Below are 57,671 nucleotides of genomic sequence, written 5' to 3' on the forward strand. Positions count from 1 at the left end.
GCTTCAGCCGATCCGCCGCTTTGGCCTCGATGCTGCAATCCTCTTTTCCGATATTCTGGTCGTCCCGGATGCTTTGAAGCGGAACGTCAGTTTCTCCGAAGGCAAGGGACCGCAGATGGATCCCATCAGCGCATCTGAAATCGATGCCCTGGATGCCTCAGCTGTTATCGGTTATCTCGATCCGGTCTTCAGAGCTGTCGGCAAACTGCGCGCTGAATTGCCTCAGCAGACCACGCTGCTTGGCTTCTGCGGTGCGCCGTGGACCGTTGCGACCTACATGATTGCAGGTCATGGCACGCCCGATCAGGCACCTGCCCGGCTTTTCGGCTATCAGCATCCACATGCTATGGAAAAGCTTCTGGCGTTTCTGGCGGAGGTTTCGGCGGACTACCTGGTGGCGCAACTCGATGCCGGTGCTGACGCCGTGCAGATCTTCGATTCCTGGGCAGGGGTGTTGGGAGAGAAGGAGTTTGAGGCTTATGCGGTCAAACCGGTGGCGAGGATCATCCAGTCCGTCCGCGCGCGCAGGCCAGATGCCAGGATCATTGCCTTTGCCAAGGGCGCCGGCATTTTGTTGAAAGACTACCGACGCAAGACCGGAGCTGATGCGATCGGTCTCGACTGGAGCGTGCCACTGTCCTTTGCGCGCGAGTTGCAACAAGACGGCCCTGTTCAGGGTAATCTCGATCCCATGTTGATGATTGCCGGTGGCAAGCCGTTAGAGGACGGGATTGATTCGATCCTGCAATCTCTCGGCCATGGACCGTTAATCTTCAATCTCGGCCACGGTATTACGCCGCAGGCCGATCCCGAAAACGTGGCCCGTCTGGTGGCGAGGGTGCGAGCTCATGGAGCCTCACTGTGAGCGAGGACAAGCAGATTTCGGCGACGGCGGGCCGTAAAACGCATCTTCGTGCTGCGGCCGCTCTCGCCGTCTTCATCGGCTTTATCGCGCTGATCCTGCATGTCGATCCGGCGGACGCCTATCTCTGGATCAAGGCTCTGCACATTGTGGCTGTCATCTCATGGATGGCGGGTCTTCTCTACCTGCCGCGGCTCTTCATCTACCATACGGATGCGCCTATCGGCTCAGCACAGTCTGAAACCTTCAAGGTGATGGAACAGCGGCTGGTAAGGCTGATCATGAACCCCGCCATGATGGTGACGTGGGTTCTTGGCCTCTATCTCGCATGGTCTGTCTATGGCTTCACCGGTGGCTGGCTTCACGCCAAAATTGCTCTGGTGATCGCTTTGACGGCGACCCATGTTTATTTCAGCCGTAGTGCAAAAGCCTTCGGCCGGGATGAAGACAGACGTTCTGCCCGTCACTGGCGGTTGATGAACGAGGTTCCTACGGTTCTCATGATCGTCATAGTCATACTTGTGGTTGTGAAACCGTTCGGATAACTGACGATCACGATAATTTTCCCGGAATTGTTGCTTTGCTCTTGCGGCGGCGGGCCCGAAACGCTATTTTCAGCCCACTCATCTCCTGGCATGTGAATTATTCAGACGGCTGCGGTTGCACCTCAGAAGCTGATTCGCGAACACGCCGCTCCCCCACATATTTTTAAAGACGGTCTTTCTCTTCATGGCTGAAATGAAGCTACAGGAACTCAAAAGCAAATCTCCGACCGATTTGCTGACGTTTGCCGAATCCCTGGAAGTTGAAAATGCGAGCACCATGCGCAAGCAGGAACTCATGTTCGCTATTCTCAAGATGCTGGCAAGCCAGGATGTCGAGATCATCGGGGAAGGCGTCGTAGAAGTTCTACAGGATGGCTTCGGCTTTCTCCGCTCTGCCAATGCCAACTATCTGCCCGGCCCCGATGATATCTATATCTCGCCCTCCCAGATCCGCCGCTTCTCGCTGAAGACCGGCGATACGGTCGAAGGCCCTATCCGTGGACCGAAGGAAGGGGAGCGCTATTTCGCGCTTCTCAAGGTCAACACGATCAATTTCGATGATCCCGAAAAGATCCGTCACAAGGTCCACTTCGACAACCTAACGCCGCTCTACCCGAATGAGCGTTTCAAGATGGAACTTGATGTTCCAACGTCCAAGGATCTGTCGTCTCGCGTCATCGATCTTGTTGCGCCCCTCGGCAAGGGCCAGCGCGGTCTGATCGTCGCGCCCCCAAGAACCGGTAAGACGGTTCTCCTTCAGAACATCGCTCACTCGATCACAGCGAACCATCCGGAATGCTACCTCATCGTTCTTCTGATCGATGAACGGCCCGAAGAAGTGACCGATATGCAGCGTTCGGTAAAGGGCGAAGTCGTATCCTCGACCTTCGACGAGCCTGCGGTGCGCCACGTCCAGGTCGCGGAAATGGTGATCGAAAAGGCCAAGCGTCTTGTCGAGCATGGTCGCGATGTGGTGATTCTGCTGGATTCGATTACCCGCCTTGGTCGCGCCTATAACACCGTCGTGCCTTCTTCCGGCAAGGTTCTGACAGGTGGTGTCGACGCCAATGCGCTTCAGCGTCCAAAGCGTTTCTTTGGTGCTGCACGTAACATTGAAGAAGGTGGCTCGCTCACCATCATTGCCACGGCCCTGATCGATACCGGTAGCCGTATGGACGAAGTGATCTTCGAAGAATTCAAGGGTACGGGTAACTCCGAAATCGTGCTTGATCGCAAGGTCGCCGACAAGCGTATCTTCCCTGCCATGGATATTCTTAAGTCCGGCACCCGTAAGGAAGACCTGTTGGTGCCGCGTCAGGATCTTCAGAAGATCTTCGTCCTTCGCCGTATTCTGGCTCCGATGGGCACAACCGATGCTATCGAATTCCTTATCGACAAGCTCAAGCAGACGAAGAACAATGGCGACTTCTTCGACTCGATGAACACATAATCTAATTAGCCGGATTCTCGCGGCGAATTACGGGCTGCGCTCCTGAACCGGGCGCGGCCATTTTATTTGGAGCGCGACGCGCCGTTTGCTGTGGACGCTCTATTCGTTTGACTCGTGGCATCATGCTCGTCAAAGGCCGCTTCGACCTTGGAGCCGATGCAAGAAGTGAGCGTTGGCATGTCCTACTCGACTGATACGATTTATGCTCTATCCAGCGGATCGCTCCCTGCAGGGGTCGCAATCATCAGGATAAGTGGGCGTAGCGCCCTCGACGCCTTACGAGGCTTGGCGGGTGATGAGCTGCCTCCTCCGCGCCAAGTTGGTCTGAAAACGATTCGTGGCCGTAACGGTGATGTTATAGACCAAGCGCTTGTTCTTCAGTTCCCCTCCCCTCACTCATTTACGGGAGAGGACTGTGTCGAACTCCATGTTCATGGGAGTCGGGCGGTGGTCGCGGCAATATTCGCGCTCTTGGAAACGATGCCTGGGTTACGTCCCGCAGACGCTGGAGAGTTCTCAAGACGCGCCTTCGATAATGGCAAGATGGACCTTGTCGAGGTAGAGGGTCTTGCCGATCTCCTCCAAGCCGAAACGGAAATGCAGCGCCGCCTCGCGGTGGAACAGAGCAGCGGCCATGCGTCTGCGCTCTATGACGGCTGGGCAAATCAGTTGACGCGCTGCAGAGCCTTGATCGAAGCAGAACTTGATTTTGCTGACGAGGATGATGTGCCGGATTCTGTGGCGGGTCAGGTCTGGGCTTCCGTTCGTAGTCTGGAAGGTGAGCTTGCGCGCCATTTGGCGGATGGGCAAGGGGCTGAGATTATCCGAGATGGTTTTAGGGTCGCTCTTTTGGGTGCTCCAAATGTCGGAAAATCGAGCTTGATGAATGCTCTAAGTGGTCGTGAGGTGGCGATCGTGACAGAGATAGCCGGCACCACTCGCGACGTACTCAGCGTCGATCTCGACATAGATGGCTACCTTGTAACACTGTTCGATACTGCGGGGCTGCGCGATGCGACCGATATCGTGGAGCAAGAGGGTATCAAGCGCGCAGAGCGCACGGCGAGCCAAGCCGATCTCGTTCTTTACCTTACGGATATCGATTCGGAGGCGGAACATTTTGTCGCAACGCCTCATGCTCACAGTCTACTCGTGCGGACGAAAGCTGATCTGGTATCCCATAATCCTGAACAAGCCGATCTCGTCATCTCCGCGAAAACGGGGTTGGGCCTAGATGCGTTAAAGTCGGCGGTCAAAACTGCGATCGATCAGAGGGTTGGAATTGCTGGGAGCCTGATGCCTGCACGATCAAGGCATAAAAAACGGCTTGAAGAGACGCTGGACTATGTTAGGGATGCGCTAAATTCTGAAGGTATGGAACTTGCGATCCGTTCGGAGTACCTTCGTCTGGCAGCGACGTCGCTAGGACGTATCACCGGCAGGGTCGACGTTGAAGACTTGCTAGGCGTCATATTTTCCGAGTTCTGCATCGGTAAATGATTCACGTGAAACACAAGGCGTCCCTTCGCCTCGTTCTTTGTTGGAAATTCGATGGTTTATGATGTCGTCGTCATTGGTGGTGGTCATGCTGGCAGTGAAGCTGCGGCTGCGTCAGCGCGTTACGGCGCTCTGACCGCCCTCTTAACCCACAAGCGAGACACTATTGGCGTCATGTCCTGTAATCCGGCGATCGGCGGATTAGGCAAGGGTCATCTTGTCCGGGAAATTGACGCTCTAGACGGTTTGATGGGCCGGATGGCGGACGCAGGTGGCATTCAGTTTAGGATGCTCAACCGCAAGAAGGGACCTGCTGTTCGCGGCCCTCGCACACAGGCGGACCGGCGTCTTTACCGCGAGGCCGTGCAAAAAGAAATCGCGAACACCGACAACCTGGGCGTTATCGAGGGTGACGCATACGATGTCGAAATTCAGGACGGACAGATAGAGGCGGTGATCCTCAGCGATGGCCGCAGGATTGCCTGTCGTGCAGTCGTATTGACAACCGGCACATTTCTCCGCGGCCTCATTCATATCGGATCCGAAAAGATTCCAGCAGGTCGTGCTGGCGAGAAACCCTCACTTGGATTGTCTGAAACTCTAACCCGCGCCGGGCTGGCGCTTGGGCGACTCAAGACTGGAACACCTGCGCGGCTCGACGGTCGTACGATTGATTGGGCTGGGTTGGATAAGCAGGGGCCGGATGAAGAGCCCGTTCCCTTCTCGTTCATGACGTCTCACATCACGAACCAGCAGATCGATTGCGGCGTAACGCGTACGACGCCCGAAAGCCACAAGATCATCCAGGATAATATTCACCTCTCCGCGATGTATTCCGGCCAGATCGAAGGGGTTGGTCCTCGCTATTGCCCATCGATTGAAGATAAAATTGTTCGTTTTGGGGAGCGCGACGGCCATCAGATCTTCCTCGAACCTGAAGGGCTCGATGATCACACCGTATATCCGAACGGTATTTCAACGTCGCTCCCTGCTCATGTGCAAGAAGCGTTCATTCACTCCATTCCGGGGCTTGAGCGCGTCTCTATTCTTCAACCAGGCTACGCGATCGAATACGATTATGTCGATCCGCGTGAGTTGAAGCCATCTTTGGAATGTAGAAAGGTTCCCGGTCTATTTCTCGCGGGGCAAATCAACGGGACCACCGGTTATGAAGAGGCTGGAGCGCAGGGCCTGGTCGCGGGGCTGAATGCTGCTCGTCTCGCGGGTGGAGCTGAAGCGCATATCTTCAGCCGAACTGACTCTTACATAGGCGTGATGATCGACGATCTTACAGCTAAAGGCGTCACGGAGCCTTACAGGATGTTTACCTCTCGAGCCGAATATAGACTTTCTCTCAGAGTGGATAATGCCGACCTCCGACTGACTCCGACAGCACTCGATCTCGGACTCGTTGGTCAGGAGCGTGCCACGAAGTTTAGAGCTTATACGGGAGCATTGGAGACTGGCCGACAGCTCTTGAAGCAATTGGCGATAACGCCTGCGCAAGCTGCGAAGCAAGGATTAAAGCTCAATCAGGACGGTCAACGTCGTAGCGCCTATGAACTATTGGCTTATCCAGAGATGACACTGGAGGCTTTAAAGCCGATATGGCCCGAGCTGAACGATCTGGCACCACGAGTTTCAGAGGTGCTTGAGATCGAAGCGAGCTACGCTGTATATATGCAGAGGCAAAGTGCTGATATCATTGACATCAAACGGGACGAAGATCGTCAGATACCTGAGGGTTTCGAGTTTGGTGCCATCTCCGGCCTCTCTAACGAATTGAAACAAAAACTTATTGCTGCCAAGCCGATCAATATTGCGCAGGCGGCACGTGTTGACGGAATGACGCCGGCTGCAATCTCTCTGATCCTTGCGCTGATTAAAAAAGGGACTTATACGCGAGCGGAGCAAATCCGCTTACAGCCCTAACGAGTCCCAATATGACGATAAACGGCCAAAGTGTTTCACGTGAAACACAGGACCGGCTCGAGCACTTCGTCGAGCTTTTCAAGAAATGGAACGCAACAACCAACTTGGTCGCGCCTTCGACTTTGAAGGACGTCTGGTCTCGGCACGTTGCCGATAGTGCCCAGATTTTCCAACTCGCTCCGAAGCCTCTGGTTTGGGCTGATCTCGGCAGTGGTGGAGGTTTTCCGGGTATCATCACGGCTATTTTTCTTGCTGAACTCAAGGATGGCTGGGTTCATCTTGTCGAAAGCAACCATAAGAAGGCTGCATTTCTCCGTATCGCATTGGCGGAGACTGGAGCTCGGGGTTCCGTTCATCCTATCCGGATTGAAGCGGCGTCCGATATTATCGGCCCATGCGATGTTGTATCTGCGAGAGCGCTGGCAGAATTGGATCTTTTGCTGTCTTATATCCATCCTTGGGCCGCGAAGAATGAAAATCTTAAGGCCTACCTCAATAAAGGCCGGGATTATGAAACTGAGGTTGCGAAAGCCCGTGGTCGTTGGTCGTTCGATCTGTTAAAACATCGAAGTGCGGTCGATGAAGACTCGGTTGTTCTCGAGATTCACAATCTGTCGACGAAGCGCTGATCCAGCAAGCCAGGTGCAGCATTATGTCTGATAAGAACCGGATTATTACGATAGCAAACCAGAAAGGCGGCGTTGGTAAAACCACGACGGCCATTAATCTTGCAACTGCGCTGGCCGCGATTGGCGAGCGGGTTCTGGTCGTTGATCTTGATCCGCAGGGCAACGCCAGCACGGGGCTTGGTATCGATCGTCGGGAAAGAAAATTATCGTCCTACGATTTGCTTGTGGGCGCCAACAGCGTGGCTGAAGTCGCCGTGCCGACAGCTGTTCCCAACCTCGATATCATTCCGTCGACGATGGATCTGCTTGGCTTAGAAATGGAAGTGGCAAATGCGCCGAACCGCGTTTTCCTGTTGCGCAATGCTTTGCGGAGCATGGAAGCGATGGCCTATTCCTATATTCTGCTTGACTGCCCCCCGTCCTTCAATCTTCTGACGATGAATGCGATGGCGACGGCTCATTCCGTGCTCGTGCCACTGCAATGCGAATTTTTTGCGCTGGAAGGTCTGAGTCAGTTGCTGGACACGGTCAATCAGATTCGCGGAACGGTAAATCCGGGTCTCGATATCCAGGGCATCGTTTTGACGATGTTCGATGCACGCAACAATCTGGCGCAGCAAGTCGTCAACGATGTGAGGACCCATCTGGGCGATAAGGTTTACCATACGCTCATTCCGCGAAATGTGCGTGTGTCCGAAGCGCCGTCCTATGGTAAGCCTGCCATTCTCTATGATCTGAAATGCGCTGGCAGCCAGGCTTATCTGCAGCTAGCCTCAGAGGTCATTCAGAGAGAGCGCCTGCGCAAGGCTGCCTGAAGATCGGTTGGTCTTCGAGATTTGGTACGGAGTAAAATATGAGTGACGATCTTTCCAAACGTCGTTTGGGTCGCGGTCTTGCTGCCCTCATAGGTGAGATGGATCAGCCCCTTCCTGTCGGCGAGCCGCAGCGGGCGATCAGCCCTGACCGCACGGTTCCTATCGAATTTATCGCGCGTAGCCCACGCAACCCGCGCCGTCATTTCGATGAGAACGAATTGCAGGACCTTGCCGCGTCGATCCGTCAGCATGGTATCGTCCAGCCGGTCGTCGTTCGGACTGTCGATCAGAACCGTTTTGAAATCATTGCCGGTGAACGTCGCTGGCGTGCAGCTCAACTTGCCGGTTTCACCGAAGTTCCCGTTATCGTTCGTGATGTCGATGATCGGACCGCGCTTGAGCTTGCAATCGTCGAAAACGTTCAGCGCTCCGACCTGAACCCGCTCGAAGAAGCGCTGGGTTACGAGCAATTGATCGCTGAACATGGCTACACTCAGAATGATCTGGGTGAGATTATCGGCAAGAGCCGTAGCCACGTGGCTAACAGCCTTCGTCTTCTTAAGCTTCCTGATCCTGTGCGCGACATGCTGTCGGAGGGGTCGCTTTCCGCTGGTCACGCCCGTGCGTTGGTATCCACATCAGACCCGACAACGCTCGCCAAGACCATCGTATCAAAAGGTCTATCCGTGCGCGACGCTGAGCGTATGGCGCAGAACGACATCCGATCGCAGCTTGATCCGATGCAACCGCGCAAACCGGAAAAGGATTCCGACACAGTCGCGCTGGAGCGGACGCTTTCCGATGCCCTCGGTCTCGACGTGTCGATCAGTCACAAGGGTAATGGTGGTCAGGTGCGTATCAATTACAAGACGCTGGAGCAGCTTGAAGCTGTATGCCGCCTGTTGGAGCAGCGCTGACAACGAGTGGTCGCAGATCACGCGATTTGTAAGAACTATGTCGGGGGCGGCTGGTGGCATAGCATCGGCCACTCCTCTTTGCCAGCCGAGGCGGAAGACCTGTTTTTCACATGACGCTGCAATGGGGTTAACGGTCTTGCGTGTTATCCTTGGCTCTGCAATGCAAGTCGATGCTGTAGTGCTATGTGTCTGCCAGAAAAATTCTGCCTATACGAAGCGCCGAGATCGCTTTTCCCTGTTTCATTACGCCGGGCTGCGCCACGATCATCGTGGTTCAGATTCTTTTGCATATTGAAATACAAACTAAGTAATTGTTATTAAAAAAGAAAATGCACTGGGACCATGGAAGGGATCAGAAATCGATCGCTCTGCCGTTTATCTCATAGTCTCCAAAACGCACAGGTTCCGCTCCGCCGCGTCCTCCGGTTTCTGGAGGGAGCTTTAATGCCTCGGCTTTTCGACGTCGTTCTTCAGCTTCCTGCAATGCGCGTTGCGCAGCAGGCGAAAGCACCTTCTTGTCTTCGTTCGCATTGTCGTTATCGGCGTTCTGCATGGGCTTCACCCTCGTGACGGCATATTGAAAAGCAGTTCTCTATAACCAGATTATAGAAAACTGGCCGGTTTGATAAGTCTCGGCCGCCAATTGATTGCTTCGACGGAGATGCTGGATGAATTTGATGCGTACGGCCATGCTTCTGGCCTTTATGACGGCGCTCTTCATGGGTGTCGGATTTCTCATTGGCGGCAAGGGCGGAATGATGATCGCGCTGGTGATTGCCGCGGGCATGAACCTCTTCTCGTACTGGAACTCCGACAAGATGGTGCTTGCAGCCTATCGAGCCCGGGAAGTGGATGAACGAAACGCGCCGGAATTCTTTCATATGATCCGCGACCTATCGCAGAATGCTGGTCTGCCAATGCCGAAGGTCTATGTCTACGACAATCCGCAGCCCAATGCTTTTGCTACCGGCCGTAACCCTGAGAATGCAGCAGTGGCCGCCTCCACCGGGCTTATGGAAATGTTGACACCTCAGGAAGTCGCAGGCGTCATGGCGCATGAACTGGCGCATATTCAGAACCGCGACACCTTGACGATGACGATAACCGCTACGCTTGCCGGGGCGATTTCCATGCTCGGCAACTTCGCCTTCTTCTTTGGCGGCAATCGTGAGAACAACAATCCGCTTGGATTCATCGGCGTTCTCGTTGCGATGATCGTCGCTCCGCTTGCAGCCATGCTGGTACAGATGGCGATTAGCCGCACACGCGAATATTCAGCGGATCGACGCGGTGCCGAAATCTGTGGCAATCCGCTTTGGCTTGCCTCTGCTTTGCAGAAGATTGCCGGGGCTGCCCAACACATTCATAACAACGACGCTGAGCGTAATCCTGCCACAGCGCACATGTTTATCATCAACCCGCTGTCAGGCGAACGAATGGACAACCTGTTTTCTACCCATCCGAATACGGATAACCGGATTGCAGCGCTTCACGCCCTGTCGCAAGAGTTCAGCCAGGCATCGACCTATCGCGCCACAAGTGGTAATGCCGTGCGCAAATCACGTTCCGTTCCGACAACCGGTCGTGGCACAAACAATCCGCAAAAAGGTCCCTGGTCTTGACATCATCCAACGCCCCTGCCCGGCCCAAGTTTAACAAGAGAAAGCCTGCGCCGTCCGACGTGGGTGGGTCAGATGGGGAATGGAAGCCGGGGCTGCCGGCCCGTATGGCGGCGGCAAAGATCATTTCTGCCGTCATCGACAAGAAGACGTCTCTTGACGGAATGATGGATGCGGAACACGGAAATCCAGCCTACCGCGCTCTTAACCTTGCGGATCGCGCATTGGTCCGCGCTATCGTCAACAGCGCGTTGCGTCACTTGCCGAGAATCGAAGCCGCGATCTCCATGATGCTGGACGGGCCTTTGCCCCAAGGCGCCCGCTCCTTGCATCATGTTCTAGTGGTTGCCGTCGCCCAGATGCTCTACCTCGATGTCCCCGATCACTCTGCAGTCGATCTGGCCGTGGAACAGGCGCACCGCGATCCGCGCAACAAGCGTTTTGTCAAACTTGTCAACGCCGTGTTACGCCGCCTTGGCCGCGAGAAAGACACGGTCATGGCGGCAATAGAGGCCATTGCGGTGCTTCCGGACTGGTTCTATGGCAGATTGGTAAAGGCCTATGGCGAAGAGACAGCGTCGCGTATCGCGGCCTCTCAGCTTTTGCCCTCCTCTATCGATATTACTGTCAAATCCGATCCCGCACATTGGGCGCAGGTGCTGGGCGGAACCGTTCTGCCGAATGGCAGTGTGCGGCTTGGAGCATTCGAAGGCCAGGTTTCTGCCCTGCCGGGTTTTGCTGAAGGCGAGTGGTGGGTGCAGGACTTTTCTGCCAGCATGCCAGTACGGCTGATGGGAGACCTGTATGGCAAGCGCGTTGCGGATCTTTGTGCGGCACCTGGCGGCAAGACCGCCCAGCTCATTCTTGCAGGGGCCAAGGTCACGGCGCTGGATCAATCGGGAAATCGTCTGAAACGACTTCGCGCCAATCTTGAGCGGCTTGGATTCGAAGCCGAAACGGTCGAAGCCAACATGCTGAAGTTTCAACCGGACGCGTTGTTCGACGCAGTCCTACTTGATGCTCCCTGCTCGTCCACCGGCACGATGCGTAAACACCCCGATGTCAGTTGGACCAAGGATGAGAAGGATATCGCCAAACTTGCTACGCTTCAGGAGCAGATGCTGCGCCACGCTGTGACGCTGGTCAACGACGGCGGCATGATTATCTTCTCCAACTGTTCCCTTGATCCCTCAGAGGGAGAGGAAATGGTGGGGCGCGTGCTTTCATCCGATCCACGTTTGGAACGAGTCCGGGTCGAAGCGAAAGATCTGCCAGGCATGGAAACTGCCATCAATGATGATGGTGATTTGCGCACGATCCCGGACATGTTTGGCGGTGTGGATGGATTTTACGCTACGGTGCTGCGTAAAAAAGCCGCCTCATAAACTCCTGCTAAATCGCACTCGGCCCGGTATTTGGTGCTGTCAGCCGTGAACCTTGATCGTGGCGCTTCCTGATATTCTCCACGGGTGTGCGAACGTGTCTCTCGTTCCCGCCCAATTTTTCAGCGAATGCTGTATAAGTGACTCGGTGTGGTGCGCTTGCCCCTTTATTCGTTTACAGAATATGAAGTTTTTCGTGAAACTTTATCCATCTTCTTTCATCGCGCTTCATATGCACCCTCTCTAAAAGCATGGTCCGCGCAAAAGCATGCAGCGGTTTTGTGATCAAAACATGCGAAAAAACGAGGACCTAAAGCGTAGGAAGTGCATCTGAAAGATCGCGACACGCTTTAAACTCTGCGAGGCAGGAAAAACACGTTTGGCGAGCTCTCTGAACAATCGCTTCAGCGTTGCGGTTTATGTCCTGCGCACGATCCGTAGCCGCATCATGGTGTCCGTCGCACCCGTGCGTCTGAAGCTGTGGAAGCTTTCCAGCCGAGTTCCAAGCGCGCTCTTGGCAGCGCCGACGGATTTACGTGCCGTCGATCCTTATGTTGCCCAGGAACTGGTGCATGGGCGGATCTTTCTGGCTGGACGCATTCTAGAAACCGGCGGTCTTTCTCCCTTTTTGCTCGAGGCTCCTTCAACCGCCTTTGAAGCGCGGCTGCACGCGTTCGGCTGGCTAAGGCATGTACGGGCCAGCAGATCGGAAGAAGCCGGTCACCGTGCCCGGATGCATGTGGCGGAATGGATGAGCCTACACGGCAAACGCATTCGCGGCGTGGCCTGGACGCCGGAATTGGCAGCCCAGAGATTGACGTCCTGGCTCTCTCATTCGCCAGTGATCCTTCAAAAGGCGGACACCAATTTCTACAGGCGCTTCCTTAAATGTATCGGGCTGCATGTCGCCTATCTCGGATTGATCGCCAAACATGTGCCGGATGGTGAAATCCGCCTTAAGATTCGGATTGCCCTTGCCATGGCCTCAATCTCCATGCCGAACAGTGCCACGAAGATCGCCCGGCAAGGACGAAAACTCGATCATGAAATGGAACGTCAAATCCTTCCGGACGGTGGACATGTATCGCGTAATCCGCGCGTCATGCTCGAACTGCTGCTGGATCTGCTTCCGCTTCGGCAAAGCTACATCAATCTCGGCCACGACGTGCCTGCAGGCCTGGTGCCCGCCATCGATCGCATGTTTCCAGCGATCCGCTTCTTTCGTCACCAGGATGGCGATCTGGCCCTGTTCAACGGAACGACCGCCACGCTTGCAAATGAACTGGCCTCGGTTCTGCGCTATGATGAAACGGCGGGAAAGCCATCGCGGTCCCTGCCCGATCTTAACTATCATCGACTGTCTGTCGGCGACACGGTCGTTATCGTCGATACGGGTAAGCCTGCGTCCATCGAGTTATCCCGCAGTGCGCATTGCGGCTGCCTATCTTTCGAGCTTTCTTCGGGTCGTTATCGCTTCATCGTCAATTCTGGCTTCCCGCAATATGCGTCCGCGGCCTTCAAGCGCGTCAGCCGTAGCACCGCCGCCCATACCACCCTCACGATTGCAGACCGTTCATCGGCCCGAATTTCCAATTCCAGCCTTCTCGGTCCGGTCGTCGTAGCGGGCATTGACGAGATCGATGTAGACCGGCGCATCGATGAGAAAAAGGCCGATATACTGAGCGCCTCTCACGATGGTTATATCAATCTCGGCTACATTCATCAGCGTGAGCTGGAACTGAACGCGGCCGGCAACAAGATCAGGGGGCGTGACTGGATCAGGCTTGTGGAAAAGCGGCAGCCCGAGCCGGCCGAGGCAGTCTGCCGTTTCCATGTTCATCCACTGATCGAGCTTACTCAGGAAGATGAGGAAACTGTGTTGATGCAGGCGCCGGATGGTACGGCCTGGACATTCACAGCGCCGGCGCGGCAGGTTACGATTGCTGAAGACGTCTTCATGGCGGATGCATCCGGCATAAGGCCTTCGCAGCAGATCGAGGTTGCTTTCCAGCTTCCGGAAACCACCGAGATCCGATGGCTTCTCGAGCAGAGAGGCTGATGCGTCTTTCAAGCTGGCTTTCCCGAAAAGCCCACCGCTCTGTTTATTAATCGATCAAGCTGTGCTAACGCGGCGGCAACCGCCGGGGCGCGCTTTCTCCGGCTCATCCTCCACCTTTCACGGAGTTGCCACGATGGCCGTCGTTTCCAAGAAGATCCCCGCTCCCGACAAAGTTCGCATCCGCACCGCGCTTCTGTCCGTCTCCGACAAGACCGACATTATCGAGCTCGCCGGCGCACTGGTGAAGCTGGGTGTGAAACTGCTTTCTACCGGTGGTACATCCAAGGCAATTGCCGAGGCAGGTCTCCCGGTCACGGACGTATCCGACATCACCAAGTTTCCGGAGATCATGGATGGCCGGGTGAAGACCTTGCACCCGAATGTGCATGGCGGGTTGCTCGCTATTCGCGACGATGCCGAGCACCAGGAGGCCATGCGCGCCCACGGTATCGAAGGCATCGACCTTTCCGTCATCAATCTCTATCCGTTCGAAGAGGTTCGCGCCAAGGGTGGCGACTATCCGACGACAGTCGAGAATATCGATATTGGTGGCCCGGCGATGATCCGCGCTTCCGCCAAGAACCATGCCTATGTGACCGTTGTCACCGATCCTTCCGATTACCCTGAACTTCTCGAGGCCTTGCAGGCCGATGACGGTCAGACGTCTTATGCGCTGCGCCAGCGATTTGCCGCCAAGGCCTATGCCCGTACCGCCGCTTACGATGCCGTCATTTCCAACTGGTTTGCAGAGGCTCTCTCCATCGAGACGCCGCATTACCGCGCCATTGGCGGTACGCTGAAGGAAAAGATGCGTTATGGCGAAAACCCGCATCAAAGTGCTGGTTTCTATCTGACGGGGGAAAAGCGCCCCGGCGTGGCAACCGCCACGCTGCTGCAGGGAAAACAGCTTTCCTATAACAACATCAACGACACGGACGCTGCTTATGAACTCGTTGCCGAGTTCCTGCCCGAGAATGCGCCTGCTGTTGCTATCATCAAGCATGCAAATCCGTGCGGTGTTGCAACAGGATCGACGCTTCTCGAAGCCTACAAGCGAGCCCTTGCGTGCGACCCGGTTTCTGCCTTTGGCGGCGTTATCGCCTTGAACCAGACGCTTGATGCAGAAACGGCAGAAGAAATCATCCAGCTCTTCACCGAAGTCATCATCGCACCGGACGTGACGGAAGAGGCAAAAGCGATTGTCGCACGCAAGCCGAACCTGCGACTGCTCTCCGCTGGCGGTCTTCCCGATCCACGCGCAGCCGGCATCACCGCCAAGACCGTGTCAGGTGGTCTCCTGGTGCAGAGCCGAGACAACGGCATGGTGGAAGACCTCGATCTGAAGGTCGTCACCAAGCGTGCGCCGACGGCGCAGGAGCTTGAGGACATGAAGTTCGCCTTCAAGATTGCAAAGCATGTGAAGTCGAATGCGGTGATCTACGCAAAGGATGGCCAGACCGCCGGTATCGGCGCCGGTCAGATGAGCCGTGTGGACTCTGCCCGCATTGCAGCTCAAAAGGCAGAAGACGCTGCCAAGGCCATGGGTCTCGCAGAGCCTTTGACAAAGGGATCGGCGGTTGCGTCGGAAGCCTTCTATCCCTTCGCGGATGGCCTTCTTGCTGCAATAGCTGCCGGTGCAACCGCTGTCATTCAGCCGGGCGGCTCCATGCGTGATCAGGACGTCATCGACGCGGCAGATGCCCATAACGTCGCGATGGTGTTTACCGGCATGCGCCATTTCAGACACTGAGACTGATGCTGTTCAAAAGAAAGGCCCGAAGATCATTCTCCGGGCCTTTTCTTTGTCTATCGATGTTTCATGTGAAACGTCAGGTGACAGCACCGACCTGCCACGGCACGAATTCGTTGTCGCCATAGTCATAGATCTCGCTGACAGTCTTCTCACCTGATGCGACCGCGATGATATGGTCGAAGATCCGCTGACCTGCTTCCTCAATCGTCTCCATACCGGTGACGATTTCACCGCAGTTGAGATCCATATCCTCCTTCATGTGTTCAAACATTTCGGAGTTGGTAGCAATCTTGATGCAGGGCGCGGGTTTGAAGCCGGACACCGAGCCACGGCCCGTGGTGAAACAGATGACATTGCATCCGCCCGCCACCTGACCTGTCACGGCGACCGGGTCATAGCCTGGCGTGTCCATGAAGACGAAGCCGGGTTCGGTCACGGTTTCGGCGAATTCATAGACCGCCTTCAGCGGCATGGAGCCGCCCTTGGCAACAGCGCCCAGCGACTTTTCCAGAATGGTGGTGAGGCCACCAAGCTTGTTGCCGTGGGACGGATTGTTGTTCAACTCGTCGCCGTTGCGCGCTGTATAATCGCGCCACCAGTCGATGCGCTGTAGCAGCTTTTCAGCAACCGCAGGCGTCACCGCACGGCGCGTCAAAAGATGTTCTGCGCCATAAATCTCAGGTGTTTCCGCCAGAACAGTGGTCCCGCCGTTGCGAACGATGAGATCCGATGCGTAGCCGAGCGCCGGGTTTGCCGAGATGCCGGAATAGCCGTCCGAACCGCCGCATTCGAGCGCCAGCTTCAATTTGGACAGAGGCTGCTCGGTACGCTCTGCAGCATTGACGATCGGCAGCATCTCTTTGATGTTGGAAATTGCCGCTTCGATGGTCTTGCGCGTGCCGCCATGCTGCTGGATCGTCATCGTCCGCAGGCGGTCGCCCTCTTCCATCTTGTAGTGTTCAAGGATCGGCGCGATCTGGTTTGTCTCGCAGCCAAGCCCGATCAGCAGGATACCGCCGAAATTCGGATGGCGGGCGTAGCCCTGGATGGTCCGGATCAGCAGGCGATAGCCTTCCGACTTGGTGTTGAGGGCGCAGCCCGTGCCGTGGGTCAGGGCCACGACGCCGTCGACATTGTCGAAACCGGCGAGCCCGCCCTCCTTGTTGAAATAGTCGGCAATGTAACGCGACACTGTCGCCGAACAGTTCACAGAAGCGATGACGCCGATGTAGTTGCGCGTGCCGGCACCGCCCGTTCCGCGATCATATCCCATAAAGGTCCGACGTTCGGCTTCCGGCAACATGCCTTTTTCTTCGATATCGACACTGAACTGATGCGCATGTTCGGATGGCACCATTGCGAGGTTGTGCAGGTGAACATGGCGACCAGGTTCGATATCCTGCGTCGCGACGCCAATCACCTGACCATATTTGATCACCTCTGCGCCGCTCTTGATCGGTTGCAGTGCGACCTTGTGGCCGCGCCCGATCAGATCAAGCGCCTTCAGATCACCGCGCCCTATTTCCGTATCCTTAGGGATGGGTCGGCGGGCGACCGCAACGTTGTCTTTGGTGTTCAGCAGAATGGTCGCTTCGGTATTCTCAGTCACTCTTTTCCTCCTCCCGACAGGATCGCTGCCGAGGCATGTTTAATTACGTCTCGATCCAGCGCCGTCTCGAGTTTTCCAAGTGGATACGCATCGCCGCCTGTGCCAGCAGCGGATCGTGGCTTTCCAACGCGGCCAGGATCGCCTCATGTTCTTCCAGTGCAAAGCCCCAGGTGCCGCGGTCTTCGAACTTCACGCGCAATTGCGTGGAGATGGGGCTATGCCTGTCATCGAAGAGGTCAGCCACCAGCCGCGCAAGAATGGTGTTGCCAGATTGCTCGGCAATCATGGTGTGAAACCTTCTATCCTGATCGAGCGGTTTACGACCGGCTTCGATCTCCCTCTTCATTTCATCGAGCGCTGCTCTCAGTGACAAGAGCCCCGCGTCATCAATCCGGCTTGCCGCCATAACAATGGTCGCTCCCTCAAGTGTTGAGCGCGCCTGCATCAGTTCGGAAGGACTGTCCCCCAAAGAACGGGTTCGCGCTTGCTGGGCTCCGTTCTCCAGCGAGACATAAACGCCAGAGCCCATGCGAATCTCAACGCTGCCGTCGATTTCAAGCGCGATCAGCGCTTCGCGTAGCGAAGGCCGCGATACTCCGAGCTTCTGAGCCAGATCTCTTTCCGATGGCAGCCGCGTGCCAGGCTGAAACTCTCCACCGTCGATCAGATCGCGGATCTGGTCTGCGACCTGCTGATAGAGGCGTCTCGGCTCCACGATTTTGGCCTGACCATTCATCTGAGGCTCACGATCATCCTGAGGGGGTTGAAGATTTGGCCTTACCGTAAACCTTACGGAAGGTATTGGCAAAGATATATTTCATCTACTTGATTTCATTTGATATTATCAGATTTATTACGTTCTGGCGTTTAGAGTTCAGTATGTTCAACGATAAAAAATCATAAATTGGCTTGACCACCCAAAAAATGCGGCCTAACCATTGCGACCATTGAAGCGCTCTGCGGGAGAACGGAGCGGCTATTGGGAGGTAGCGGATGTCGCAGGGCGCATCGTCCATTTCGAGCCATGATGACACACGGCATAACGCGCTTCAGGCGTCCGGTGCGCTTTTGCGTCTTGAGGACATCTGCAAGGAGTTCCCCGGAGTCAAGGCATTGAGCGATGTGCGTTTCGACCTGCGCTCCGGCGAAGTTCACGCCGTCTGCGGCGAGAACGGTGCTGGCAAGTCCACCTTGATGAAGATCATCAGCGGTGTCTATCAGCCCACCAGCGGTACCATCCTGCACAAGGGCCAGAAAGTCCAATATGCTTCGCCGCTCGAGTCTGAGGCGGCGGGCATCGCCATCATCCACCAGGAACTCAATCTCGTTCCGCATTTGAGCGTTGCCGAAAACATTTATCTCGCTCGTGAGCCGAAAAAAGGCTTTCTCGTAGACCGCAAGAAGTTACGCGCTGACGCCGGACGCTGTCTTGATCGGCTCGGCGTAGACATTAGTCCCGATATGCTCGTGCGCGGCCTTTCGGTGGCGCAATGCCAGATGGTCGAAATCGCCAAGGCGCTTTCGCTTGACGCCGAAGTGCTCATTATGGATGAGCCGACGTCATCGTTGACGGAGCAGGAAACACGCCTGCTGTTCAAGGTCATCCGCGACCTGAAGGCCTCTGGCGTCGGCATCGTTTACATTTCCCACCGCCTGGACGAGATGGCCGAGATCGTCGACCGCGTTACCGTGCTTCGCGATGGACGCTACATCTCGACGGATGATTTCAAATCGATCACGGTCGATGACATCGTTACCCGTATGGTGGGTCGCTCGCTGGAAGAGAAGTTCCCGGAGCGCACCTCAAGGCCAACGGACGAGGTCATCTTCTCCGTCAAGGGCTTGACGCGGACGGGCGTGTTCCACGATGTCAATTTCGAGCTGCGCCGAGGAGAAATCCTCGGATTTGCGGGGCTGATGGGTGCCGGTCGCACCGAAGTCGCACGGGCCATCTTCGGCGCGGATGCTTTCGACGCTGGCACTATCACCTTCGAAGGCCGCGAGCTTTCGATCAAGTCTCCGCAGGATGCCATCGAAGAGGGAATTGCCTATCTTTCAGAGGACCGGAAGAGCGACGGACTGGCGATCAAGATGTCGGTCGCAGCCAACACTTCGCTGGCGAACATGGAAGAGGTTTCAAACCGCTTCGGCCTGATCGACTTCAACAAGCACGATGAGGTCGCGAAGCGTTATGTCGATCTCCTGAATGTCCGCACCCCTTCGATCAAGCAAACAGTTCGCCTTCTGTCCGGCGGCAACCAGCAGAAGATCATCATCGGCAAATGGCTGTTTCGCCAGTCGCGCATCCTGTTCTTCGATGAGCCAACCCGCGGTATCGATGTCGGTGCGAAGTTCGCCATCTACAAGATCATGGATGAGCTCGCTGCCCGCGGAATCGGCGTCATCCTCATCAGTTCGGAATTGCCCGAAGTGTTGGGCCTGACGGATCGGATCGCTGTGTTCCACGAGGGAACGATTACCGGCGTGCTGGAAACGGCCAAGACCAATCAAGAAGAAATTATGCGCTATGCCTCCGGCTATAGCCGCAAGGGGCAATGAGGTAAGACATGTCGAAAGCACCTGAACCCGTTAAAACCTCCGCGCTTAGCGACAGGCAGAAAGACATCATCCAGAAGTTTGCCGCACTCGGCAGCCTCGTGGTGCTGGCAATCGTGTTTTCGGCCACCAGCAGCGCCTTCTTCAGCGTCAACAACGCCATGACGATCGCGCTGCAGGTCACGTCCATCGCTCTTTTGGGTATTGGTGCAACCTGCGTCATCATCACCGGTGGCATCGATTTGTCTGTCGGCTCGGTTCTGGCGCTGGCTGGCGTGGTCGCAGCACTTGCGGTGAAGGAACTCGGCATGCCGGTTCCGGTCGGCATGTTCCTCGGTATTCTGACCGGCTCGCTCTGCGGTCTGATCAACGGTTTCCTCGTCACCCGCTTCAAGCTGCCGCCCTTCATCGCAACGCTTGGCATGATGTTGATTGCGCGTGGTGTGGCGCTGCAGATCACTGGCGCCCGTGCCGTCTCCGGCCTCGGCGAATCCTTCGGTGAACTTGGCAACGGTGCCCTCTTCCGCATCGTCAATATCGGCGACGACGGGTTCCCGAATGTGGTGTTCCCGGGCATCCCTTACCCGGTCATCTTGATGGTCGTCATTGCGCTTGCCGTGGCCTTCATGCTGAACCGCTCGGTTCTCGGACGCCACATCTATGCGGTCGGCTCAAACGCCGAAGCAGCTCGGCTCTCGGGCGTCAATGTCGCTCGCGTCACCAACTTCACTTACGTTCTTTCCGGTACGCTTGCGGGTCTGACGGGCTGCGTTTTGATGTCGCGCCTCGTTACCGCACAGCCGAACGAAGGCGTGATGTACGAGCTTGACGCCATTGCCAGCGCCGTCATCGGCGGCACCTCGCTGATCGGTGGCGTCGGAACGATTTCAGGCACGGCAATCGGTGCATTCGTCATCGGTATATTGCGCAACGGTCTCAACATGAACGGTGTCTCTGCCTTCACGCAGCAGATCATCATCGGCCTCGTCATCTTGATGACCGTTTGGATCGACCAGCTGCGCAACCGCCGTTGATTGTAGTGCCAGCATTTTCAGCGAAAGGGTTTTCGGTTTTGCCTCCGAAAAGCACTCTAGCTTCTGAAAGGGGTGCGGACCCTATCCGCGGGACAGCCGGTGTCGAGAAGAGGAGCTCTCCCTTCGCCGGTATAAATGGAGGAAGACATGAAGAAACTGACGACTGTTCTTTTAACATCCGTGATCGCGCTTTGGAGCGTTTCCGCGGTGCAGGCTGGCGAAATCGCCGTCATCGTCAAGACCGTCAATTCGACATTCTGGCAGAACGTCCAGAAGGGCGCCGACGCTTCGATGAAGAACGCCAAGGGCGAAACGATGACCTTCCAGGGTCCTGCGTCCGAATCCGCCATTGCCGACCAGGTCAACATGGTCGAAAACGCGGTTAACCGTAAGGTTGACGGCATCGTGCTCGCGCCGTCCGATCCGGACGCTCTTCTGCCAGCCGTCAAGAAGGCATGGGAAGCCCGCATCCCGGTCGTGCTGATCGACTCGCAGCTGGCCAAGGGTGGCGAGCAATACTACCAGTCTTTCCTGGCGACCGACAACAAGAAGGCCGGTGAGCTTGCAGCCGAAGAAATGATCAAGAAGGTCGGCAAGGAAGGCAAGATCGCGGTCATGTCTTACGTTGCGGGTGCCGGTTCTGAAATCGGCCGCGTCGGTGGCTTCATCGACTACATCAAGGCAAATTCCAAGCTGGAGATCGTTGGCCCTTACTACTCTCAGTCCCAGATGGCGACCGCTCTGAACCAGACCACTGACGTTCTGGCCGCCAACCCCGACCTGAAGGGCATCTTCGGCGCCAACGAGCCGACCGCAATCGGCGTTGGCCGTGCGCTCGCTCAGTCCGGCAAGGCTGGCAAGGTCGTTGCCATCGGCTTTGACGGTAACGAAGATCTCCAGAACTTCGTCAAGGACGGCACACTGTCTGCGATCGTCGTTCAGGGCTCCTACCAGATGGGCGAAAAGGGCGTTGAAACCGTCGAAAAGCTGATCAAGAAGGAAAAGGTCGAGAAGTTCGTCGATACCGGTGTCGTTGTCGTCACCAAGGACAATATCGACAAGCCGGAAGCCAAGAACGTTCTGTACTGATATCCTTCCTTCGCCATGCCCGGGATCGTCTCGGGCATGGCGAGACCGGACTTCGCATACGCAATATCAATGATCGCACCGCAGGGCGCGATCACAATCACACGACACATTTGAAAGTGCGCCGCCATGAAGGTCTCCGATAAACGCAAACTGCCCCATAGAGACGTCGAAGTGACCATTATGGGTCTCGGCTGTGCCCAGATGGGCAATCTCTATCGCCTGACGCCTTACGAGGAGTCCAAGGGGGCTTTCGACACCGCTTGGAACAGTGGCATGCGTTACTTTGATACCGCGCCCTTTTATGGCTACACCCGCTCAGAGCGTCGTCTCGGCACGATGGTGACCGAGCACGACCGCAGCGAATATACGCTCAGCACCAAGGTCGGCCGTGTCATGGTGCCGGATGAAACGGTAGGACCGGAAGAAGATACCTATGTCGCACCGCTGCCGTTCCGTCCGGTCTACGACTATTCCTATGACGCCATCATGCGCTCTTTCGAGGCAAGCCAGCAGCGTCTCGGCGTGCTGAAGCCCGATATTCTTTATATTCACGATATCGGCCCTTACACGCATGGCGACAGGCATCAGCATTATTGGGACCAGCTGACCACAGGCGGCGGTTTCAAGGCGCTTGGCAAGCTGCGTGACGAAGGCTCGACGAAAGCTGTCGGTCTCGGCGTCAATGAATGGGAAGTCGTTCGCGACGCCATGGACGTGTTCGATATCGACGCCGCGATGCTTGCCGGCCGTTACACGCTTCTGGAACAGCAGAGCCTTGGCTTCATGAATTCTTGCGTCGAAAAGGGCGTGGGGATCGTCGTCGCCGGCGCTTTCAATTCCGGTATTTTGGCTGGCAATCGCAAGTTCAACTACAAGGACGCGCCGGCAGAGCTTCTGGCGCGTGTGGATGCGCTGCATGATGTCTGCGAGGAGATGGGCGTTTCGCTTCAGGCCGCAGCGCTACAGTTCCCGCTTGCTCACCCTGCATCCGTTACCGTCGTTTCCGGTGCGCGCAATTCAGCGCAACTCTCCTCCAATATCGGTTGGTTCGAGCAGGATATTCCAGATGCGTTCTGGTCTGAATTGCAGCGTCGCGGGCTGATTGCCGAAGGTGCTCCGGTGCCGGGCGCGAAGGGTTGAGCCATGCTCATCGACGCACACCAGCATTTCTGGCTGTTGAAGGAACGGCAGGGTCAGTGGCCGCCAGCTTCGCTTGAAGCCATTTACAGGGATTTCTTGCCTGCCGATCTTGAGCTGTTGCTGGAAGAGGCCGGTATTTCCGGCACTGTGCTGGTACAGACCATGGAGAGCGCTGGCGATACGGATTTCATGCTGGCCCTTGCCGATAAAAACGCGTTCATCAAAGGTGTTGTGGGCTGGGTTGACATGAAGGCAGCGGATGCGCCTGCCGAGATCGCGCGGCGCGCTTCGCATCCTGCCTTCAAGGGCCTGCGGCCGATGTTGCAGGATATTGCCGACGTGGAGTGGATCGAGGATCCGGCACTTGGTCCGGCGGTCGAAACCATGATCGAAAAGGGCCTCGTCTTCGATGCGTTGGTTCTACCGCAGCACCTGCCCTATCTGCTGCGTTTTGCGAGCCGCCATGCTGCTCTGCAAATCGTTATCGATCACGGTGCCAAGCCTAAGATCGCAACCGGACATTATGTCGCCTGGCGACGGGATATGGCGGCGCTTGCTGCACTTCCAAACGTTTTTTGCAAGGTGTCCGGTCTTCTTGTGGAGCGTGGCGAGCAGAAAGTGGAAGCAGTTCGGCCCTATGCGGAAACCATTTTCGAACTGTTTGGTCCAGACCGGGTGATTTTTGGAAGTGACTGGCCGGTGATCAGGCTTGCCGGTGACTATCAGGGTTGGCTGGATTTCTGCCGGGACGTCGTTCCCCAAGAGCACCACGCCAAGGTTTTCGGCGCAAACGCCGCACGTATTTATTCTCTTTCCGACAGGTGATCCATGCTGGCTATTTTCTGTGACAAACCCGGCGAACTCGTTTCCAAGGAAATGCCAAAGCCATCGAGAGCATCCAATGAGGTTTTGGTGCGTGTCCGTCGCATCGGCGTCTGCGGAACGGATCTGCATATCTTCACCGGCAATCAGCCCTATCTCTCCTATCCGCGCATCATGGGCCATGAATTGTCGGGTACGGTCGAGGAAGCACCGGAAGGTAGTGCGCTTGCAACAGGCGATATCGTCACCATCATTCCCTACATGTCCTGCGGGCATTGCAGCGCCTGCCTCAAGGGCAAGAGCAACTGCTGCCGCAACATCGGTGTGCTCGGCGTTCACCGCGATGGCGGCATGGTGGAGTATTTGAGCGTTCCGCAGCAGTTCGTATTGAAGGCGGAAGGACTGTCTCTCGATCAGGCCGCCATGACAGAGTTCCTTGCTATCGGCGCGCATGCCGTGCGTCGCGGCGCGGTCGAGAAGGACCAGCATGTGCTGATCGTCGGTGCTGGCCCAATCGGCATGGCCGTTGCGGTCTTTGCAGCGATGAACGGTGCCGTGGTGACCATGATCGACAGCCGCGAAGACCGGCTTTCATTCTGCCGTGATCATCTTGGCGTTGCCAATATCGTGCTGCTTGGTGAAGGTGACAAGGAGCGGCTAAGCGAGATTACCGAAGGCAACTTCTTCGATGTCGTGTTTGACGCGACCGGCAATCCGAAGGCGATGGAGCGCGGCTTCTCCTTCGTCGGCCATGGCGGCGCTTATGTTCTCGTCTCTATCGTTGCCAGCGATATCAGCTTCAACGATCCCGAATTCCACAAGCGCGAAACGACATTGCTTGGCAGCCGCAACGCAACGCCGGAAGATTTCGAGCGGGTGCTGCAAGCCCTGCGTGCCGGTCGCGTGCCGGACGCTCTCATCACTCACCGCATGACGCTCGCCGAGGTGCCAGCCAATTTCGCCGGCTTGACCGACCCGCGCGCCGGCGTCATCAAAGGCATGGTGGAAGTGGCCTGAACGACCGACGAGCCTCTCATATTCAATGACCCCTGACCGCGAGTAAACGGCCATGACAAAGATTACCGACCTGCGCGTTTTCGACCTGCGCTTCCCCACCTCACAGAGCCTCGACGGCTCGGATGCGATGAATCCAGATCCGGATTACTCCGCGGCCTACGTCATTCTCGATACGGATGAGCCTTCGCTGAAGGGGCACGGACTGACCTTCACGATCGGTCGCGGTAACGACATCTGCTGCATGGCGATCAAGGCGATGCGTCATCTGGTTGTTGGAACCGATCTCGCCACCGTCATCGAGAACCCCGGCAAATACTGGCGCCACCTGACGAGCGACAGCCAGCTGCGCTGGATCGGTCCGGATAAGGGTGCGATGCACCTGGCAACCGGTGCCGTCGTCAACGCCGTCTGGGATCTGCTCGCCAAGCAGGCTGGCAAGCCAGTCTGGCAGTTCGTGGCCGATATGAGCGCCGAAGAGATCGCCGACATCGTCGACTATCGCTACCTGACCGACGTTCTGACGCGCGATGATGCGCTCGCCATCCTCAAGAAGGCGGAAGCGGGCAAGAAGGAGCGCGTCGATATCCTGAAAGCCGAGGGTTACGCCTGCTACACCACTTCCGCCGGTTGGCTCGGTTACAGCGACGAGAAGCTTCGCCGCCTCTGCCATGAAGCCATCGATGCGGGCTTCAACCACGTGAAGATGAAGGTCGGCCGTGATCTGGAGGACGATATTCGTCGCCTCACCATCGCCCGTGAAGTCATCGGGCCTGATCGCTATCTGATGATCGATGCCAACCAGGTCTGGGAAGTCGATCAGGCCATCGAGTGGGTCAACAAGCTCGCCTTCTGCAAGCCGTTCTTCATTGAAGAGCCGACGAGCCCGGACGATGTCGCCGGTCACCGCAAGATCCGCCAGGGTATTGGCTCGGTAAAGGTCGCGACTGGTGAAATGTGCCAGAACCGCATCATGTTCAAGCAGTTCATCGCCGAAGGCGCGATCGATGTGGTGCAGATCGACAGTTGCCGTATGGGTGGCCTGAACGAGGTTCTGGCCGTGCTGCTGATCGCCGCGAAGTATAATCTTCCTGTCTGGCCGCATGCTGGTGGCGTCGGGCTTTGCGAATATGTGCAGCATCTGTCGATGATCGACTATCTGGTCGTATCCGGCACCAAGGAAGGCCGTGTGATCGAGTATGTCGATCATTTGCACGAGCACTTCTTCGAGCCCTGCGATATTCAGAACGCCGCCTATATGCCGCCAAAAATGGCTGGCTTCTCCATCGAAATGAAGCCGGAGTCGATCGAAGCCTATACCTTCAAAGGCTGAGGTTCCGGCTTCTGCTTCCCACCCTTCCTTATGCCCGGACCAGTTCCGGGCATAATTGTTTTGGATTGTCGGAGAACAATCAGAATTCGGACAAAGCTACCCCTAGCCTTGTCCATTCGCCTTCCGTCTCCGGTAGGCCGAAGCGCACTTCATAGGGGCGCTCGTCGAAGATGCGAACGAGAATACCACGCTGTGCAAGATGCTCAAACAGCGCTGCCGCCCTTTCGTCCCGAACCAGGCGGAAGAGACTTGTGCCGCCAACGACGGTGAGACTTGCATTTCCCAGCAGCCCGTCGAGACGCGCAGCTTCTTCTCTTAGCCGGAGTCTCATCGCTTCGCGCCAGTTCCAATCCGCCAGCGCCTCGGTTGCCACATGCAGCGCTGGGCCGGATACCGCCCATGGTCCGAGGCGCTGCTCCAGCCTATTGGCAATCTCCGGATGAGCAATGGCAAAGCCAAGGCGCAGACCCGCCATGCCGTAGAACTTGCCGAAAGAGCGCAACACCACGAGTCCCTCAATCGCGGTGGCTTCGCCTACGCTTACCGCATAGCCGGTCTCGATAAAGGCCTCATCGACCACCAGCAGACCGCCTTTGCGGTGCATGTGGTCAGCGAGAGCCAGAATATGATCGTGCTCGATCACCCTGCCATCGGGATTGTTGGGATTGATCACCACCGCATAGTCGAAATCAGCGAGGTCGGAGAAGTGGGCGACTTCCGTCACCGCAAGTCCTGCCATCCGCGCCGTTCTGGCATGTTCCGCGTAGGCGGGTGTCAGCACGGCAGCATTTTTGGCGCCGCGTTGAACGGCAATCTCGGCAAGCAGCGGCATGAGCATTTGCGTTCCCGGCGCTGCGGCTAGATGCTTGACAGACGGCGCGCTGAAAGCGGTGGCGGCAACCGCCTTCAGGCGTTCCAGCGCGTCAGGCTCCGGCAGGCGTGAGAAGGCGCTGGCAGGAAGGGGAGAATACGGATAGGAATGTGGATTGATCCCTGTGGACAGGTCGATCCAGGGTTGAGGCGCTAGCGGGTAGGACGCACGTGCCCGGCCAAGATCGCCACCGTGGCGGATCGCTGCCTCTACCCTCTCTGGTCTCAGGTTGCCCATGTTCTTCACCATTGCTTTCCTGTCGCTTTTGATCGAACGCTTCGCTGGCTATCCCGATTGGCTGTTTCGCCGGATCGGCCATCCGGTGACTTGGATCGGTTCGCTTATTGCGCTGCTCGACGCAAAATGGAACCGAGAACACCGATCATTTTTGCATCGGGAAGGCAAAGGCGTCTTGGCGCTCATCGTTATTTTGGGTGTCACGGTGACAATCTCCCTTCTGCTGCAGAGTATTCTTCTGCTTTTTCCGCTTGGGTTTTTACTGGTCGCGATCGTCGGTGCATCTCTTCCCGCGCAAAAAAGCTTGGAAACCCATGTCGAGGCAGTGGCAATCGCGCTGGAAAGCGAAGGCCTCGAAGGTGGGCGCAATGCCGTGTCGATGATCGTTGGTCGCGATCCCGATCAACTCGATGAGGCAGCGGTGTGTCGGGCGGCCATCGAGAGCCTCGCCGAGAATTTTTCTGATGGCATCGTAGCACCTTCGCTGTGGCTCGGTTTGCTCGGCCTGCCCGGTGGGGCGGGCTACAAGGCGATCAACACGGCAGACAGCATGATCGGTCACCGCACACCACAACACAAAGCCTTTGGCTGGGCTTCTGCCCGTGTGGACGATCTGGTCAATCTTCCCGCTTCGCGCCTCAGCGGTGTGCTCTTCGTGGTCGCCGCCTTCTTCTTGCCGGGTGCCTCTCCCGCCAATGCGGTTCGGGCGATCTTTCGTGACGCCGGCCACCACCGCTCTCCCAATGCCGGATGGCCGGAAGCGGCTCTTGCCGGGGCGCTGGGTTTCGCACTTGCCGGACCGCGCTCCTATGCTGGACAGATGATCCAGGCGCGCTTCATGGGCGAAGGCGGGCGTCGGGATTTGACCGCCGCCGATATTCGTCAGGCTCTGAAGCTTGCGCGTATCGCGGATGGCCTGCTGATCGGCTTCTTTGGTCTTATGGTATTGCTTATCTGGCGATAGAGAGCAGCGCGTCTAGATCGAGATGGCGCTCCATGTGGTCGGCCAGCCGGTCCAGCACCGCATCCACCTGCGCTTCGTAATTCAAGGCCGAGCGGTGCCCGCCAAGCCGTTGCAGCCAGGCGCTACGCTGTCCGTCATCGGAAAACAGGCCATGGACATAGGTGCCGAAAACACGGCCATCGGCGGATATGGCGCCATCGACATGGTTGCCGATCGTGGAGAAGGGTCGTTCGCAATCGACACCTTTAGTCACACCCACATGCATTTCATAGCCGGAGAACGCCTCGCCGTCGAAGCTTCGCCCTTCGACCGAGACCAGCCGCTTGTCTCCGGTCAGCACCGTCTCGACGTTTAGAAGCCCCAGCCCTTCCACGGTCGATGGCGGCCCTTCGATGCCGTCCGGGTCCGATAGGGTCGCTCCAAGCATCTGGTATCCTCCACAGAGGCCCAGAATCATTCCGCCGCGGCGAAGATGCGCCTTGATGTCTATGTCGAACCCGGCCTGCTTCAGGACGGCCAGATCGGCAATCGTCGCTTTCGATCCGCACAGCAAAATAAGGGCGCAATCGCCAGGAATGGCGGTTCCGGGACGCACGCGGATCAGTTCGACATCCGGCTCCATATCCAGCGGGTCGAGATCGTCGAAATTGGAGATGTGCGGCAGGATCGGCATGGCGATGCGGATCCTCGCGCCCGGTTTCGTTTGGGCTTCGCCAGTCAGTCCCAGCGCATCTTCGGCGGGCAGCCGTGCGGCGTCGGCAAAGTGCGGCAGAAGGCCGATGGACGTCCAGCCGGTGTGGTCTGCGATAATATGCATCCCCTCCTCGAACAGCGAGGGATCGCCGCGAAAACGATTGACGATGAAGCCTTCGATCATCCTCGCGTCGTCTGCATCCACCACCGTCTTCGTGCCGACGAGACTGGCGATCACCCCGCCTCGGTCGATATCACCGATCAAGATCACCGGAACATTGGCGGCGCGGGCAAAACCCATATTGGCAATGTCATTGGCACGCAGATTGACTTCCGATGCGCTGCCGGCACCTTCGACCAAAACCAGATCGGCATTGGCCTTCAGATGCTCGAAGCTTTCCAGCACGTGCAGCATCAGCCCCGCTTTCATGTGCTGGTACTCTGCCGCCTTGGCGTTGCCGAGGATTTTGCCCTGTACCACCACCTGCGCGCCGGTTTCGCTCTGGGGCTTCAAAAGAACCGGGTTCATGTGCACCGAGAGCGGAACATTTGCCGCCCGCGCCTGCAAGGCCTGCGCCCGACCGATCTCGCCACCATCCGCAGTCACCGCGGCATTGTTGGACATATTCTGCGGCTTGAAGGGCAGGACCGAAAGTCCGCGACGGGTAAAGGCACGCGCCAGACCCGCCACCATCAGCGACTTGCCGACATCCGAGCCGGTTCCCTGAAACATGATGGATCTGGCGACCATGGATCAGAACTCGATGCCGGACTGGGCTTTGACGCCCGCCTTGAAGTGATGCTTCACCAGCGTCATCTCCGTCACCATGTCTGCTGCCTCGATCAGCGGCGGCTTGGCATTGCGCCCGGTCACGATGATGTGCAGATCGGGACGGCGTCTCTGCAAAGTGGCGACAACGTCCGTCAGATCCAGATAATCGTAGCGAAGCGCGATATTCAATTCGTCCAGAACCAAAAGACCGATCGTCTCATCGGCCATCAGGAGCTTTGCTTCCTCCCAGGCCTTGGTCGCCGCGGCGATATCGCGCTTCAGGTCCTGAGTGTCCCACGTGAAACCTTCGCCCATGGTGCGCCATTCCACCCGGTCACCAAAAAGCATCAGCGCCTGCTGTTCACCGGTCGACCACGCGCCCTTGATGAACTGGACGATACCAACGCGTCGGCCCGTGCCGAGCATGCGCAGCGCAAGGCCGAAGGCTGCAGTGGACTTGCCCTTGCCAGGGCCGGTATTGACCATCAATAGACCCTTCTCGATGGTCTTCTCGGCCACTTCCGCATCCTGCACGCTCTTGCGGTTCACCATCTTCTCGCGGTGGCGGGCGGCGTCACTGTCGCTGATCTCGCGTGTCATGATGTCCACGTCCTTCCGAGCCTGTTTTGGAAGCGGCGACTATAGTCAAAACGCCCTTCTCGGCAATGGCACCGAGAGCATCGCTCAAGAATCCGCGCATTGACCGCAAGCCAGCTTGCCCGTAAAGGTAAGGCACTGACGGTCTTTTTCCGGCAACGGGAAAAGCTAAGAGGGAACACGGTTCCGCCCACTTCTCGGGTCAATCCGTGGCTGCCCCCGCAACTGTAAGCGGCAAGCCCGCACCGTAAAGCCACTGGATTTCGATCCGGGAAGGCGGTGCAAGGGCGCCTATTCAAGCCGCAAGCCAGGAGACCTGCCGTTCCAGAAAAAACGTCTGCCGGGCGGGGTGCTCCGGTCAGTCAGTTCCGCCGAATATCGGTTTGCGCTGTCTCGCATTCCGTCTTTGGCACCGCACCCCTTGCATGTTTTAACAGCGGAAGCGGGCTCGGTTTGGATATTACAGCGACATCGTCTCGGACGGAAGGATCGACCGAAAAGCAGAAAGCTCCCGGTCTGGTTGTTTATGTCTGCCGCAGTTGCCGTAGTGAGGCAGAACCGAATGCCGAGCCGCGCCCCGGCGCGCTGCTGGCAGAGGCGGCGATCGCGCTTGGTGCGGAAGCCGATATCGAGGTACGCAGCGTCAACTGCCTTGCCAATTGCAAGCGTGGTGCCAGTGCCGCGATGCGCAGTGCCGATGGCTGGTCTTACGTCTTCGGCGGGCTGACGCCCGATCATGCCGATGATCTGATCACCGGCGCGCGCCTGCTTGAAAGTTCCACCGATGGCCTGATGCCTTGGCGCGGGCGTCCGGACAGCTTGAAGCGCGGCATGGTCGCGCGCATTCCCCCTTTGAATTTCCTCGAGGAGACATCATGACCACGCTAGAGCGCGTTCCCTGCACCATCGTCACCGGCTTTCTGGGCGCCGGCAAAACCACGCTGCTGCGCGGCCTTTTGGAAAAGCTCGATGGCAAGCGTCTGGCGATTATCGTCAATGAGTTCGGCGATGTCGGCATCGATGGGGACATCCTCAAGGGCTGCGGCATCGAAAGCTGCCCGGAAGAAAACATCGTCGAGCTTGCCAATGGCTGCATCTGCTGCACAGTCGCGGATGATTTTCAGCCGGCCATCGAGCAGATTCTGAGCCGTCAACCGCGGGTCGATCATATCCTGATCGAGACCTCCGGTCTTGCGCTGCCCAAGCCACTGGTCCAGGCCTTCCAATGGCCGGCGATCAAGAGTCGCGTCACCGTCGACGCGGTCGTTGCCGTTGCCGATGGTGCGGCACTTGCCGAAGGCATGGTGTCGCATGACATGGACGCGCTCGCCGCCCAGCGCGCCAATGACGAAGCGCTCGACCATGACGATCCGGTCGAGGAAGTCTTCGAAGATCAGATCGCCTGCGCCGACCTGATCGTGCTGACCAAGGCCGATCTTCTCGATGCCGAAGGTCTGGAGCGTGCCAAGGCGCATATCGGCGAGCATCTGCCAAAGGCCGCCAAGATCGTCGTTGCTTCCCACGGCCAGATCGATCCTGCCGTGCTGATCGGGCTTGGGCTGGCAGTCGAAAACGATATCGAAAACCGCCATACCCATCATGATGAGGAAGAGGACCACGATCACGACGAATTCGACAGCTTCGTGGTCGAACTCGGTGCGGTGTCCGATCCGGAGGCCTTGGCAGAACGTATCGCCCAGACCGCGGCGTCTGAGAACGTTCTGCGCATCAAGGGTTTCGTCGAAGTCTCGTCCAAGCCCATGCGCCTTCAGGTTCAGGCCGTCGGCGCGCGCGTCAATCACTATTTCGACCGCCCCTGGGCCGCAGGCGAAGTACGCCGTTCGGCGCTCGTCGTGATCGGTGAAAAGGGCCTCAACCGCGAGAAGATCGAACAGATGCTGGCGGCCTGACGCGTCATGCATATCCTCGCCACCACATCATCGTCTCTGGACGACCTGATCGAGCCGGTTGATCTCAACCAGCCGCAGGCGGATGTGGTGGTGTTGTCGTTCTCCTCAAGCGACCTTGCCGGTTTGCAGCGGGCATGGCCGGAGGGCTCCGGCGTCTCACTCAGCGTCGCCAATCTGTCCGAGCTTCGCCATCCCATGTCGGTCGATCTCTGGATCGAAAAGACTGCGGAGCATGCCAAGCTGATCCTTATCCGGATTCTGGGTGGCGCGGATCGCTGGCGCTACGGCGTTGATCAGCTGGCAATGATGGCGCGCCGGCGCGGCATCAAGCTCGTGCTTCTGCCAGGCGAATGCAGCGAGCGCGATGAAAAGCTCGAAGCGCAATCGACGGTCGATCAGGGCCAGCTTGGCTCCGTCCTCTCCTTCTTCCGGCAAGGCGGGCAGCAGAACATGCGTCGTCTTTGCGAAGGCCTCACCGCTTTTGCCAAGGAAGGCGTCTGGCCGGATGTCGAGCCGGAGCCGCTGCCGAAATCCGGCTTCTATATCCCAGACCTTGGCGTGGTCGATCTTGCTCAAGCGCTCTCCGCTTTTCCGCCAGAAGCTCCAAAGCTGCCCATTCTCTTTTACCGTTCCATGCTTCTGGCAGCCGATGCCGCGCCCATCGATGCGCTGTTTGAGGCCCTGAAGCACCGCGGCTTTGCCCCCCTGCCGATTTTCGTCAGTGGCTTGAAGGATGGTGAGGCGATACGGTTTCTGGAAGACACGCTGGCGCCGCTGAAGCCTGTGGCCATCATCGCGGCAACGGCCTTTGCCAGCCAGACAGATGAGCATGGCAAAAGCCTGTTCGACCGGCTTGGTGTGCCGGTGTTCCAGGTCATCATGGCAACCACGCGGCGCGATGCCTGGGCCGATAACATGCGCGGCCTAAACCCGTCGGATCTTGCCATGCATGTGGTCCTGCCGGAACTGGATGGCCGGATTCTGGCCGGTGCCATCTCCTTCAAGCAATCCGATCCTTCAGGGCGCCAAGGACTGCTCAATGCGCCAGAGCCGGATCGTGTGGCCCAGGTCGCAGACCGAATCGCTGCCCATCTGTGGTTGACGCAGACGCCGGTGGCGGAGAGGCGTCTCGTTATCCTCATGCCGGACTATCCGGGTGCTGCACCCGGTCGCATCGGATATGCAGTCGGTCTCGATGTGCCGCAAAGTGTTTTGGAGATGCTGCGCGACCTACGTGATGCGGGCTATGCGGTTGGCGATATTCCGGAAACGGCAAGAGCGTTGCTGGATAGAATCGAGGCGGAGAGCGCCAGTCTTCCGATATCTTGCTACCAGCACTTTCTGGACGGTCTCCCGCTTGCCGCCTGCACCTCTATCGCATCCGCCTGGGGTGACGCGGCTGACGACGAGGCCGTTATCGATGGGTCATTCCGCTTCCGTGCCGCCCGTTTTGGCTCCGTCATCGTCGCGCTTGCTCCGGATCGTGGACGGCAGGCGGACAGGCGGGTGGATTATCACGATCCGGCCTTGCCGCCGCGTCATGCGCTGGCCGCCTTCGGCGCGTGGATGCAGCAGGATTTCGACGCCCATGCCATCATCCATGTCGGCGCGCATGGCACGCTGGAATGGCTGCCCGGGAAAACGGTCGCATTGTCGGAAGCCTGTTTCCCGGAGATCGTCACCGGATCGCTGCCGGTCATCTATCCCTTCATCGTTTCCAATCCGGGTGAGGCTGCCGTTGCCAAACGGCGCATTGCCGCCCTTACCATCGGGCACGTTCCGCCCGTTCTGGTGTCCGCCGGTCTTTCACAGGAGCAGGCTGCACTCGAACAGCTGGTCGATGAATATGCCCAGGCCGATGGGCTCGATCGCCGCCGCCGCGATCGTCTGGCCAAGCTGATTGTCGAAAAGGCCTTCGAGACGGGGCTTGCCGCCGATGCCGGTATCGGTGTGGAGGAGGATGCGGATTTGGCGCTGACGCGGATCGATGCGTTTTTGTGCGATCTGAAGGATTTCGCCATTAAGGACGGCCAGCATGTCTTTGGGCGCTGCGCGGATGATGAGCCGGATTCTCTGAGGCGCGAGAGTGCGATCCGCGAGAAGGCAGCGCTGCTCGCCGCCCTGGACGGCCACCACATTTTGCCCGGTCCTTCCGGCGCGCCAGCCCGAGGACGGCTGGACGTGCTGCCGACAGGGCGCAATCTTTACGCTGCCGACCCGCGCACCATGCCAACGCCGACCGCCTTCGAGCTGGGCAAGGCCGCAGGCGAAGAGGTGCTGCGCCACTATTTGCAAAGCCATGGCGACTGGCCGCGCCATCTGGTCTTCGATCTCTGGGGCTCTGCGTCTTTGCGCAATGGCGGCGAAGATGTCGGACAGGCGCTGCATCTGATGGGCGCGCGTCCGATCTACGATCAGGCGACCGGCCGGGTGAACGGCATCGAGGTTCTGCCGCCCGCAGCGCTCGGGCGCCCGCGTGTGGATGTGACCTTCCGCATTTCCGGCCTATTTCGCGATATGTTTCCGGCTCTCATCGCGCTTCTCGATGCGGCGGCAAGGGCGATTGCGGCGCGGGAAGAGTCCCCAGGCGACAATCCGCTCGCTGAGGAGACAGCCTCTCTTGGTCATGTGCCGGCACGCATCTTCGGGTCGGCCCCTGGCACCTATGGCGCGGGTATCGAAGACGCGATTGCGCGTGGGGACTGGGACGAGCGCGAGGCGCTGGGCCAAGCCTATCTGGATGCCGCAAGCCACGCCTTTGGCGGGCCCGATGGGCTGGAGATCGTTGTTGATCCGGGGTTTGCGCGCCAGGTCGGACGCGCCGAGCTTCTAGTTCATACCGGTGATGATCCGGGGCGCGATCTGCTGGATGGCTCGTCGGATGTCGCCTTCATCGGCGGCTTTGCCGCTGCCAAGGCCAAGCTTGGGCAAGCGGCGGATGTGGTGGCGCTCGACACGACCGATCCCGCCCGCCCGCGTGCCAGATCTATTGCGCAGGCGATTATCCGGGTCGTGCGCGCCCGCGCGATCAATCCGCGCTTTATTGCCGGGCAGCTGCGCCACGGCCCGCGTGGTGCCGCCGAATTTGCCGAGACCGTCGACCGGTTGATCGGTTTTGCCGAAACCACGCAAGCCGTTTCCTCATCGCTGATCGAAGCGGTCTATGATGCCTATTTCGGCAATGAGGAGGTGCGCGATTTCATCCTGCGGGAGAACCCGAAAGCAGCGGAGTTGATGGCCGAGCGCTTCCTCTCCGCGCGCCACCGCAACCTCTGGCACAGCCGCCGCAATGCGGTGGATGCGGAACTGGAGATGCTGATCGCACCACGGTCATCGGTGGCACCATCGGCGAGGGTTTCGGCTTGAACCCGCTTCCTTCTGTGCAGCCCTTTTCCCGCCGTGGCGCCTGCCCTGCCCTGTCCGCACCGATGCAGACCGGCGACGGTCTGTTGTCGCGCGTGGCTTTCACTGATGGTCTTGCGCCACCTGCTCTCGATTCCCTTTCCGCTCTCGCACACCGTCACGGTAACGGCCTTCTCGATGTCACCGCGCGCGGCAGCCTTCAGTTTCGTGGGCTGACCGCCGAAAGCGCTGTTCTGCTGGAGCGCGATGTGCTCGCACTGGACCTTCCTTTGCGCCAAGGCCTTGCGGTGGAAATGTCGCCGATTGCTGGGATCGACGGCAGCGAGGTCGCCAATGCCGCGCCGATCCTCGATCGGATCAGTAAAAGGGCCGCAGCACTCGGTCTTGATGCCAAGCTCGCGGCCAAGATGTCGGTGATCGTCGATGGCGATGGTATGGTTTCGATGGGTGGGTTGCTTGCCGATATTCGGCTGAAGGCTATCCAGCATGAGGTTGGCATTGTCTGGCATCTGATGCTGGGTGGTACGGAAGACAAGGCGCTGCTCGCCGGGGCAGTCCAAACTCATGATGCTGCCGATTGCGTCATCGATCTTCTCGTCCACCTCGCCGAACGGGGGCCGGATGTGCGGGGCCGTGATTTGGATAGGGCGACGGTGCATGCGGTGTGTGGGGATCGTCTTTCGCCTGTCCCGCCCACTGCCCTGACCTCAACCAGACATGCGGATACGAAAAAGCGCGCAGACCAGCGCAGGCTTTGGCCCTTGAACGATAATCTCTCTGCTGCCGTCATCGCGCCCGCATTCGGGCACATCACCTCGGATGCCCTGTCTGCCCTTTGCAGGAAGGCGCGTGATATCGGTGTCCAATCCATCAGGCCCGGACCGCAGCATGGGTTCTATGCGGTGGGCGAAAACGACGCATGTCACTCCCTTCTCGATTACGCCGAGAGTGCCGGCTTCGTCGTCAGCGATGGCGATACGCGCTCTTCCATCGCCGTTTGTGCCGGTGCGCCTGCCTGCGCATCGGCTTTCATCCCGGTTCAATCGCTGGCCGCGTTTGCCGCCAAAGAGTGTCGCGATATGCTGGATGGCTCCTTAACGCTGCACCTCTCCGGTTGCGGCAAGGGGTGCGCCCATCCAGCGCCCGCCCTTCTTGCCTTTTCCGGCACAGCGAGCGGCCTCTCCTTTGGCTATAAGGCCAAGGTTTCGGCGCCCTCGGACGCGGTTTTGGCTGGCTCTCAAGCGCAGGCCGGGCTTTCCCGGCTTGCCCGCCTCTATGAAAAAGAACATAAGCCCGGAGAAAATGCCCGCAGCCTGTTTGTCCGATTGGGCAAGGACAGGGTTATTGCGGCGCTCCGACAGGACGAGACATGACGACTTACGACTATATCCGCAATGGCGATGCGATCTATGAGCGCTCCTTTGCCATCATCCGTGAGGAAGCGGATCTTACCGCCTTCACGCCCGAACAGGCGGATATTGCCATTCGCATGATCCATGCCTGCGGGCAGGTCGAGGCGGCCCGGCATTTCCGCTTTTCTGCGGATTTCGTGTCAGCCGCACGCGGCTCCCTAGCTGCTGGAAAGCCCATTCTCTGCGATGCGGAAATGGTAGCGCATGGCGTCACACGGGCGCGTCTAGCGGCCGGCAACGCCGTCATCTGCACGCTGCGCGATCCGCATACACCTGAGCTGGCAAAGACCATCGGCAATACCCGTTCAGCCGCCGCACTCGATCTCTGGGCCGATCATCTCGACGGCGCTTTGGTTGCCATCGGCAATGCGCCGACGGCGTTGTTCTATCTCCTGGAAATGCTGGAAAGAGGCGCCCCGCGGCCTGCGGCGATCATCGGCATGCCGGTGGGCTTTGTAGGGGCAATGGAATCGAAGGATGCGCTGGAAGACAGCACCCTCGGCATTCCTTATGCTATCGTCAAAGGCCGCATGGGCGGCTCCGCCATGACGGCTGCCGCCGTCAATGCCGTTGCGAGGGCTGGCCTATGAGTGCCGCACTTTACGATCCCGCACCGGAAAAGGCGCTGAAGGGCAAGGTCATCGGCGTCGGGACCGGTCCGGGTGATCCCGATCTTCTGACGCTGAAGGCCGTGCGCGCCATCGAGACTGCGGATGTGATTGCCTTTTTCTGCAAGCGCGGCAGCAAGGGCAATGGCCGCGGCATCGTCGAAAGCTTTATCCGGCCCGGTACGCTGGAAATGCCGCTTGTCTATCCGGTCACGGTCGAAAGCGACAAGAACGGTGACGACTATCGCGGCGCGATCGCTGCCTTTTTCGATCAGTCGGCACGCGATATCGCCGTTCATCTGGATGCCGGACGCACCGTGGCCGTGCTCTCTGAGGGCGATCCGCTCTTCTACGGCTCCTATATGCATCTGCATCTTCGACTTGCGCCGAATTATCCGGCGGAGGTGGTGGCGGGGATCACGGCCATGTCCGGCTGCTGGTCGATGACCGGACTGCCGCTGGTGCAGGGCGACGATATCTTGAGCGTCCTGCCGGGTACGTTGAATGAGGATGCGCTTTTCGAGCGGCTCTCGGGTACAGATGGCGCTGTCATCATGAAGGTCGGTCGCAACCTGCCGAAAATCCGCCGCGCGCTGGAAAAGGCAGGTAAGCTGGAAGGCGCGCTCTATGTCGAACGCGGCACCATGGCCAATGGACATGCCATGCGCCTGATCGAGCGCGACGAGTCACCCGCTCCCTATTTCTCTCTGGTTCTCGTGCCCGGCTGGAAGGATCGCCCGGCGGGAGAGCCTGCATGAGCTCGTCCTCCACCGGACGTTTGACGGTCGTTGGTCTGGGGCCGGGAAGCCTTTCGCAGATCACGCCGGAGGCGCTGGCTGCGGTGGATGCGGCGGAGGATTTCTTCGGCTACATTCCCTATCTCGACCGGCTGTCGCTGCGTCCGGATCAGCGGCGTCACGCATCGGACAATCGCGAGGAGATTTCCCGCGCCGAGGCCGCGCTGACATTGGCCGCTTCTGGCGGAAAGGTCTGCGTCGTCTCAGGCGGCGATCCAGGCGTCTTCGCCATGGCGGCTGCGGTCTGCGAGGCGATTGAGAACGGTCCTGCCGCGTGGCGCGGTATCGACTTTTCGGTTGTGCCGGGGGTGACGGCCATGCTCGCTGTCGCGGCACGGGCAGGCGCACCGCTCGGTCACGATTTCTGCGCCATTTCGCTCTCCGACAATCTCAAACCATGGTCGCTGATCGAAAAGCGGTTGGTGGCCGCAGCTGATGCCGGTTTCGTCATGGCCTTCTACAATCCCGTCAGCAAGGCAAGACCGCATCAACTGGCAACGGCCTTCGATGTGCTGCGGGCGCACCTGCCGGGCTCGGTGCCGGTGATTTTCGGCCGCGCTGCCGGGCGCGCCGATGAGCGTATGCGCGTCGTGCCCCTATCGGAAGCGTCGAGCGATATGGCGGATATGGCGACCTGCATCATTGTCGGGTCGGTCGAGACACGCAGTATCGACCGTCAGGACCAGCCATCTCTGGTCTATTCGCCGCGTTTTTCCAGAAGGGAAAGCTGATGGCGGATGGCGGTCAGCGCAGTCTCGATATCCAGCACTTCCATGCCTATGGCATTGGGTTGCAGGCGGGGTGGCCTGTCGATCATGATGACCGGAATGCTAAGGGCGCGCGCGGCTTCGATTTTCGCATAGGCCGCTGCGCCGCCGGAGTTCTTCGAAACGATGACGTCGATATAGTTTCCCTTCAACATGGCGATTTCGTCTGCAAGCGCAAAGGGTCCTCGGGCCGTCATGTAGCGCGCATTCGGCACGGCAAGTGGCGGCTCCACGGGATCGACGCTGCGGATCAGATAGCTGTGCTGGGGTGCGGTTTCAAAGGGCAAAAGCTCTTGCCGACCAAGCGCCAGAAAGGCGTTTCGGTGGAGGCTCCCCAGGGCGATCACCGCCTCCTCCACGCTGCCAACCCGCTGCCACAGGTCGCCCTCTTCTTCGACCCAGGCCGGGCGCGACAGCGAGACCAGAGGGATGCCGGTCAGCCTAGCCGCCTCGACAGCATTGGCGGAAATCCGCGCCGCGTAAGGGTGGGTCGCATCCACCAGCAGATCGAAGCCTCCCTCGGTGAGGAAGGTCTTCAGTCCATCTGCGCCGCCAAAGCCGCCAACGCGAACCGGCACGGGTTGCTTCACCGGTTCCTTGGTACGGCCCGCCATGGACAGCAAAATCCGGTAGCCGGATTCGTCGGCAATCTTTCCGGCCAGAAGACGGGCATCCGCCGTGCCGCCGAGAATGAGGATGGAGCGTGTCATGGCCGTTGAATATGACGGAATATCCTCTGCCGCCAGCGAAAAACTTGTGCCTTGGCTTTCCATCGTCGGTCTCGGCGAGGATGGTCTTGCCGGTTTGCCGGCAAATGCCATCCAGGCCATCGAAATTGCCGAGGTCGTCTTCGGTGGCAAGCGCCATCTCGGATTGGTCTCTGGTGCGATCAAAGGCGAGCCCCGCCCCTGGCCTGTCCCCTTCGATGTCGCCATGACGGATGTCGTGGCGCTCAGGGGCAGAAAGGTCTGTGTGCTGGCTTCCGGCGATCCGTTTTTCCATGGCGTCGGGGTGTCATTGCTGAGACACATCGATGCGGGTGAAGTGATCACCTATCCAGCCCCGTCGGCTATTTCGCTTGCCGCCTCGCGGCTCGGCTGGGCGTTGCAGAACACCGAATGCATTTCCCTGCATGGGCGCTCCATCGATCTGATCCGCCCATATCTTCATTCCGGTGCGAAGATCATCGCGCTCACTTCCGATGCCAGCGCCCCGGCACTGATTGCCGCTCTTCTGAAGGAGACCGGTTTTGGCCGGTCAATTTTCCACTTGCTGGAAGCGCTTGGCGGTCCCCGCGAAAATCCCCGCGCGACGACGGCAAAGGACTTTGACTTTGCTGATATAGACCCGCTCAATGTGGTTGCTATCGAGGTCGTTGCCGATGAGGCTGCGCGGATACTGCCTTTTGCCAGCGGTTTGGACGACGCGCTTTTCGAGCATGATGGGCAGATGACCAAGCGTGAAATCCGCGCCGTCACGCTGTCGTCACTCGCACCTCGCCATGGTGAGCTGCTGTGGGATATAGGCGCAGGTTCCGGCTCGATCGGCATCGAGTGGATGCTCTCTCACCCATCGCTCAGGGCTATCGGTATTGACCAGAATGCCGAGCGGGCAGAACGCGCCATGCGCAATGCGCAAGCCTTCGGCGTGCCGGGTCTCGACGTGGTGATTGGCACCGCACCCGAAGCCTTTGAAGGCTTGCCGACGCCGGATGCCATATTCATCGGCGGCGGCGGCAGCGAGGCTGGGGTTCTGGAGGGCGCAATCAGCGCCTTGAAGCCGGCCGGAAGGCTTGTCGCCAATGCCGTGACGCTGGAAATGGAGGCCATGCTGCTCTCGGCACAGGCGCGGCTTGGCGGCTCCCTGATCCGGCTTGAGGTTGCACGCGCATCCCCGGTCGGGCAGATGCAGGGCTGGCGTGCCGCCATGCCGGTCACGCAATGGTCCTGGGTCAAACCGAAGGACATGCCGTGATCGTGGCGGGGATCGGGTGCCGCAAGGGTGTCAGCCCGGAGGCGGTCCTGGCCGCGCTCGCGCAGGCCTCTGCCAAGTTCGGCGTAGCGTTCGACTTTATTGCGACGGCACCGATCAAGGCGGATGAGCCCGCCTTGCTGGAAGCAGCAACACGGCTCGGCATGGCCTTCGTCGTGGTGGCGCAGGCCGATTTCGAGGCCGCTGCGAACCGCGCATTGACCCGGTCAGAACTGAGCTCAAAATATGCCGGTTCGCCAAGCGTCAGCGAGGCAGCCGCACTTGCAGCGCTTGGCGAAGCGTCGAAACTGATCGCGCCGCGCATGATCGTCGGCGATATTACCGTGGCCTTTGCCACGCCTGGAGACAAGACATGACGGTTCATTTCATCGGCGCTGGCCCCGGTGCCGCAGATCTCATTACGCTGCGCGGTCGCGATCTGATCGCCGCTTCTCCCGTCTGCCTCTATGCCGGTTCGCTGGTGCCGAAGGCGCTGCTGGATTATTGCCCGGCAGGCGCACGTATCGTCGATACTGCAGCCCTGTCGCTAGACGAGATCGAGGCCGAGTTCGTTGCGGCTGCGAAGGACGGCAAGGATCTAGCACGGCTGCATTCCGGCGATCTTTCCGTCTGGAGCGCCATGGGCGAGCAGATCCGCCGTCTGGAACGGCTCGGGCTCGATTACACCGTGACGCCTGGTGTGCCGTCCTTTGCCGCTGCCGCCGCCACCTTGAAGCGGGAACTGACGGTGCCGGAAGTGGCGCAAAGCCTGGTGCTCACGCGTGTTTCCGGTCGCGCGTCCAAAATGCCGGAGAGCGAAAACCTCAAGGCCTTCGGCGCGACAGGCGCGACACTTGCCATCCATCTCGCCATTCATGCCATCGGGCAGGTGGTCGAGGAGCTGACGCCGCTTTACGGCGCGGATTGCCCGGTGGCCATCGTCGTGCGTGCCTCTTGGCCGGAAGAGCGTGTTATTCGCGGTACGCTGTCCGTTATAGAATCCCTTCTTGCGGAAGAGCCGGTGGAGCGCACCGCGATGATCTTTGTAGGCAGAGGTCTCGCATCGTCCGATTTTCGCGAAAGCGCGCTCTACAGCACCGATTACGTTCGCCGCTTCAGAACGCCCGCCACTGAGTAGCTTCAGTCAGCTTTCAAAAAATCTTCCGCAAGCTCCACCCAGAAGGCGGTTCCGATCGGAATGATATCGTCGTTGAAGTCGAACTTCGGATGGTGCAGCGGCGGGTCGTTGTCGGTGCGCTTGGTGCCGAGGAAGAAATACGAGCCGGGGCGCTTCTCCAGCATATAGGCAAAGTCTTCCGCTCCCATGGTCGGGCGCTCCATCTCCAGCACCTTGTCGGCCCCGGCAAAGCGCGTGGCGAGCGCCCGTACATAGTCCGTTTCCGCCTTGTGATTGACGGTCGGGCTGTAACCGCGCTCATACTCCAGCGTCACGCTCATGCCGTAGCTTGCGGCCTGACCTTCGGCGATCATGCGAATGCGCTTTTCCAACTCATCGCGGGCTTCAGAGTCGAAGGAGCGGATGGTCAGCAGCATTTCCGCTGTCTCCGGGATCACGTTGCTGGCCTTGCCTCCGTGGAATGCGCCGACGGTGACCACGGCTGGCATCAGCGGGTGGATGTTGCGCGAAACCACTGTTTGCAGCGCCATGATGATGCTGGCACCGGCAACGATCGGGTCGGAGGCGCTTTGCGGCTCTGCCCCATGGCCGCCATAGCCGTTGACGGTGATCTTGCATTCGTCCACTGCCGCCATCACCGGGCCGTCACGCAAAACAAAATGGCCGAAAGGCTGGCTTGGATCATTATGCAGGGCAAAGACTGCGTCGCAGGGAAAGCGGTCGAACAGGCCGTCTTCGATCATGATGCGCGCGCCGCCGAAATTTTCTTCTGCCGGCTGGAAGATCAGATGGATCGTACCGTCGAAATTGCGCCGCTCAGCAATGATCTTCGCCGCGCCCAGCAGCATGGCGGTGTGGCCGTCATGGCCGCAGGCATGCATCATGCCTGGTGTCTCGCTGGCATAGTCTGCGCCGGTTTCCTCGTGGATCGGCAGGGCATCGATGTCGGCGCGGATGCCGACGCTGCGATTGCTTGTGCCATTGCGCAAGGTGGCGACCACGCCGGTGCCTGCGAGGCCTCGCGTTACCTTGTAGCCCATTTTAGTCAGGCGCTCTGCGACGAAATCGGACGTCTTGAATTCGGATAGGCCGATCTCCGGATTGCGATGCAGATGGCGGCGGATTTCAACCACCTCTTCCATGACGTTGGACGACGAGGAAATGGTCACCGGATGGAGTGTCATGCTTTGCTGTTCCGTCTCTTTGCCGCAGCGGTTGCTGGCCGGCGCATTCTTCATCGATCATGAATAGCAAGAGTGGACCGTCTTGATAAGGGCGTGCTGTTATTGGCCTGGATTTGTGTTCTTGCGCGGCAATCAAACAGATGGCATGGAACTGAAAATGCCTTGAAACATTCAAAACCTTCTGATCACATCACGTCAGGAAGAAGAATGCCAAGCGGATATGGGGAGATATCGGGGAAAGGCAGCGGCGTTTTCGCGGGGGAATTTTGCGAAATGTCTGGTTCCGGGGTCATGCTCCCCTAGACGCCAATTCGTTCTCGAGAAACTATTGATATTATATAGTGAAATCCGAATGCCCCGATTTCACCATGTCGGGCGATAAGATTGTTTCTCGCTACCGTGCGCTGGTCCGCGGTGGTTCAGCAAAGGTTCAGGATCAGCACGAAATAAAGCTTGCCACATTGTTTCACTCTCGATGAGAACTCCGAAACAGTTAAGGGTTAAATACTAGCCTCAGCATTTCACTCAGGGTCCAGAATACGAGCCGATGTCATTTCATATTACGCCGACCGCCGCCGCCCGTGACTCCGAAACCAAGCAGATCGATCACAACGACTCGATCCGCTCTGTCTATTTCAACATAGACGAGCTGAAAGCTTGCGGGGCAGACCTGTCGCACTCAGGTTCTGCCTCCCTTCCCGGTTTCATGGAGTTCGACTTCTTCGCGCGTCACCGCGAGAACGAGAAGGAAATTCTGCGCGTCTATCGCACCACGGCGGTAGATTCGGAAAACGGCCTGACCATCACGCCGGCTGCGGAATGGCTGCTCGACAATCACTATGTGATCGAAGAAGCCATCCAGGAAGTCCGTCGCGATTTCCCGAAGAAATTCTATCGGCAACTGCCGACGATGCGGATCGGCAATGCCGAAATCCCGCGCGCTCTGGCACTGGCATGGCTCTTTGTCGCCCACACCCACAGCACGGTCTCGCGCGAAAGTCTGACGGCGCTGGTCGAAGGCTTCCAGACCAACAAGACGCTACAGATCGGTGAGATCTGGGCGCTGCCGTCCTTCCTGCGCTTCGTGCTGATCGAGAACCTGCGCCGCATCTCCATTCGTGTCGAGCGCTCGCGCCGCATGCGCCACAAGGCCAATGAGGTGGTGGACGAGATCATCCGTCTCAACGAGGCGGAGCCTTCGGCGGAATTCCTCAAGCAGATCGACCCGCTGGTCGATGACCCGACATTCGCGACCCAGTTCCTCTATCGTCTAAAGAACGGCTCGCAAACCTCGAACTTCGCACTGAACTGGCTGGAAGAGCGTCTCCACAGCGTCGGCACCGACGCTGAAAACGTTATGATGGCGGAGCACAACCGCCTTGCCTCTGGCAACGTGACGATGGGCAATATCGTCAAGAGCCTGCGTGAGATCGATGACACCGAATGGTCGGTCTGGTTCGAAGACGTCAGCCACATCGACAAGGTTCTGCGCGAGCAGACTGACTACGAAACGCTCGACTTCGGCTCGCGCAACACTTACCGCAACAATGTCGAACTGCTGGCGCGCCGTTCCAGCAAGACCGAAGTTGAGGTGGCTCAGCTTGCCGTCGACATGGTGACGGAAGCCGCCACGTCGAATGATGCCTATCCGCATCAGCCGAATGTCGGCGCCTTCCTCGTCGGTCAGCGCCGCAAGGAACTGGAGCAACGCATTGGCTACAATCCCTTGTTTGCCCAGCGCGTCGTGCGCACCATGCGCCGCTTCAACTGGCTTGCCGTTGCTGTCCCGGTTCTGGTTCTGACAGCTATTGCTATGCTGGCGGTTGGCTGGTTCCTGGCTGAAGCCGGCATGCCCTGGTATGTCGTCAGCGCGTTCCTCTTGATGTTTGCACTTCCAGCCTCCGAAGGCGCGACAGGTCTTTTCAACACGCTTGTCACTTTCTTCGTTAAGCCGTTCCGCCTTGTCGGTTACGAGTTCAAGAGCGGCATTCCTGAAGATGCCCGCACCCTGGTTGCCGTGCCTTGCATGATCACCAGCCGCGATGCGGTTGACGAGATGATCCGCAATCTGGAAGTCCACTATCTCGCCAATCCCCATGGCGAGATCTATTTCTCGCTGATCAGCGACTGGCGCGATGCGCAGCAGGAGCAGACCACCGAGGATGTGGAGCTTCTGGAATATGCCAAGCGCGAAGTGGCAAACCTCTCCGCGCGCTATGCCTTTGACGGCAAGACCCGCTTCTTCCTGCTTCATCGCCGCCGCATATACAATCCGTCCGAAGGGTGCTGGATGGGCTGGGAGCGCAAGCGTGGCAAGCTGCATGAACTGAACCTGTTGCTGCGCGGCGACAAGGACACGACCTTCCTCAACGGTGCGAACACCGTGCCGAAGGATGTCAAATATGTCATGACGCTGGATGCCGATACGCGTCTGATGCGCGATGCAGTCACCAAACTCGTCGGCAAGATGCATCATCCGATCAACCGCCCGGTTCACGATCCGGAAACCGGCCGTGTGATCCATGGTTACGGTCTGCTGCAGCCGCGTGTCACGCCGTCGCTGACGACGGGTAAGGATGCGTCGGTCTTCCAGCGCGTCTTCTCGATCAACCGCGGTATCGACCCTTACGTCTTTACTGTGTCCGACGTCTACCAGGACCTGACCGCAGAAGGCACCTTTACCGGCAAGGGCCTTTACGATGTGGATGCCTTCGAAAAGGCTCTGAAGGGCCGCATCGACGAGAATTCCGTTCTGTCCCACGATTTGCTTGAAGGCTCCTTTGCCCGCTGTGCATTGGTGACGGACGTGGAACTCGTCGAGGATTTCCCGACCCGTTATGAGGTCGAAGTCTCGCGCCAGCATCGCTGGGCGCGTGGCGACTGGCAGTTGCTGCCCTACATTCTCGATGCCGCACGCGGCGTAACCGCGCTCGGCCGTTGGAAGATGATCGACAACCTGCGCCGCTCGCTGACCCCGATCGCCTGGTTCGTGGCGTCCGTTCTCGGCTGGTACTTCATGGACCCGTTCGGCGCGCTGATCTGGCAGATTCTGTTGATCTTCTCGCTCTTCGTTGCGCCGACCATCTCGCTTCTGACGGGCCTTGTGCCTCGTTCAACGGATATCGTGCCCCAGGCGCATTTCCACACCATCTGGTCGGAAATCCGCGCTACCAATGCACAGGTCGCGCTCCGCATCGTCTTCATTGCCGACGGCGCCTGCATGATGGCTGATGCCATCGGACGTTCGCTCTACCGTCTTTTCGTCAGCCGCAAGCTGCTGCTGGAATGGCGTACCGCCGCCAGCATGCAGTCCAGCGCCCAGGGCAGCGTCTTCGATTACTATCGTCAGATGTGGCATGCGCCGGTCGTTGCTCTTCTCGGTCTTCTGTTCGCAGCGCTCCCTGGTGATAATGCCTTCCTCGTCGGCGTCCCGTTCGCTCTTCTGTGGGTCTTCTCGCCTGTGGTTGCCTGGTATGTCAGCCAGTCTGCGGAAACCGAAGACCGCATGTTCGTTTCTGAGCATGTGTCGAGTGAGTTCAGAAAGATCGCGCGTCGCACGTGGCGCTATTACGAGACCTTCGTCAACAAGGACGAAAACTATCTGCCGCCGGACAACTTCCAGGAGACACCGGAGCCTATCGTTGCCAGCCGCACCTCGCCGACCAATATCGGCGTCTATCTTCTGTCGACGATTTCTGCCCGTCAGTTTGGCTGGATCAGCTTCTCCGACACGATCGAGCGTCTGGAAAAGACCATCGAGACGGTCGAGAAGATGGAGAAGTATCGCGGTCACCTCTACAACTGGTACCATACCGATACGCTGCAGACGCTCGGCCCCCGCTACGTTTCCGCCGTGGATAGCGGTAACCTTGCCGGTCACCTGATCGCTATTTCCTCTGCCTGCCGCCAGTGGGCGGAAGCGCCGTCGGCTCACCTTCAGGGCAATCTTGACGGTATCGGCGATGTCGCCGGCATCGTTCGCGAAAGCCTGAAAGAACTGCCGGACGACCGCAAGAACCTGCGCCCGCTGCACCGCCGTCTGGAAGAGCGCATCATCGGCTTCTCCAACGCGCTTACCTCGGTCAAGCGCGAGCACGAGTTCGCCTCGATCCGCGTCATCAACCTTGCGGTTCTGGCGCGTGACATTCAGAAACTTGCGGCCAATCTCGATCTGGAAGTGAAGTCCGAGCAGAGCGCCGAAATGACGCGCTGGGCGCAGATGCTGGTGGATTGCTGTGAAGCGCATATCTCCGACAGCGCCTTCGATCACTCCACGATCGATTCGCTGCGGGAGCGTCTTGCCTCGCTTCGCGATCGCAGCCGCAATCTCGCTTTTTCCATGGACTTCGGCTTCCTCTACCGCAAGGATCGCCGTTTGCTCTCGATCGGCTACCGTGTGGAAAGCCAGGAGTTGGACGAGGCCTGCTACGATTTGCTGGCTTCTGAATGCCGCCTGACCTCGCTCTTTGCGATTGCCAAGGGCGATCTGCCGACGGAACACTGGTATCGTCTCGGCCGTCAGGTCGTGCCGATCGGCGCGCAGGGCGCGCTGGTTTCCTGGTCGGGTTCGATGTTCGAATATCTGATGCCGCCGCTCGTCATGCAGGAGCGTCAGGGTGGTATCCTCAATCAGACCAACAATCTGATCGTTCGTGAACAGATCAATCACGGTCGCCGTCTCGGCACGCCTTGGGGTATCTCCGAAGCGGCCTTCAATGCCCGCGACCACAATATGAACTACCAGTACACCAACTTCGGTGTGCCGACGCTCGGCCTCAAGCGTGGTCTTGGCCAGAATGCCGTCATCGCGCCCTATGCGTCGATCCTCGCCGCGCAGTACGATCCAGACTCGGCGCTCGAAAACCTCGAGAAGCTGCGCAAGCTCGGCGCGCTTGGTCGCTATGGTTTCCACGATGCCGTGGACTTTACGCCGACCCGCGTTCCCGATGGCAAGGTCTGTGCCGTCGTCTACAACTACTATGCCCACCACCATGGCATGTCGATTGCGGCTGTCGCCAACGTCGCCTTTGACGGTTTCCTGCGTGAACTGTTCCATGCCGATCCGGTGATCGAAGCAGCCGAACTGCTGCTGCAGGAAAAAGCACCGCGCGAAGTGCCGGTGATGAGCGCCAAGTACGAGCCGGAAACTCCCGGCAAGGAACAGGCGGATCTTCTGCGCGCCGAAATCCGCACGGTGACCGATCCGGCCATCCGTGATCGTGACGTGGTGTTCCTGTCAAACGGCCACTATTCCACGATGCTGACGGCAACCGGTGCCGGTTACTCCAAGTGGAACGGCCAGGCGGTATCCCGCTGGAAGGCCGATCCGACGGAAGACCGTTGGGGTACCTTCCTGTTCCTGCGCGACACCACGACTGGCCAATGGTGGAGTGCGACCGCAGAACCACGCGTTGCGGAAGGAGAAAAGACCAAGACTGTCTTCATGGACGATCGTGCCGAATTCCACAAAACAGTGGGCGATCTGCAGAGCGTCGTCGAGTGCATCGTTGCCACCGAGCATGATGCTGAAGGCCGCCGTATCACCCTCCTTAACGTCGGGACGGAAGATCGCTACATCGAAGTGACCTCCTATCTCGAGCCGGTGATCGGCAAGGAGGACGACGACAACGCCCATCCTCTGTTCTCGCGCATGTTCGTGCAGACAGAAATCGGCAAGCGCGGCGATGTCATCCGCGCATGGCGCAACAAGCGTTCGCCGAGCGATCCCGATACCATCATCGCGCACCTGGCGGCAGACAATGCCGGCACGTCTCGTGCGACGGAATACGAGACCGATCGCGCCAAGTTCATCGGCCGTGGCCGCACACTTGCAGAGGCTGCCGCCTTCGATCAGGGAGCGACGCTTTCGAATTCCGATGGCTTCACGCTCGATCCGATCCTGTCGTTGCGTCGCGTCGTGCGCGTGCCTGCCGGCAAGAAGGTCAGCGTGATTTTCTGGACGATTGCAGCGCCTGGCCGTGAGGATGTCGACAAGGCGATCGATCGCTATCGTCACCCGGATGCATTCGCGCATGAACTTGTTCATGCCTGGACACGCACCCAGGTGCAGATGCGCCATGTCGGCGTCTCCTCGCAGCAGGCAGCAGCCTTCCAGCATCTCGGTCGCTACCTTGTGTATCCGGACATGCATCTGCGCGCCGATGCGGACACGCTGAAAACCGGTCTCGCCTCGCAGCGTTCCCTCTGGTCGCTGGCGATTTCGGGCGACTTCCCGATATTCGCGCTGCGCATCAATGACGACATGGACATGGATATCGTCCGTGAAGCCTTGAGTGCGCATGAATATCTGCGCTCGCGCGGCGTGATCTTCGATCTCGTCATCGTCAATGAGCGCTCCGCATCCTATGCGCAGGATATGCAGCATGCGCTGGATCACATCTCCGAAGCGCAGCGCCGCATCAACCCGGCGGATGGCGGAAGACCGCATGTCTTCTCGGTGCGCCGTGACTTGATGGATGAGGAAACCTGGGCAGCACTTCTGGCCGCATCTCGCGTCGTGCTTCACGTGCGCAACGGCAAGATCGTCGACCAGGTCAACCGCGCCGTGTCGCTCTTTGCGGCCAACCGTGGACCGGATGCCAATGCGACGCTCGCGCGTTTGCCCTCACCCGCCTATCCGGTTGCCGATCCCGTCGAAGACACCCAGGATCTCGATTTCTGGAACGGCTTTGGTGGCTTCACCAAGGATGGTCGCGAATACGTCGTGCGGCTGAACCGTGGACAGTCCACGCCGCATCCGTGGATCAACGTCATCTCCAACGAGAAATTCGGCTTCCATGTTTCAGCGGAAGGCGCCAGCTTCACCTGGAGCCGCAATTCCCGCGACTATCAGCTGACACCGTGGACCAACGATCCGGTTACCAACCGACCGGGTGAGGCAATCTATGTTGCCGATGCCGAAAGCGGAAAGATCCATTCGCCCTTTGCTGCCATCGGTCGCAACCCGGAAGCGGTCTTCGAAGCCCGCCATGGTCTCGGTTACTCCACTTTCCGCAGCGTCGATGACGGTCTCGATATCGAGGTGACGCAGACGGTGGATCGCGAAAAGCCGGTCAAGCTTTCGCGTCTGACGATCCGCAACGTCGGAACGCAGAACCGCCGCCTGAAGACCTATGGTTATGTCGAGTGGGTGCTTGGCAACAATCCGCAGAAGTCTGCGCCGTTCATTCTGAGCAGTCATGATGAGGACACCGGTGCACTCTTTGCCTCCAACCCCTACAGCATCGACTATAATGAGAGGACGTCGTTCCTGTCGCTCGATGGACCGTCGACCAGCTTCACGACCAGCAAACGTGAGTTCATCGGTCGCTTTGGCACCATCAATGCACCGCAGGCCGTGGTCACGGGTGCTGCGCTTTCCGGAAGCACGGAGCTTGATGGCGCGCCTTGCGCGGCAGTGATGCAGGAAATTCACCTCAAGCCGGGTGAAGAACGCCATGTGCTGTTCTATCTCGGAGATGCCGATACGGTGGATGAGGCTCGCGCATTGGTGAAGGATATCCGCAGTTCGGATTTCGACACCGTGCTTCAGGCGAACAAGGATTTCTGGAAGGGCTTTACCGGCCAGTTGCAGGTTTCGACACCGGATGCTGGCTTTAACCACCTAGTCAACACCTGGCTGCCCTACCAAGCCTTCTCCTGCCGCATCCTGGCACGCACGGCCTTCTATCAGTCGAGCGGCGCTTTCGGCTTCCGCGACCAGCTGCAGGACACGCTTGCCTTCCTGCTCTACCAACCGGATCTCGCCCGCGCGCAGATCATCCGCGCTGCTGGTCGACAGTTCGTCGAGGGTGACGTCCAGCATTGGTGGTTGCCGCTGACAGGAGCAGGTGTTCGTACCACGATCTCCGATGACGTCGTGTGGCTTGCCTACGCGACCTATCAGTACATCGCCACCACCGGCGACAAGGCAATCCTGGAGGAGGATATCCCCTTCCTCAAGGGTGCAGCCTTGATGCCTGGCCAGCATGATGCCTTCTTCCAGCCGGAAACAAGCGAGAAGACGGCGAACCTCTACGAGCATGTGGCACTGGCGCTTGATCTCGCCATCCATCGCACCGGCGAAAACGGTCTTCCACTGATGCTCGGTGGCGACTGGAACGATGGCATGAACCTCGTCGGCATTGGCGGCAAGGGGACGAGCGTCTGGCTCGGTTGGTTCCTGGCCGGAACGCTGCGCGACTTCATCGCTATTGCAGAAGATCGTCGCGATCTCGACCGCGTCGAACGCTGGAAGACGCACCGCGACAAGTTGCGCGCAGCACTCGAAACCGCAGGCTGGGACGGTGACTATTACCGTCGTGGCTATTTCGATGACGGCACACCGCTAGGTTCCTCAAGCAGCGAGGAATGCCAGATCGATTCGCTCGGCCAGAGCTGGAGCGTACTGTCCGGCGAGGGTGAGACCGACCGCTCGCAGCAAGCGATGAATGCAGTCATGAGCAAGTTGGTGGACGAGGATCTCGGCATCATCCGTCTCTTCACTCCGCCGTTCCGTCGAACGCCGCACAATCCCGGCTACATCAAGGGGTATCCGCCGGGCGTTCGTGAAAATGGCGGTCAGTATACCCACGCTGCAACCTGGGTGGTTCTTGCACTTGCCAAGCTTGGCCGCAGCGAAGATGCATGGAAATGCTTCTCGATGCTGAGCCCGGTCAATCACGCGCTGGACCGCGAAACGTCCGAGACCTACCGTGTCGAGCCCTATGTGGTGACGGCGGATGTCTATGGCGAAAACGCCTATGCCGGTCGCGGTGGCTGGAGCTGGTATACGGGTTCGGCCGGCCTGCTCTATCGCGCTGCGGTCGAAGGCATTCTCGGCATCACGCGCAATGGCGGCAAGCTACATATCGCGCCGTCGTTGCCTGAAGCCTGGGATGGGTTCTCCGTCCAGGTCACGATCGATGGAACCACCCGCGACGTTTCCGTGACGCGCACGGCAGGCTCCGCGGACATTGCCGTCACGATCGATGGCAAGCCGGTCAAGAGCACGGATCGCTCCATCCCGTTCGACTGAACGGGGTGAGCCTCGAAGGCCTCTTCAAAGAAAAAAGCCACGGCGCTGAAAACGCCGTGGCTTTCTGGTTTTAGAGGGTCGTTAAGGGCGTCAGCGCGCGCCGAAGAGGGCAGAGCCGACACGCACGCTGGTCGCGCCGAATTCGATCGCCGTCTCGAAATCGCCGGACATGCCCATGGAGAGCTTTTCCACGCCGCATTCCTTGGCGAGCTTTGCCAGCAACGCAAAATGCGGACCGGGATTTTCGTCTGCTGGCGGAATGCACATCAGGCCTTCAACGGTCAGCTTCAGCTCATCGCGGCAGAGCTTGACGAAGGCTGCGGTCTCACGCGGATCGAGCCCTGCCTTTTGCGGCTCCAGCCCGGTATTGACCTGCACGTAAAAGCGAAGCGCCTTGCCCTGCTTGCCGCATTCGTCTGCAAGCGCGCGAGCGATCTTCTCGCGATCGACGCTTTCGATCACGTCGAACACTGCCACCGCGTCGGCTGCCTTATTGGACTGCAGCGGGCCGATCAGATGAAGCTCGATATCCGGGGTCTTCTCCTTCAGCGCCGGCCATTTGCCTTGCGCTTCCTGGACGCGGTTTTCGCCAAAGACGCGCTGGCCGCAATTGATCACTGGCTGAATGGCGTCACCATCGAAGGTTTTCGAGACGGCAACCAGAGTGACATCGGCGGCGTTTCGGCCTGCCTTTTCGGCTGTGGTGGCGATCCGTTGCTTGATGTCGGCAAGACGGGCTTCGATATCCATGGGAGGCCTCTGTTCTCTCTCAAACGATGATCTGCTCGTCCTACAGCATCGGCCCGAAAATCGAAATCGATTTTCGGAAAGCACGATGCGTAGATCAAAGAAGATAGAGCGTCCTTTGTGCGTCCAATAGGACGCACGGCGCTCTAAAGCGGGTGGCGCTTGATGCCAAGCATGATTGTCACCATTTAAGCGCTGTATTCCAAGTTTGCGCCCCCTAACGCCCTGCAAAACTTGACGCATCGGTCGTTTCATGGTGAAGGTCACCGCGCATTACCCCCTCGATACCCGGATTTCAGAAGTATGGCCATCGAACGTTATAATCCTCGCGACGCCGAGCCGCGCTGGCAGCAGCAATGGAACGAAGACAAGGTCTTCGTCACAGATAATGGCGACAGCCGCGAGAAATATTACGTCCTTGAGATGTTCCCGTACCCATCCGGTCGCATCCATATGGGCCATGTGCGCAACTATGCGATGGGCGATGTGGTTGCCCGCTACAAGCGCGCGCGCGGCTATAACGTGCTGCATCCCATGGGATGGGATGCCTTCGGCATGCCGGCGGAAAACGCCGCCATGCAGAACAAGGTTCACCCCAAGGACTGGACCTACCAGAACATTGCCACCATGCGTGGCCAGTTGAAGTCCATGGGACTGTCGCTGGACTGGAGCCGCGAATTTGCGACCTGCGACGTGGATTACTACCACCGTCAGCAGTCGCTGTTCATCGACTTCATGCAGAAGGGCCTGGTCTATCGCAAGCAGTCCAAGGTCAACTGGGACCCGGTCGACCACACGGTTCTGGCCAATGAGCAGGTGATCGACGGTCGCGGCTGGCGTTCCGGCGCGCTGGTCGAGCAGCGCGAGCTGACACAATGGTTCTTCCGCATCACCGATTTCAGCCAGGATCTGCTGGACTCGCTGGATGAGTTGGATCAGTGGCCGGAAAAGGTCCGGCTGATGCAGAAAAACTGGATCGGCAAGTCCGAAGGCCTGTCGCTGCGCTGGCAGACGGTGGCCGCCACTGCGCCGGAAAGGTTCAGTGACATCACGGTTTACACCACGCGCCCAGACACACTGTTTGGTGCTTCGTTCCTGGCGATCGCTGCGGATCATCCTTTGGCGAAAGCCTTGGCCGAGAACAATACCGCCATTGCCGAGTTCTGCGACGAATGCCGTCGTCAGGGCACGTCTCTGGCTGCTTTGGAAACGGCTGAGAAGCGCGGCATGGATACCGGCGTCAAGGTCGTCCATCCGCTGGATTCGTCTTGGGAGCTGCCGGTCTATATCGCCAACTTCGTGCTGATGGATTACGGCACCGGCGCGATCTTTGGCTGCCCGTCTGGCGACCAGCGCGACCTGGATTTTGCTCGCAAATATGGCCTGCCCGTAGTTCCGGTCGTCATGCCGGAAGATGGCGATGCAGCAAGCTTCACCGTTGGTGATACGGCTTATGTCGATGACGGCGTGATGATCAATTCCCGCTTCCTGGACGGCATGAAGACCACGGACGCCTTCGAAGCGGTCGTGACCAAGCTGTCGCAGCAGATGCTGGGTGACGCCCCACAGGCGGAGCGCAAGGTCAATTTCCGCCTGCGCGACTGGGGCATTTCCCGTCAGCGTTATTGGGGTTGCCCGATCCCGGTCATCCATTGCGAAGTCTGCGGCGTCGTGCCGGTTCCGAAGAAGGATCTGCCGGTCAAGCTGCCCGACGACGTCACCTTCGATGTCCCCGGCAATCCGCTGGATCGCCACCCGACATGGCGTCACGTCGCCTGCCCGCAATGCGGCCACGATGCGCGGCGCGAAACCGACACCATGGATACGTTTGTCGATTCCAGCTGGTACTTCACCCGCTTTACCGCACCTTGGGAGAATGAGCCGACCGATCCAAAGGTCGCCAATCGCTGGCTGCCGGTCGACCAATATATTGGCGGCATCGAACACGCGATCCTGCACTTGCTCTATTCGCGCTTCTTTACCCGCGCGATGAAGGAAACTGGCCATGTGGACGTGAAGGAGCCTTTCAAGGGCCTGTTCACCCAAGGCATGGTGGTGCATGAGACCTATCGCCTGGGCGAAGGCCAGAACGGTCAATGGGTCGTACCGGCCGATATCCGCATCGAGGATGTCGACGGCAAGCGTCGTGCCTTCATGCTGGAGGGCGGCGCGGAGGTGACGATCGGCTCCATCGAGAAGATGTCGAAGTCGAAAAAGAACGTGGTCGACCCCGACGATATCATCGCCTCTTACGGCGCCGATACCGCGCGCTTCTTCGTGCTGTCCGATAGCCCGCCGGATCGCGATGTGATCTGGTCGGAAGCCGGTGTCGAAGGCGCGCATCGTTTCGTGCAGCGCGTCTGGCGCATTATCGGCGAAGCTGCCGACGAATTGAAGACTGCCAAGGCAGCTCCGGCCACGGCAGGCGAGGGCTTGGCGATTTCCAAGGCCGCGCACAAGACGCTGAAGGCCGTACAGGACGATCTGGACAAGCTTGCCTTCAACAAGGCGATTGCCCGCATCTACGAACTGGTCAACGCACTGGCTGGTCCTTTGGCCGAGGTTGCCGCCGGTGGCAAGGCGGATGACGTGAAGGCTGCGGCGCGCGATGCCGCAGAAATACTTGTCCGCATGATTGCGCCGATGACGCCGCATCTGGCGGAAGAGTGCTGGAAGGTTCTTGGCAATTCCGGTCTGGTTGCTCAGGCGGCATGGCCTGTCTTCGTGCCAGCGCTGGTCGAAGAGAACGAGGTTGTTCTGCCGATCCAGATCAACGGCAAGAAGCGTGGCGAATTGACAATCGCCCGCGATGCGGATCAAGATACCGTACGCGCCGCCGTGCTGGAACTGGATGCCGTCAAGGCGGCACTCGCCGGTTCAGAGCCGAAGAAGATCATCGTGGTTCCACAAAGGATCGTGAACATTGTTGTTTGATGCCTACTCCAGATGGGGCCGCATAGCCGCCGCAGTGTCTGTCGTCGTTTTGTCTGGTGCGCTTGCGGGCTGCCAGGTTCGCCCGCTCTATGGTGTGGAATCGGGAACGCGTGAGAAGCTCGCCTCCGTCAGCTTCTCATCCGCTGGCGACCGCATCACTCAGGAGGTTCGCAACCACCTGATCTTCCTCGCCTATGGCGGGCAGGGCGCTCCCACCAAGACGGATTATCAGGTCAAGCTGGTGGTTTCCTCCAGCGCCAGCTCCACCGAGGTGACCAACGACACCAGCCTGTCGGTCGGCAAGAGCAACTATGACGGTCCTTATCCGGGTCGCGTGACGATGACCGGTCAATATGTGCTGACGCGCATGTCCGACGGTCAGGTTCTACGGTCCGCAAAGCGCACCGTCACCGCCATGCTCGACCTGCCGCAGCAGGAATTCGCCAAGATCCGTGCGATCCGTGACGGCGAAAACCGTGCGGCGCGTGAACTGGCAGAGATCATTCGCACGGACATTGCCGCCACGCTCAGCCGATAAGCTGCGATCATGACGGAAATCAAGTCTCATGAATTCGAACGCTTCGCCGAAAATCCGGCGGAGCGTTTTCGCATCTTTGTCCTATATGGACCGGATCGCGGACTGGTATCGGAACGTGCTGCGATCATTGCAAAAAAGACCGGTATCGATCCGAATGATGCCTTCGCCTCGCTGAAACTTGCCGTCACCGACCTGCAGGGCGACCCTGGACGGCTTTTGGACGAGGTGAACGCCATTGGCCTCTTTGGCGGCGAAAAGCTTGTCTGGGTCAAGGGTGCGGCCAATGAAAAGCCGTTGGTCGATGCGCTTCAGGTGCTGGCGGATAGTCCGCCAGAGACAAGCTTTCTCATTATCGAGGCAGGCGACCTTAAAAAAGGCACGGGGCTTCGCAAGATCGCCGAGCCCTCACGCGCTATTGCCGCCATTCCTTGCTATGCCGATGATGCAAGATCGTTGAACGCGTTGATCGATCATGAGCTTGCCGATGAAAATTTAAGGATCACGCCAGCGGCACGACAGCGACTAATCGAGTCGCTGGGTGGCGACCGCATTGCCTCACGCAATGAGGTGAAGAAACTGGCGCTCTACTGCCGTGGCCGAGATGTGATCGAGGAAGACGATGTCGAGGCGATCATTGGCGATGCCAGTGCGGTGTCTGCGGACGACACCGTGGACGCGATCCTCAAGGGCGATCGCAACGGCTTCTTTCACGCTAGCCAGAAGATCATCTCCTCGAAGACGCCGATCTTTCTGGTGCTGCAGGGATGCCTAAGGCAATTTCAGTTGCTCGACCAGATGCGGGCCGAAATGGACGAGAAGAAGCTTCAGGCAGGCCAAGTGATGCAGACGCTTGGGCGCGGCATTCATTTTCGCCGCAAGCCGATCATCGAGCGTGCGCTACGCACATGGCAGCCGGCCGCGATTGCCAGAGAAATGAACCGGTTGCAGTCAGCGATCCTGCAAAGTCGCCAGCGTCAGAGCCTGGAAGAGAGCGTGGCGCTTCTGACGCTGCTTGCCACAACCCTGCAAGCGGGCAGGGGCAGCTGATCTTTCTATCGATCGAGAGAAATGAAA

General features: G+C 58.6%; 43 protein-coding genes and 1 riboswitch (1 of these 44 only partly in view). Of the genes, 34 read left to right on the forward strand and 9 right to left on the reverse strand.

The window, feature by feature from the left end; all coding sequences use genetic code 11:
- From hemE to QZ869_RS15530, 8 genes are all read left to right on the forward strand, one after another.
- Positions 1-865, forward strand: the 3' portion of a protein-coding gene (gene hemE / locus QZ869_RS15495) for a uroporphyrinogen decarboxylase (protein WP_296105792.1). The gene continues 170 nt to the left of window position 1, outside the view; 865 of the gene's 1,035 nt are visible here — the last part of the coding sequence; its start codon lies beyond the left edge, outside the window; the stop codon is at positions 863-865.
- Positions 862-1,407 carry a protoporphyrinogen oxidase HemJ gene (hemJ, locus tag QZ869_RS15500; protein WP_296105794.1) on the forward strand — a complete coding sequence of 182 codons (546 nt, stop codon included), beginning with the start codon at positions 862-864 and terminating at the stop codon, positions 1,405-1,407. Before hemE ends, hemJ begins: the two co-directional genes overlap by 4 nt.
- A 184-nt stretch (positions 1,408-1,591) precedes the next feature.
- Complete coding sequence (gene rho / locus QZ869_RS15505; protein ID WP_296016142.1) at positions 1,592-2,857, forward strand: transcription termination factor Rho; 1,266 nt, start codon at positions 1,592-1,594, stop codon at positions 2,855-2,857.
- 177 nt (positions 2,858-3,034) lie between these two features.
- Positions 3,035-4,357 (forward strand): tRNA uridine-5-carboxymethylaminomethyl(34) synthesis GTPase MnmE, encoded by a 1,323-nt coding sequence (mnmE, locus tag QZ869_RS15510; RefSeq protein ID WP_296105796.1) that lies wholly within the window; start codon positions 3,035-3,037, stop codon positions 4,355-4,357.
- A gap of 51 nt (positions 4,358-4,408) precedes the next feature.
- On the forward strand, positions 4,409-6,286 hold the full coding sequence (gene mnmG, locus QZ869_RS15515) for a tRNA uridine-5-carboxymethylaminomethyl(34) synthesis enzyme MnmG (protein WP_296105798.1): 1,878 nt from the start codon (positions 4,409-4,411) through the stop codon (positions 6,284-6,286).
- A gap of 11 nt (positions 6,287-6,297) precedes the next feature.
- Complete coding sequence (gene rsmG / locus QZ869_RS15520) at positions 6,298-6,915, forward strand: 16S rRNA (guanine(527)-N(7))-methyltransferase RsmG (protein ID WP_296034979.1); 618 nt, start codon at positions 6,298-6,300, stop codon at positions 6,913-6,915.
- Between the two features lie 20 nt (positions 6,916-6,935).
- Positions 6,936-7,730: a ParA family protein gene (locus tag QZ869_RS15525; protein ID WP_296106061.1), complete on the forward strand. Its 795-nt coding sequence runs from the start codon at positions 6,936-6,938 to the stop codon at positions 7,728-7,730.
- Between the two features lie 38 nt (positions 7,731-7,768).
- Positions 7,769-8,647, forward strand: coding sequence for a ParB/RepB/Spo0J family partition protein (locus QZ869_RS15530; protein WP_296016150.1), 879 nt, complete (start codon positions 7,769-7,771; stop codon positions 8,645-8,647).
- A gap of 352 nt (positions 8,648-8,999) precedes the next feature.
- On the opposite strand, the gene QZ869_RS15535 is transcribed toward QZ869_RS15530, so the two are convergent.
- On the reverse strand, positions 9,000-9,200 hold the full coding sequence (locus QZ869_RS15535) for a DUF1674 domain-containing protein (RefSeq protein ID WP_296077921.1): 201 nt from the start codon (positions 9,198-9,200) through the stop codon (positions 9,000-9,002).
- A gap of 115 nt (positions 9,201-9,315) precedes the next feature.
- Between QZ869_RS15535 and htpX the strand changes: the two genes are divergently transcribed.
- From htpX to purH, 4 genes are all read left to right on the forward strand, one after another.
- Positions 9,316-10,269 carry a zinc metalloprotease HtpX gene (gene htpX / locus QZ869_RS15540; RefSeq protein WP_296034974.1) on the forward strand — a complete coding sequence of 318 codons (954 nt, stop codon included), beginning with the start codon at positions 9,316-9,318 and terminating at the stop codon, positions 10,267-10,269.
- A gap of 59 nt (positions 10,270-10,328) precedes the next feature.
- Complete coding sequence (locus QZ869_RS15545; RefSeq protein ID WP_296106063.1) at positions 10,329-11,651, forward strand: RsmB/NOP family class I SAM-dependent RNA methyltransferase; 1,323 nt, start codon at positions 10,329-10,331, stop codon at positions 11,649-11,651.
- 445 nt (positions 11,652-12,096) lie between these two features.
- Positions 12,097-13,707: a heparinase II/III family protein gene (locus QZ869_RS15550; RefSeq protein WP_296106065.1), complete on the forward strand. Its 1,611-nt coding sequence runs from the start codon at positions 12,097-12,099 to the stop codon at positions 13,705-13,707.
- Positions 13,708-13,840: 133 nt separating this feature from the next.
- Complete coding sequence (gene purH, locus QZ869_RS15555; RefSeq protein ID WP_296034971.1) at positions 13,841-15,457, forward strand: bifunctional phosphoribosylaminoimidazolecarboxamide formyltransferase/IMP cyclohydrolase; 1,617 nt, start codon at positions 13,841-13,843, stop codon at positions 15,455-15,457.
- 79 nt (positions 15,458-15,536) lie between these two features.
- Here the strand turns inward: purH and QZ869_RS15560 are convergent, their stop codons facing one another.
- Both QZ869_RS15560 and QZ869_RS15565 read right to left on the reverse strand, forming a co-directional pair.
- Positions 15,537-17,069 (reverse strand): UxaA family hydrolase, encoded by a 1,533-nt coding sequence (locus QZ869_RS15560; RefSeq protein WP_296077927.1) that lies wholly within the window; start codon positions 17,067-17,069, stop codon positions 15,537-15,539.
- A 43-nt stretch (positions 17,070-17,112) separates the two neighbouring features.
- Entirely contained in the window at positions 17,113-17,805 is a 693-nt protein-coding gene (locus tag QZ869_RS15565) for a FadR/GntR family transcriptional regulator (RefSeq protein WP_296086096.1), read from the reverse strand.
- Positions 17,806-18,062: 257 nt separating this feature from the next.
- On the opposite strand from QZ869_RS15565, the gene QZ869_RS15570 reads away from it, so the two are divergent.
- The 7 genes from QZ869_RS15570 (at position 18,063) to QZ869_RS15600 (ending at position 26,057) form a co-directional block, all read left to right on the forward strand.
- Positions 18,063-19,628 (forward strand): sugar ABC transporter ATP-binding protein, encoded by a 1,566-nt coding sequence (locus QZ869_RS15570; RefSeq protein ID WP_296105800.1) that lies wholly within the window; start codon positions 18,063-18,065, stop codon positions 19,626-19,628.
- An 8-nt stretch (positions 19,629-19,636) separates the two neighbouring features.
- The gene (locus QZ869_RS15575) at positions 19,637-20,659 is read left to right on the forward strand and encodes an ABC transporter permease (RefSeq protein WP_296016168.1); all 1,023 of its coding nucleotides are present in this window, start codon (positions 19,637-19,639) and stop codon (positions 20,657-20,659) included.
- A 147-nt stretch (positions 20,660-20,806) separates the two neighbouring features.
- Complete coding sequence (locus QZ869_RS15580) at positions 20,807-21,748, forward strand: ABC transporter substrate-binding protein (protein ID WP_296034964.1); 942 nt, start codon at positions 20,807-20,809, stop codon at positions 21,746-21,748.
- Between the two features lie 126 nt (positions 21,749-21,874).
- On the forward strand, positions 21,875-22,888 hold the full coding sequence (locus QZ869_RS15585; RefSeq protein WP_296034962.1) for an aldo/keto reductase: 1,014 nt from the start codon (positions 21,875-21,877) through the stop codon (positions 22,886-22,888).
- Positions 22,889-22,891: 3 nt separating this feature from the next.
- Positions 22,892-23,713 carry an amidohydrolase gene (locus tag QZ869_RS15590; protein ID WP_296105802.1) on the forward strand — a complete coding sequence of 274 codons (822 nt, stop codon included), beginning with the start codon at positions 22,892-22,894 and terminating at the stop codon, positions 23,711-23,713.
- 3 nt (positions 23,714-23,716) lie between these two features.
- Positions 23,717-24,727: a zinc-binding alcohol dehydrogenase family protein gene (locus QZ869_RS15595; RefSeq protein WP_296105805.1), complete on the forward strand. Its 1,011-nt coding sequence runs from the start codon at positions 23,717-23,719 to the stop codon at positions 24,725-24,727.
- A 52-nt stretch (positions 24,728-24,779) separates the two neighbouring features.
- Positions 24,780-26,057 (forward strand): L-fuconate dehydratase, encoded by a 1,278-nt coding sequence (locus QZ869_RS15600; RefSeq protein WP_296105807.1) that lies wholly within the window; start codon positions 24,780-24,782, stop codon positions 26,055-26,057.
- A 79-nt stretch (positions 26,058-26,136) separates the two neighbouring features.
- On the opposite strand, the gene cobD is transcribed toward QZ869_RS15600, so the two are convergent.
- Positions 26,137-27,165, reverse strand: a complete 1,029-nt coding sequence (gene cobD, locus QZ869_RS15605; protein WP_296105809.1) for a threonine-phosphate decarboxylase CobD — start codon at positions 27,163-27,165, stop codon at positions 26,137-26,139.
- Between cobD and cbiB the strand changes: the two genes are divergently transcribed.
- A complete protein-coding gene (cbiB, locus tag QZ869_RS15610) occupies positions 27,164-28,129 on the forward strand; it encodes an adenosylcobinamide-phosphate synthase CbiB (protein ID WP_296105811.1) in 966 nt (321 codons plus the stop codon). The genes cobD and cbiB overlap by 2 nt on opposite strands.
- On the opposite strand, the gene QZ869_RS15615 is transcribed toward cbiB, so the two are convergent.
- Both QZ869_RS15615 and cobO read right to left on the reverse strand, forming a co-directional pair.
- On the reverse strand, positions 28,116-29,573 hold the full coding sequence (locus QZ869_RS15615) for a cobyric acid synthase (protein ID WP_296105812.1): 1,458 nt from the start codon (positions 29,571-29,573) through the stop codon (positions 28,116-28,118). The two genes, cbiB and QZ869_RS15615, sit on opposite strands and share 14 nt — an antisense overlap.
- 3 nt (positions 29,574-29,576) lie before the next feature.
- The gene (gene cobO, locus QZ869_RS15620; protein WP_296105814.1) at positions 29,577-30,194 is read right to left on the reverse strand and encodes a cob(I)yrinic acid a,c-diamide adenosyltransferase; all 618 of its coding nucleotides are present in this window, start codon (positions 30,192-30,194) and stop codon (positions 29,577-29,579) included.
- A gap of 122 nt (positions 30,195-30,316) precedes the next feature.
- A riboswitch (cobalamin riboswitch) is annotated at positions 30,317-30,530 on the forward strand.
- A gap of 114 nt (positions 30,531-30,644) precedes the next feature.
- Between cobO and QZ869_RS15625 the strand changes: the two genes are divergently transcribed.
- From QZ869_RS15625 to QZ869_RS15655, 7 genes are read left to right on the forward strand one after another with little or no spacing between them, the layout of a single operon-like run.
- A complete protein-coding gene (locus QZ869_RS15625) occupies positions 30,645-31,070 on the forward strand; it encodes a DUF1636 family protein (RefSeq protein ID WP_296105817.1) in 426 nt (141 codons plus the stop codon).
- The gene (gene cobW / locus QZ869_RS15630) at positions 31,064-32,101 is read left to right on the forward strand and encodes a cobalamin biosynthesis protein CobW (protein ID WP_296106067.1); all 1,038 of its coding nucleotides are present in this window, start codon (positions 31,064-31,066) and stop codon (positions 32,099-32,101) included. The genes QZ869_RS15625 and cobW overlap by 7 nt, the downstream gene beginning before the upstream one ends.
- A gap of 6 nt (positions 32,102-32,107) precedes the next feature.
- Positions 32,108-35,467: a cobaltochelatase subunit CobN gene (gene cobN / locus QZ869_RS15635; protein WP_296105818.1), complete on the forward strand. Its 3,360-nt coding sequence runs from the start codon at positions 32,108-32,110 to the stop codon at positions 35,465-35,467.
- Positions 35,464-36,837: a precorrin-3B synthase gene (gene cobG / locus QZ869_RS15640; RefSeq protein ID WP_296105820.1), complete on the forward strand. Its 1,374-nt coding sequence runs from the start codon at positions 35,464-35,466 to the stop codon at positions 36,835-36,837. The genes cobN and cobG overlap by 4 nt, the downstream gene beginning before the upstream one ends.
- On the forward strand, positions 36,834-37,466 hold the full coding sequence (locus tag QZ869_RS15645) for a precorrin-8X methylmutase (RefSeq protein ID WP_296105823.1): 633 nt from the start codon (positions 36,834-36,836) through the stop codon (positions 37,464-37,466). The genes cobG and QZ869_RS15645 overlap by 4 nt, the downstream gene beginning before the upstream one ends.
- On the forward strand, positions 37,463-38,242 hold the full coding sequence (locus tag QZ869_RS15650) for a precorrin-2 C(20)-methyltransferase (RefSeq protein WP_296034934.1): 780 nt from the start codon (positions 37,463-37,465) through the stop codon (positions 38,240-38,242). Before QZ869_RS15645 ends, QZ869_RS15650 begins: the two co-directional genes overlap by 4 nt.
- Entirely contained in the window at positions 38,239-39,012 is a 774-nt protein-coding gene (locus QZ869_RS15655; RefSeq protein ID WP_296105825.1) for a precorrin-3B C(17)-methyltransferase, read from the forward strand. Before QZ869_RS15650 ends, QZ869_RS15655 begins: the two co-directional genes overlap by 4 nt.
- On the opposite strand, the gene QZ869_RS15660 is transcribed toward QZ869_RS15655, so the two are convergent.
- Entirely contained in the window at positions 38,979-39,758 is a 780-nt protein-coding gene (locus QZ869_RS15660) for a cobalt-precorrin-6A reductase (RefSeq protein WP_296105827.1), read from the reverse strand. The two genes, QZ869_RS15655 and QZ869_RS15660, sit on opposite strands and share 34 nt — an antisense overlap.
- Here QZ869_RS15660 and cbiE point away from each other — a divergent pair.
- Genes cbiE through cobM form a run of 3 tightly spaced genes read left to right on the forward strand, consistent with a single transcriptional unit; the run spans position 39,757 to position 42,157 of the window.
- Positions 39,757-41,022, forward strand: a complete 1,266-nt coding sequence (gene cbiE, locus QZ869_RS15665) for a precorrin-6y C5,15-methyltransferase (decarboxylating) subunit CbiE (RefSeq protein ID WP_296105829.1) — start codon at positions 39,757-39,759, stop codon at positions 41,020-41,022. The genes QZ869_RS15660 and cbiE overlap by 2 nt on opposite strands.
- Positions 41,019-41,396: a cobalamin biosynthesis protein gene (locus QZ869_RS15670; RefSeq protein WP_367115335.1), complete on the forward strand. Its 378-nt coding sequence runs from the start codon at positions 41,019-41,021 to the stop codon at positions 41,394-41,396. The genes cbiE and QZ869_RS15670 overlap by 4 nt, the downstream gene beginning before the upstream one ends.
- The gene (cobM, locus tag QZ869_RS15675) at positions 41,393-42,157 is read left to right on the forward strand and encodes a precorrin-4 C(11)-methyltransferase (RefSeq protein ID WP_296105831.1); all 765 of its coding nucleotides are present in this window, start codon (positions 41,393-41,395) and stop codon (positions 42,155-42,157) included. The genes QZ869_RS15670 and cobM overlap by 4 nt, the downstream gene beginning before the upstream one ends.
- A gap of 2 nt (positions 42,158-42,159) precedes the next feature.
- Here cobM and QZ869_RS15680 read toward each other — a convergent pair whose 3' ends face one another.
- A complete protein-coding gene (locus tag QZ869_RS15680) occupies positions 42,160-43,341 on the reverse strand; it encodes a M20 aminoacylase family protein (RefSeq protein ID WP_296105833.1) in 1,182 nt (393 codons plus the stop codon).
- A 547-nt stretch (positions 43,342-43,888) separates the two neighbouring features.
- Between QZ869_RS15680 and QZ869_RS15685 the strand changes: the two genes are divergently transcribed.
- Positions 43,889-52,378 (forward strand): glucoamylase family protein, encoded by an 8,490-nt coding sequence (locus tag QZ869_RS15685; RefSeq protein ID WP_296105835.1) that lies wholly within the window; start codon positions 43,889-43,891, stop codon positions 52,376-52,378.
- Between the two features lie 90 nt (positions 52,379-52,468).
- On the opposite strand, the gene QZ869_RS15690 is transcribed toward QZ869_RS15685, so the two are convergent.
- Positions 52,469-53,128: a YggS family pyridoxal phosphate-dependent enzyme gene (locus tag QZ869_RS15690; RefSeq protein WP_296105837.1), complete on the reverse strand. Its 660-nt coding sequence runs from the start codon at positions 53,126-53,128 to the stop codon at positions 52,469-52,471.
- Between the two features lie 300 nt (positions 53,129-53,428).
- On the opposite strand from QZ869_RS15690, the gene leuS reads away from it, so the two are divergent.
- From leuS to holA, 3 genes are read left to right on the forward strand one after another with little or no spacing between them, the layout of a single operon-like run.
- The gene (gene leuS, locus QZ869_RS15695; RefSeq protein WP_296105839.1) at positions 53,429-56,059 is read left to right on the forward strand and encodes a leucine--tRNA ligase; all 2,631 of its coding nucleotides are present in this window, start codon (positions 53,429-53,431) and stop codon (positions 56,057-56,059) included.
- Positions 56,049-56,597: an LPS assembly lipoprotein LptE gene (lptE, locus tag QZ869_RS15700; RefSeq protein ID WP_296034911.1), complete on the forward strand. Its 549-nt coding sequence runs from the start codon at positions 56,049-56,051 to the stop codon at positions 56,595-56,597. The genes leuS and lptE overlap by 11 nt, the downstream gene beginning before the upstream one ends.
- A gap of 9 nt (positions 56,598-56,606) precedes the next feature.
- Complete coding sequence (gene holA / locus QZ869_RS15705) at positions 56,607-57,644, forward strand: DNA polymerase III subunit delta (RefSeq protein ID WP_296076752.1); 1,038 nt, start codon at positions 56,607-56,609, stop codon at positions 57,642-57,644.
- Positions 57,645-57,671: the final 27 nt, after the last annotated feature.

The sequence above is a fragment of the uncultured Agrobacterium sp. genome, from assembly GCF_913777885.1.
Taxonomy (GTDB): domain Bacteria; phylum Pseudomonadota; class Alphaproteobacteria; order Rhizobiales; family Rhizobiaceae; genus Agrobacterium.

What these genes read in the sequence shown, in the direction of transcription:
- mnmG (WP_296105798.1), top strand. Translation starts at nt 4,409, where the DNA reads ATGGTTTATGATGTCGTCGTCATTGGTGGTGGTCATGCTGGCAGTGAA.
- cobD (WP_296105809.1), bottom strand. Translation starts at nt 27,165, where the DNA reads ATGGGCAACCTGAGACCAGAGAGGGTAGAGGCAGCGATCCGCCACGGT.
- cbiB (WP_296105811.1), top strand. Translation starts at nt 27,164, where the DNA reads ATGTTCTTCACCATTGCTTTCCTGTCGCTTTTGATCGAACGCTTCGCT.
- cobN (WP_296105818.1), top strand. Translation starts at nt 32,108, where the DNA reads ATGCATATCCTCGCCACCACATCATCGTCTCTGGACGACCTGATCGAG.
- QZ869_RS15565 (WP_296086096.1), bottom strand. Translation starts at nt 17,805, where the DNA reads ATGAATGGTCAGGCCAAAATCGTGGAGCCGAGACGCCTCTATCAGCAG.
- cobM (WP_296105831.1), top strand. Translation starts at nt 41,393, where the DNA reads ATGACGGTTCATTTCATCGGCGCTGGCCCCGGTGCCGCAGATCTCATT.
- QZ869_RS15650 (WP_296034934.1), top strand. Translation starts at nt 37,463, where the DNA reads ATGAGTGCCGCACTTTACGATCCCGCACCGGAAAAGGCGCTGAAGGGC.
- QZ869_RS15680 (WP_296105833.1), bottom strand. Translation starts at nt 43,341, where the DNA reads ATGACACTCCATCCGGTGACCATTTCCTCGTCGTCCAACGTCATGGAA.
- rsmG (WP_296034979.1), top strand. Translation starts at nt 6,298, where the DNA reads ATGACGATAAACGGCCAAAGTGTTTCACGTGAAACACAGGACCGGCTC.
- QZ869_RS15570 (WP_296105800.1), top strand. Translation starts at nt 18,063, where the DNA reads ATGTCGCAGGGCGCATCGTCCATTTCGAGCCATGATGACACACGGCAT.
- QZ869_RS15580 (WP_296034964.1), top strand. Translation starts at nt 20,807, where the DNA reads ATGAAGAAACTGACGACTGTTCTTTTAACATCCGTGATCGCGCTTTGG.
- QZ869_RS15585 (WP_296034962.1), top strand. Translation starts at nt 21,875, where the DNA reads ATGAAGGTCTCCGATAAACGCAAACTGCCCCATAGAGACGTCGAAGTG.
- QZ869_RS15550 (WP_296106065.1), top strand. Translation starts at nt 12,097, where the DNA reads ATGGTGTCCGTCGCACCCGTGCGTCTGAAGCTGTGGAAGCTTTCCAGC.
- purH (WP_296034971.1), top strand. Translation starts at nt 13,841, where the DNA reads ATGGCCGTCGTTTCCAAGAAGATCCCCGCTCCCGACAAAGTTCGCATC.
- QZ869_RS15600 (WP_296105807.1), top strand. Translation starts at nt 24,780, where the DNA reads ATGACAAAGATTACCGACCTGCGCGTTTTCGACCTGCGCTTCCCCACC.
- QZ869_RS15575 (WP_296016168.1), top strand. Translation starts at nt 19,637, where the DNA reads ATGTCGAAAGCACCTGAACCCGTTAAAACCTCCGCGCTTAGCGACAGG.
- QZ869_RS15595 (WP_296105805.1), top strand. Translation starts at nt 23,717, where the DNA reads ATGCTGGCTATTTTCTGTGACAAACCCGGCGAACTCGTTTCCAAGGAA.
- QZ869_RS15590 (WP_296105802.1), top strand. Translation starts at nt 22,892, where the DNA reads ATGCTCATCGACGCACACCAGCATTTCTGGCTGTTGAAGGAACGGCAG.
- QZ869_RS15615 (WP_296105812.1), bottom strand. Translation starts at nt 29,573, where the DNA reads ATGGTCGCCAGATCCATCATGTTTCAGGGAACCGGCTCGGATGTCGGC.
- QZ869_RS15655 (WP_296105825.1), top strand. Translation starts at nt 38,239, where the DNA reads ATGAGCTCGTCCTCCACCGGACGTTTGACGGTCGTTGGTCTGGGGCCG.
- leuS (WP_296105839.1), top strand. Translation starts at nt 53,429, where the DNA reads ATGGCCATCGAACGTTATAATCCTCGCGACGCCGAGCCGCGCTGGCAG.
- htpX (WP_296034974.1), top strand. Translation starts at nt 9,316, where the DNA reads ATGAATTTGATGCGTACGGCCATGCTTCTGGCCTTTATGACGGCGCTC.
- QZ869_RS15530 (WP_296016150.1), top strand. Translation starts at nt 7,769, where the DNA reads ATGAGTGACGATCTTTCCAAACGTCGTTTGGGTCGCGGTCTTGCTGCC.
- mnmE (WP_296105796.1), top strand. Translation starts at nt 3,035, where the DNA reads ATGTCCTACTCGACTGATACGATTTATGCTCTATCCAGCGGATCGCTC.
- QZ869_RS15685 (WP_296105835.1), top strand. Translation starts at nt 43,889, where the DNA reads ATGTCATTTCATATTACGCCGACCGCCGCCGCCCGTGACTCCGAAACC.
- holA (WP_296076752.1), top strand. Translation starts at nt 56,607, where the DNA reads ATGACGGAAATCAAGTCTCATGAATTCGAACGCTTCGCCGAAAATCCG.
- cbiE (WP_296105829.1), top strand. Translation starts at nt 39,757, where the DNA reads ATGGCCGTTGAATATGACGGAATATCCTCTGCCGCCAGCGAAAAACTT.
- QZ869_RS15660 (WP_296105827.1), bottom strand. Translation starts at nt 39,758, where the DNA reads ATGACACGCTCCATCCTCATTCTCGGCGGCACGGCGGATGCCCGTCTT.
- QZ869_RS15690 (WP_296105837.1), bottom strand. Translation starts at nt 53,128, where the DNA reads ATGGATATCGAAGCCCGTCTTGCCGACATCAAGCAACGGATCGCCACC.
- QZ869_RS15535 (WP_296077921.1), bottom strand. Translation starts at nt 9,200, where the DNA reads ATGCAGAACGCCGATAACGACAATGCGAACGAAGACAAGAAGGTGCTT.
- cobO (WP_296105814.1), bottom strand. Translation starts at nt 30,194, where the DNA reads ATGACACGCGAGATCAGCGACAGTGACGCCGCCCGCCACCGCGAGAAG.
- QZ869_RS15645 (WP_296105823.1), top strand. Translation starts at nt 36,834, where the DNA reads ATGACGACTTACGACTATATCCGCAATGGCGATGCGATCTATGAGCGC.
- rho (WP_296016142.1), top strand. Translation starts at nt 1,592, where the DNA reads ATGGCTGAAATGAAGCTACAGGAACTCAAAAGCAAATCTCCGACCGAT.